Source organism: Streptomyces sp. NPDC058373 (genome assembly GCF_042723275.1).
Taxonomy (GTDB): Bacteria; Actinomycetota; Actinomycetes; order Streptomycetales; family Streptomycetaceae; genus Streptomyces.
Genome location: NZ_JBHXJE010000008.1, coordinates 54169 through 111092, shown reverse-complemented (window position 1 = coordinate 111092; position 56924 = coordinate 54169). Strand labels below are relative to the sequence as shown.

At 73.2% G+C, this 56924-nt stretch carries 51 protein-coding genes and 1 pseudogene (2 of these 52 only partly in view); 9 read left to right on the top strand and 43 right to left on the bottom strand.

What is annotated here, in order from left to right; translation table 11 throughout:
* On the bottom strand, nt 1-231 hold the 5' portion of the coding sequence (locus ACFWMZ_RS07980) for an Lrp/AsnC family transcriptional regulator (RefSeq protein ID WP_383175173.1). 228 nt of this gene lie to the left of the window's left edge; 231 of the gene's 459 nt are visible here — the first part of the coding sequence; its start codon is at nt 229-231; its stop codon lies off the left edge, out of view.
* A gap of 93 nt (nt 232-324) precedes the next feature.
* Complete coding sequence (locus ACFWMZ_RS07975) at nt 325-1791, bottom strand: GuaB1 family IMP dehydrogenase-related protein (protein WP_383175170.1); 1467 nt, start codon at nt 1789-1791, stop codon at nt 325-327.
* 283 nt (nt 1792-2074) lie between these two features.
* Between ACFWMZ_RS07975 and ACFWMZ_RS07970 the strand changes: the two genes are divergently transcribed.
* A complete protein-coding gene (locus ACFWMZ_RS07970; protein ID WP_383200084.1) occupies nt 2075-2428 on the top strand; it encodes a DNA glycosylase AlkZ-like family protein in 354 nt (117 codons plus the stop codon).
* A gap of 72 nt (nt 2429-2500) precedes the next feature.
* Here the strand turns inward: ACFWMZ_RS07970 and ACFWMZ_RS07965 are convergent, their stop codons facing one another.
* From ACFWMZ_RS07965 to fmt, 9 genes and pseudogenes are all read right to left on the bottom strand, one after another.
* Complete coding sequence (locus ACFWMZ_RS07965; RefSeq protein WP_383175167.1) at nt 2501-2896, bottom strand: barstar family protein; 396 nt, start codon at nt 2894-2896, stop codon at nt 2501-2503.
* 43 nt (nt 2897-2939) lie between these two features.
* Complete coding sequence (locus tag ACFWMZ_RS07960) at nt 2940-3368, bottom strand: ribonuclease domain-containing protein (RefSeq protein ID WP_383175164.1); 429 nt, start codon at nt 3366-3368, stop codon at nt 2940-2942.
* An 85-nt stretch (nt 3369-3453) separates the two neighbouring features.
* Nucleotides 3454-3705 (bottom strand): annotated as a pseudogene (locus tag ACFWMZ_RS07955) (TetR-like C-terminal domain-containing protein); the annotation flags it as partial.
* A 771-nt stretch (nt 3706-4476) separates the two neighbouring features.
* Entirely contained in the window at nt 4477-5529 is a 1053-nt protein-coding gene (locus ACFWMZ_RS07950; protein ID WP_383175161.1) for a sugar-binding transcriptional regulator, read from the bottom strand.
* Nucleotides 5530-5637: 108 nt separating this feature from the next.
* Nucleotides 5638-6324, bottom strand: coding sequence for a ribulose-phosphate 3-epimerase (rpe, locus tag ACFWMZ_RS07945; protein WP_383200081.1), 687 nt, complete (start codon nt 6322-6324; stop codon nt 5638-5640).
* Between the two features lie 70 nt (nt 6325-6394).
* A complete protein-coding gene (locus ACFWMZ_RS07940; RefSeq protein ID WP_383175155.1) occupies nt 6395-6949 on the bottom strand; it encodes a DinB family protein in 555 nt (184 codons plus the stop codon).
* Nucleotides 6950-7042: 93 nt separating this feature from the next.
* Nucleotides 7043-7867: an alpha/beta fold hydrolase gene (locus ACFWMZ_RS07935; RefSeq protein ID WP_383200079.1), complete on the bottom strand. Its 825-nt coding sequence runs from the start codon at nt 7865-7867 to the stop codon at nt 7043-7045.
* 140 nt (nt 7868-8007) lie between these two features.
* Complete coding sequence (locus ACFWMZ_RS07930; protein WP_383200076.1) at nt 8008-9444, bottom strand: RsmB/NOP family class I SAM-dependent RNA methyltransferase; 1437 nt, start codon at nt 9442-9444, stop codon at nt 8008-8010.
* 118 nt (nt 9445-9562) lie between these two features.
* Nucleotides 9563-10507: a methionyl-tRNA formyltransferase gene (fmt, locus tag ACFWMZ_RS07925; RefSeq protein WP_383175147.1), complete on the bottom strand. Its 945-nt coding sequence runs from the start codon at nt 10505-10507 to the stop codon at nt 9563-9565.
* A gap of 755 nt (nt 10508-11262) precedes the next feature.
* Here fmt and ACFWMZ_RS07920 point away from each other — a divergent pair.
* Nucleotides 11263-11802: a hypothetical protein gene (locus ACFWMZ_RS07920; protein ID WP_383200073.1), complete on the top strand. Its 540-nt coding sequence runs from the start codon at nt 11263-11265 to the stop codon at nt 11800-11802.
* Nucleotides 11803-12617: 815 nt separating this feature from the next.
* On the opposite strand, the gene ACFWMZ_RS07915 is transcribed toward ACFWMZ_RS07920, so the two are convergent.
* Nucleotides 12618-14741 carry a primosomal protein N' gene (locus ACFWMZ_RS07915; RefSeq protein WP_383175141.1) on the bottom strand — a complete coding sequence of 708 codons (2124 nt, stop codon included), beginning with the start codon at nt 14739-14741 and terminating at the stop codon, nt 12618-12620.
* 210 nt (nt 14742-14951) lie between these two features.
* On the opposite strand from ACFWMZ_RS07915, the gene ACFWMZ_RS07910 reads away from it, so the two are divergent.
* From ACFWMZ_RS07910 to ACFWMZ_RS07895, 4 genes are all read left to right on the top strand, one after another.
* Complete coding sequence (locus ACFWMZ_RS07910) at nt 14952-16232, top strand: helix-turn-helix domain-containing protein (protein WP_383200071.1); 1281 nt, start codon at nt 14952-14954, stop codon at nt 16230-16232.
* A 63-nt stretch (nt 16233-16295) separates the two neighbouring features.
* Nucleotides 16296-17054 carry a toll/interleukin-1 receptor domain-containing protein gene (locus tag ACFWMZ_RS07905; protein WP_383200068.1) on the top strand — a complete coding sequence of 253 codons (759 nt, stop codon included), beginning with the start codon at nt 16296-16298 and terminating at the stop codon, nt 17052-17054.
* Nucleotides 17051-18970: a hypothetical protein gene (locus tag ACFWMZ_RS07900; RefSeq protein ID WP_383200066.1), complete on the top strand. Its 1920-nt coding sequence runs from the start codon at nt 17051-17053 to the stop codon at nt 18968-18970. The genes ACFWMZ_RS07905 and ACFWMZ_RS07900 overlap by 4 nt, the downstream gene beginning before the upstream one ends.
* Nucleotides 18967-20109, top strand: a complete 1143-nt coding sequence (locus tag ACFWMZ_RS07895; protein WP_383175129.1) for a phage holin family protein — start codon at nt 18967-18969, stop codon at nt 20107-20109. The genes ACFWMZ_RS07900 and ACFWMZ_RS07895 overlap by 4 nt, the downstream gene beginning before the upstream one ends.
* Before the next feature lie 71 nt (nt 20110-20180).
* On the opposite strand, the gene metK is transcribed toward ACFWMZ_RS07895, so the two are convergent.
* The 13 genes from metK to pyrR form a co-directional block, all read right to left on the bottom strand.
* Complete coding sequence (gene metK, locus ACFWMZ_RS07890; protein WP_383175126.1) at nt 20181-21389, bottom strand: methionine adenosyltransferase; 1209 nt, start codon at nt 21387-21389, stop codon at nt 20181-20183.
* A 240-nt stretch (nt 21390-21629) separates the two neighbouring features.
* Nucleotides 21630-22877: a bifunctional phosphopantothenoylcysteine decarboxylase/phosphopantothenate--cysteine ligase CoaBC gene (coaBC, locus tag ACFWMZ_RS07885; RefSeq protein WP_383175122.1), complete on the bottom strand. Its 1248-nt coding sequence runs from the start codon at nt 22875-22877 to the stop codon at nt 21630-21632.
* Between the two features lie 160 nt (nt 22878-23037).
* A complete protein-coding gene (rpoZ, locus tag ACFWMZ_RS07880; protein ID WP_023420371.1) occupies nt 23038-23310 on the bottom strand; it encodes a DNA-directed RNA polymerase subunit omega in 273 nt (90 codons plus the stop codon).
* 139 nt (nt 23311-23449) lie between these two features.
* The gene (gene gmk / locus ACFWMZ_RS07875) at nt 23450-24043 is read right to left on the bottom strand and encodes a guanylate kinase (protein ID WP_383175119.1); all 594 of its coding nucleotides are present in this window, start codon (nt 24041-24043) and stop codon (nt 23450-23452) included.
* A gap of 48 nt (nt 24044-24091) precedes the next feature.
* Nucleotides 24092-24415: an integration host factor gene (locus tag ACFWMZ_RS07870; RefSeq protein ID WP_003970367.1), complete on the bottom strand. Its 324-nt coding sequence runs from the start codon at nt 24413-24415 to the stop codon at nt 24092-24094.
* A 433-nt stretch (nt 24416-24848) separates the two neighbouring features.
* Entirely contained in the window at nt 24849-25709 is an 861-nt protein-coding gene (gene pyrF / locus ACFWMZ_RS07865; RefSeq protein WP_383200063.1) for an orotidine-5'-phosphate decarboxylase, read from the bottom strand.
* Nucleotides 25706-26818 (bottom strand): quinone-dependent dihydroorotate dehydrogenase, encoded by a 1113-nt coding sequence (locus ACFWMZ_RS07860; protein WP_383200060.1) that lies wholly within the window; start codon nt 26816-26818, stop codon nt 25706-25708. Before ACFWMZ_RS07860 ends, pyrF begins: the two co-directional genes overlap by 4 nt.
* Nucleotides 26819-26995: 177 nt before the next feature.
* Nucleotides 26996-30301, bottom strand: coding sequence for a carbamoyl-phosphate synthase large subunit (gene carB, locus ACFWMZ_RS07855; RefSeq protein ID WP_383200057.1), 3306 nt, complete (start codon nt 30299-30301; stop codon nt 26996-26998).
* Complete coding sequence (carA, locus tag ACFWMZ_RS07850; RefSeq protein WP_383175106.1) at nt 30294-31436, bottom strand: glutamine-hydrolyzing carbamoyl-phosphate synthase small subunit; 1143 nt, start codon at nt 31434-31436, stop codon at nt 30294-30296. The genes carB and carA overlap by 8 nt, the downstream gene beginning before the upstream one ends.
* Nucleotides 31433-32029: a hypothetical protein gene (locus ACFWMZ_RS07845; protein ID WP_383175260.1), complete on the bottom strand. Its 597-nt coding sequence runs from the start codon at nt 32027-32029 to the stop codon at nt 31433-31435. Before ACFWMZ_RS07845 ends, carA begins: the two co-directional genes overlap by 4 nt.
* Nucleotides 32030-32040: 11 nt before the next feature.
* Entirely contained in the window at nt 32041-33336 is a 1296-nt protein-coding gene (locus tag ACFWMZ_RS07840) for a dihydroorotase (RefSeq protein ID WP_383175103.1), read from the bottom strand.
* Entirely contained in the window at nt 33333-34331 is a 999-nt protein-coding gene (locus ACFWMZ_RS07835) for an aspartate carbamoyltransferase catalytic subunit (RefSeq protein ID WP_383175100.1), read from the bottom strand. The genes ACFWMZ_RS07840 and ACFWMZ_RS07835 overlap by 4 nt, the downstream gene beginning before the upstream one ends.
* Before the next feature lie 102 nt (nt 34332-34433).
* Nucleotides 34434-35030 carry a bifunctional pyr operon transcriptional regulator/uracil phosphoribosyltransferase PyrR gene (pyrR, locus tag ACFWMZ_RS07830; protein ID WP_383175097.1) on the bottom strand — a complete coding sequence of 199 codons (597 nt, stop codon included), beginning with the start codon at nt 35028-35030 and terminating at the stop codon, nt 34434-34436.
* Nucleotides 35031-35316: 286 nt separating this feature from the next.
* On the opposite strand from pyrR, the gene bldD reads away from it, so the two are divergent.
* Nucleotides 35317-35817 (top strand): transcriptional regulator BldD, encoded by a 501-nt coding sequence (gene bldD, locus ACFWMZ_RS07825; protein WP_100455883.1) that lies wholly within the window; start codon nt 35317-35319, stop codon nt 35815-35817.
* Between the two features lie 159 nt (nt 35818-35976).
* Here the strand turns inward: bldD and nusB are convergent, their stop codons facing one another.
* From nusB to ACFWMZ_RS07735, 18 genes are all read right to left on the bottom strand, one after another.
* Nucleotides 35977-36405 carry a transcription antitermination factor NusB gene (gene nusB, locus ACFWMZ_RS07820; RefSeq protein ID WP_383175093.1) on the bottom strand — a complete coding sequence of 143 codons (429 nt, stop codon included), beginning with the start codon at nt 36403-36405 and terminating at the stop codon, nt 35977-35979.
* Between the two features lie 2 nt (nt 36406-36407).
* Nucleotides 36408-36974 carry an elongation factor P gene (gene efp / locus ACFWMZ_RS07815; protein ID WP_383175090.1) on the bottom strand — a complete coding sequence of 189 codons (567 nt, stop codon included), beginning with the start codon at nt 36972-36974 and terminating at the stop codon, nt 36408-36410.
* A gap of 95 nt (nt 36975-37069) precedes the next feature.
* On the bottom strand, nt 37070-38203 hold the full coding sequence (locus ACFWMZ_RS07810) for an aminopeptidase P family protein (RefSeq protein WP_383175087.1): 1134 nt from the start codon (nt 38201-38203) through the stop codon (nt 37070-37072).
* An 81-nt stretch (nt 38204-38284) separates the two neighbouring features.
* The gene (locus ACFWMZ_RS07805) at nt 38285-39142 is read right to left on the bottom strand and encodes a Pro-rich N-terminal domain-containing protein (RefSeq protein WP_383200054.1); all 858 of its coding nucleotides are present in this window, start codon (nt 39140-39142) and stop codon (nt 38285-38287) included.
* 254 nt (nt 39143-39396) lie between these two features.
* Nucleotides 39397-40479, bottom strand: coding sequence for a 3-dehydroquinate synthase (gene aroB / locus ACFWMZ_RS07800; RefSeq protein ID WP_383175082.1), 1083 nt, complete (start codon nt 40477-40479; stop codon nt 39397-39399).
* A complete protein-coding gene (locus tag ACFWMZ_RS07795) occupies nt 40476-40958 on the bottom strand; it encodes a shikimate kinase (RefSeq protein WP_383175257.1) in 483 nt (160 codons plus the stop codon). Before ACFWMZ_RS07795 ends, aroB begins: the two co-directional genes overlap by 4 nt.
* A 50-nt stretch (nt 40959-41008) precedes the next feature.
* On the bottom strand, nt 41009-42193 hold the full coding sequence (gene aroC, locus ACFWMZ_RS07790) for a chorismate synthase (RefSeq protein WP_383200051.1): 1185 nt from the start codon (nt 42191-42193) through the stop codon (nt 41009-41011).
* Between the two features lie 160 nt (nt 42194-42353).
* Entirely contained in the window at nt 42354-43187 is an 834-nt protein-coding gene (locus ACFWMZ_RS07785) for a shikimate dehydrogenase (protein ID WP_383200048.1), read from the bottom strand.
* Nucleotides 43174-44988 (bottom strand): endolytic transglycosylase MltG, encoded by a 1815-nt coding sequence (gene mltG, locus ACFWMZ_RS07780; RefSeq protein WP_383200045.1) that lies wholly within the window; start codon nt 44986-44988, stop codon nt 43174-43176. The genes ACFWMZ_RS07785 and mltG overlap by 14 nt, the downstream gene beginning before the upstream one ends.
* A gap of 128 nt (nt 44989-45116) precedes the next feature.
* Entirely contained in the window at nt 45117-45581 is a 465-nt protein-coding gene (gene ruvX / locus ACFWMZ_RS07775; protein WP_383200139.1) for a Holliday junction resolvase RuvX, read from the bottom strand.
* Between the two features lie 8 nt (nt 45582-45589).
* The gene (alaS, locus tag ACFWMZ_RS07770) at nt 45590-48262 is read right to left on the bottom strand and encodes an alanine--tRNA ligase (RefSeq protein ID WP_383175070.1); all 2673 of its coding nucleotides are present in this window, start codon (nt 48260-48262) and stop codon (nt 45590-45592) included.
* Nucleotides 48262-48633 carry a hypothetical protein gene (locus ACFWMZ_RS07765; RefSeq protein ID WP_383200042.1) on the bottom strand — a complete coding sequence of 124 codons (372 nt, stop codon included), beginning with the start codon at nt 48631-48633 and terminating at the stop codon, nt 48262-48264. The genes alaS and ACFWMZ_RS07765 overlap by 1 nt, the downstream gene beginning before the upstream one ends.
* A 6-nt stretch (nt 48634-48639) precedes the next feature.
* Entirely contained in the window at nt 48640-49092 is a 453-nt protein-coding gene (locus tag ACFWMZ_RS07760; protein WP_383175064.1) for a DUF948 domain-containing protein, read from the bottom strand.
* Between the two features lie 292 nt (nt 49093-49384).
* Nucleotides 49385-49999 carry a 30S ribosomal protein S4 gene (rpsD, locus tag ACFWMZ_RS07755; protein ID WP_003947046.1) on the bottom strand — a complete coding sequence of 205 codons (615 nt, stop codon included), beginning with the start codon at nt 49997-49999 and terminating at the stop codon, nt 49385-49387.
* A 391-nt stretch (nt 50000-50390) separates the two neighbouring features.
* A complete protein-coding gene (locus tag ACFWMZ_RS07750; protein ID WP_383200039.1) occupies nt 50391-51755 on the bottom strand; it encodes a replication-associated recombination protein A in 1365 nt (454 codons plus the stop codon).
* A gap of 62 nt (nt 51756-51817) precedes the next feature.
* Nucleotides 51818-52462, bottom strand: a complete 645-nt coding sequence (locus ACFWMZ_RS07745) for a vitamin K epoxide reductase family protein (protein WP_383175058.1) — start codon at nt 52460-52462, stop codon at nt 51818-51820.
* Between the two features lie 281 nt (nt 52463-52743).
* Nucleotides 52744-54006 (bottom strand): histidine--tRNA ligase, encoded by a 1263-nt coding sequence (hisS, locus tag ACFWMZ_RS07740; protein WP_383175055.1) that lies wholly within the window; start codon nt 54004-54006, stop codon nt 52744-52746.
* A 15-nt stretch (nt 54007-54021) separates the two neighbouring features.
* Complete coding sequence (locus ACFWMZ_RS07735) at nt 54022-54750, bottom strand: MBL fold metallo-hydrolase (RefSeq protein ID WP_383175052.1); 729 nt, start codon at nt 54748-54750, stop codon at nt 54022-54024.
* Nucleotides 54751-54912: 162 nt separating this feature from the next.
* On the opposite strand from ACFWMZ_RS07735, the gene ACFWMZ_RS07730 reads away from it, so the two are divergent.
* Together ACFWMZ_RS07730 and ACFWMZ_RS07725 are read left to right on the top strand one after the other, a co-directional pair.
* Nucleotides 54913-55743, top strand: a complete 831-nt coding sequence (locus ACFWMZ_RS07730) for a peptidylprolyl isomerase (protein ID WP_383200036.1) — start codon at nt 54913-54915, stop codon at nt 55741-55743.
* 147 nt (nt 55744-55890) lie between these two features.
* Nucleotides 55891-56924, top strand: the 5' portion of a protein-coding gene (locus tag ACFWMZ_RS07725) for a DUF349 domain-containing protein (protein ID WP_383175046.1). It continues 196 nt past the right edge of the window; the window shows 1034 of its 1230 coding nt (coding positions 1-1034); it begins with the start codon at nt 55891-55893; its stop codon lies off the right edge, out of view.

Sequence of the window (56924 nt, the reverse complement as noted above, 5' to 3'; positions counted from 1 at the left end):
GGTGTGCGGGCGGCAGTAGATCTCGATGTACCCCTCGGTGAGCCAGCCGAGGGCGGCCGGGTCGACGCGGACGGTGAAGCCGGTGATGGCGCCCTCGGCGCGCAGCCGGTCGACGCGGCGTTTTACGGCGGGGGCGGAGAGGCCGACGAGGGCGCCGATGTCGGCGTAGGAGCGGCGGGCGTCGTCGGCGAGGGCGTGGACGATGCGTTCGTCGAGGTCGTTCAGTCGCACATCGTGCAGTAGAACACGGCCGTGCGACCCGGGCCGACGGCCATGGGCCGGACCCCGGTGGGGTCCGGCCCGTGGCGCGGCGGTGGCGGAGGGTCAGCTCCAGCTGGCGTGCAGCGGCTTGCCCTCGGCGTAACCGGCGGCGCTCTGGACGCCGACGACGGCGCGCTCGGCGAACTCGGCGAGGCTGGCGGCCCCGGCGTAGGTGCAGGAGGAGCGGACGCCCGCGATGATCGAGTCGATCAGGTCCTCGACGCCGGGGCGGTGCGGGTCGAGGAACATCCGCGAGGTGGAGATGCCCTCCTCGAAGAGCGCCTTGCGGGCCCGGTCGTACGCCGACTCCTCGCTGGTGCGGTTGCGGACCGCGCGAGCGGAGGCCATGCCGTACGACTCCTTGTAGAGGCGGCCGTCGGCCGACTGCTGGAGGTCGCCGGGCGACTCGTACGTCCCGGCGAACCAGGAGCCGATCATGACGTTGGAGGCGCCGGCGGCGACCGCCATGGCCACGTCGCGCGGGTGGCGGACACCACCGTCGGCCCAGACGTGCTTGCCGTGGGCGCGGGCCTCGGCGGCGCACTCCAGGACGGCGGAGAACTGGGGGCGGCCGACGCCGGTCATCATGCGCGTGGTGCACATGGCGCCGGGTCCGACGCCGACCTTGATGATGTCGGCACCGGCCTCGACGAGGTCGCGGACGCCTTCGGCGGCGACGATGTTGCCCGCCACGATCGGCACCTGCGGGTCGAGCGCGCGGACCGCGCGGACGGCCTTGATCATCGACTCCTGGTGACCGTGGGCGGTGTCCACGACGAGCGTGTCGACCCCGGCCTCCAGGAGCTGGCGGGCCTTGCCCGCCACGTCGCCGTTGATGCCGACGGCGGCGGCGATCCGCAGGCGGCCCTGGGCGTCGACGTTGGGCTGGTAGAGCGTGGCGCGCAGGGCGCCGGTACGGGTGAGGATGCCGACCAGGCGGCCGTCGGCACCGACCGCCGGGGCGTAGCGGCGGTTGGCGCCGTCGAGGGTGTCGAAGGCGTCGCCGGGGGCGATGTCGGCGTCCAGCAGGAGCAGGTCGCGGGACATCACGTCGGCGAGCTGGGTGAACCGGTCGACGTCGGTCAGGTCCTCGTCGGTGACGACGCCGACGGGCCGGTGGTTCTCGTCGACCACGACACCGGCGTTGTGCGCGCGCTTGGGCAGCAGCGACAGGGCGTCCCCGACGGTCTGGGTCGGCGCGAGGACGATCGGCGTGTCGAGCACCAGGTGGCGCTGCTTCACCCACTGGGTGACCTCGGTGACGACCTCGATCGGGATGTCCTGCGGGATGACCGTGAGCCCGCCGCGCCGGGCGGTGGTCTCGGCCATGCGGCGTCCGGCGATGGCGGTCATGTTGGCCACCACGAGCGGGATGGTGGTCCCGGTCCCGTCGGGCGCGGAGAGGTCGACGGCCTGGCGGGAGCCGACGGCGGAGCGACGCGGCACCATGAAGACGTCGTCATAGGTCAGGTCGTACGCGACCGGGGGTATCGAGGTGTGGCGACCGGTACCGGGCTCAAGAAAACGCATGAGTCTCACATTCCCACGCGAAACGGAGCAGGTCACTCCCACAAAGACACAGCGAAACGCCCCCGCGCTCGTGTTTTCCTCCCAAGCGGCCCGGGGCACCGTGTGTGCGGGGCGGGCGACCCGCCTTGCGCACCCACCCTACCCGCCGCCGCGCGCCCCGGCCCGGGCGTGCGCCCCCGTGACCAGGGACTCCCCCGCGCGTCCGGCGTTCTCCCGGCCCGGGGCGGGCCGGGAGGGCCAGGCTCCGTGGCACCTGGCGCGCACTCACCCCTCGGAGGCACGGATGGCGTACCGGATGCCGGGCGCGGAACGGCGGGCACGGCTCGGGGTACGGCACGCTCTCGCGCCGTCCGCGCGGGCCGTGGACCCGGTGGGGGCGGCGCGTTCGGTGGTGGCGCTGCACTCCACCGACCCGTCCTCGGTGTACGTCTCGGCCTGGGCCCGCACCCGGGACGCGCACGCCGACGTGGCTTCGGTGCAGCGCGCCCTCTACGAGGACCGCGCCCTGATCCGGCTGCCGGCGATGCGCCGGACGGTCTTCGTGACGCCGGTGGCGCGGCTGGGCGACGTCAGGCTGACGGCCCGGACCCGGGGCCGCACCTGGCTGGAGGAGGAACTGGCCGCGGGCGCGGACTGACGCTCACCGGGATGCCGTCGCGAGCGTACGGACCACCGGCGTACGGCCCGAGCCCGGCGGCGTTCCCCCGCCTCAGCCCTCGCCCTCCAGCGCCAGCAGCGCGGTGACCCCCCGGCCTGTCTCGCGCGCCCCCGCCGCACTGTCGCCGAGTACGGCCAGGGCCGTCTCCCAGTCGGCCGGGCCGGCGACGGCCAGCTCCCGCCAGCCGCGGACCACCAGCACACCACCGTCGGCCAGCGGCAGGCCGTCGGGGTCGCCGAGGAGGTCGGCCAACGCGTCCCAGTTCCGGCCGAACCAGCCGGGCAGCCCGAGCTGTTCGGCGCAGGCGTCGAGGAACCCCGCCTTGCCGGTGACCCCAGTGAGGTCGAGGACGGCCCAGGGCTGCCCGGCGTCCCGCGCGGCGGCGGCGGCACGGGCCACTGGGTCGGCGGGGGACGCGGGCGGGGTGGTGCGGGCGTCGTCGGTCACGGGCGTACGGTCCCCTCTCGGCCGCTTTCCGGCCGGGTGGCGCTCATCGCAGCACCGCCCGGAAGGAGGCGTAGTGGTCCTCGGTGTAGTAGATCTCGTCCTCGCGTCCGGTGACGAGGCGGCGGGCGCCCCGGTCGCGCGAGCCGGGGGTGGGCACCGTGTACTCCCGGTAGTGCCCCCGCTTCTTCTCCGGCAGCAGCCGCTCGTAGTTGCCGAAGACGGAACCGTCCTTGGCGTACGGGTACGGGCCGCCCCGGTCGATCAGCCGCAGGGTGTCGCGGGCCTCGGCGGGCAGCCGCTCCTCGCCGACGGTCGCCATGCCCTCGGCCCAGGCGGGCGCCGACCGGCCGCCGGAGGGCGCGGACGGCGCCCCGGGCTCCGCCGAGCAGCCGGTGAGCAGGGCCAGCAGGGCGCAGAGCAGGGCCGCCACCGCGACACGGAAGGCCGCCCGGGGGCGAGGACGCGCAGACATGCGCCGATGCTGTCACACCGCCGGCCGGGGCCGCGGGCTCAGCCGGTGGGGTCGTCGGGGTCGTCGGGGTCGTCGGGGTCGTCGGTCAAGCCGACGGCGGGCCACGCGCGAGGCTGTGGGCGAAGAACCGGTCGCGGTCCTCGACCACGCGGTGGAAGTGTCCGAAGAGTTCGAAGGAGACCAGTCCGAAGAGCTGGGCGCGGGCGGCGACCACGGCGGGCGGCAGCGCCGCTCGCCCGCCCCGGTCCCTGTTGGCCTCAGGCGCCGGCCAGGCTGTTCTTTGACGTCTGCCCGTCCCGACCGTGCCGGTCAAAGACGGCCTCAGGCGCCGGCCGGGCTGGGTTTTGGCTGCGGCGCGGCTTGCCCGTGCCGGTCCCTGTTGGCCTCAAGCGCCGGCCGGGCTGAGTTTTGGCGTCTGCCCGGCCCGGCCGTGGCGGCCCCAAGACGGCCTCAAGCGCCGGCCGGGCTTGGGATTCGCGGTCCCTCCGGTACGTGGGTGGGGCGGGGCCGTGCCGGGGTACCTCCTCACAAACTGACAGCTCAAGGGTCAGTCGCATCAAGGCGGCCGAGGTTGTCAGTTTGCTGCGGGGGCACCCCGGCACGACCCCACCCCACGGTCTCGTACGCGGCCACCCGCCGGAGGGCGGTGAGACCGGCTCCCATTGCTCGATCCGCCACAGTGACAGTGATGAGTGGATGACCCATCATCGCTCCACGACAGTGAGCACAGACGGCCAATCTGTCGGACGAAAGACTGCTCGGTGACGGCCCCACCCACCACCGGCGGTTGGCCGCCGACGAGACGGGGGGCGGGGACGGGCCGGGGGGCCCCGCAGCAGACTGACGTGAGGAGCCCGCAAAACGCGACAGGCTCCCACCTCGTCAGTCCGTGAGGAGGTACACCGGTGCGGCCCCGCCCGCACCACCCCACGGGCAAACCGCGAACCCCCCAGCCCGGCCGGCGCTTGAGGCCATCAGTGACCGGCACGGCCGGGACGGGCAGGACGCCAAAGAACAGCCCGGCCTGCGATTGAGGCCAATCAGTGACCGGCACGATCGAGCCGCGCCGCACCCAAAGACAGCCCGGCCTGCGATTGAGGCCAGGGGGTCAGTGGGAGTCGGGCTCGTCCGGGTCGGCCCGGTCGAGGGCGGGCCGAGGCGGCGCCTCGGTGGCCAGCAGCTGATCCGCGGCAGCCGTGTCGGTGACCAGACTGGTCACCAGCCCGGACCGAAGCACCGCATCGATCGCCGGCGCCTTACGCCCACCCCCGGCAATGGCGACGACCTCAGGAATCCGGCGCAGCCGATCCGTCTCGACGGTGATGCACCGCTCCCCCAGATCACGCCCGACCCGGCGCCCCTCCGCGTCGAAGAGGTGCGCCGACATCTCCGCGGCGACCCCGAGCGAGGCGTAGTGCGCGCGCTCCTCCTCGCTGAGCATGTCGTGGACGGTGGAGATCCCCGGCTCCCAGGAGCCGATGGAGACGGCCGCGACGGTCACCTTGTCGAAGTACTCGAAGGCACGGGCGATCCCGGTCTGGTTGCGCAGCGCCGCCGCGGTGGCCGGGTCGGGCAGCAGCATCGGCGCGTAGATGGGATGCGCCTCACCGCCCGCGACCTGGGCCGCCCGACGGACCGCCTCGACCGAGCCGCGCTCGGCGGTCCCCGCGTCGTACACGCCGGTCAGCTGCACCACGGTGCACGGCGGCAGCTTGTCGAGGGCCGCGGCCATGTGGATGGTGGAGCGGCCCCAGGCGAGCCCGAGGACGTCGCCCTCGGCGACGAGCTCCCCGAGCAGGTCCGCGGCGACCTCGCCGAGGCTCTCGGGGTCGGGCGACTCCTCCTCCTCGGCGGGCGACTCCACGACCACGGCGTGGCGCAGTCCGAACCGCGACCGCAGGGCGTCGGAGCGTTCCGCGTCCAGTTCCGCGGGGACACGGATCTCGATGCGGACGAGGTCACGTTCGAGAGCGGTCTCCAGGACCCTGGCCACCTTGAAGCGGCTGACGCCGAACTCCTCGGCGATCTGGATCTTGGACTTGCCCTCCAGATAGAAACGGCGGGCCATGGCCGCCGCCTGCACCAGCTCCGCGGGTCCCATCCGCAGGGCAGGACGACCCGCCGACATGCCGGACACGGCAATCTCCTCACTGCTGTTCACAAGTGGCTCCGCCGTTCATCCTCGCAGATCCGGCGGCGCCCGTTCGGCCCTCGGGGCGGTCGTTCATCGTGCGGTGGCCCCGGGTCGGCCCGGGGTACCGCCTCGTGTTCAGTGGCCGCACGCCCAGGAGGCCGAGGCGGTGACCTTGCGGGCGCTCTCGCGCAGCGAGCGGACGGCTTCGGCCGGGTCCTCGGCGCCGTAGACCGCCGAGCCCGCGACGAAGACGTCGGCCCCGGCGTCGGCGCACCGCTCGATGGTGTCGGCCGAGACGCCGCCGTCCACCTGGAGCCAGAGGTCGAGGCCGTGCCGGCCGATCAGCTCCCGGGTGCGGCGGATCTTCGGCAGCGTGAGGTCGAGGAACGACTGGCCGCCGAAGCCGGGCTCGACCGTCATGATCAGCACCATGTCCAGCTCGGGCAGCAGATCCTCGTACGGCTCGATCGCCGTGGCGGGCTTCAGCGCCATGGCGGCACGGGCGCCCTTGGCGCGGATCTCCCGGGCCAGGCGCACCGGTGCGGCGGCCGCCTCGACGTGGAAGGTCACCGACCCGGCGCCCGCCTCGACGTACTGCGGCGCCCAGCGGTCCGGGTCCTCGATCATGAGGTGGCAGTCCAGCGGTGTCTCGGTGGCCCGCGCCAGCGACTCGACCACGGGCGCGCCCAGCGTCAGGTTGGGCACGAAGTGGTTGTCCATGACGTCGACGTGGAGCCAGTCGGCGCCTTCGACGGCCCGTGCCTGGTCGGCGAGGCGGGCGAAGTCGGCGGAGAGGATGCTGGGATTGATCTGCGCTGCCATGCCCCAAGACTGCCATGCCCGCGGCGGGTTCCGGCCTCCGGTGCCGCACCCCTTTCACCTCCGTGCCCCTCTACTGCCCGACCCGGCCGTCGATCCGCTCGCGCAGGAAGTCGGCGTGCCCGTTGTGGCGGGCGTACTCCTCCACGAGGTGGACGAGGACCTCGCGCAGCGAGACGGGCTCGCCGTGCGCCTCGCCGGTGATGTCGAGGGAGGGCGCCCGTGCCACGTACTCGTCGGCGAACTCCTGCTCGGCGCGGAGCAGCCGCCACGCCTCCTCGACGAGGGCGGGGTCGGGCAGCGCGCCGTCCCAGTCGCCGTCCGGGTCCTCGGGGAGCCGGAAGTACGGCGGGGCGTCCTGCCCCGCCATCCGCACCCGGAACCAGACGCGCTCCACGTCGGCCAGGTGCCGCACCAGCCCGAGCAGGGACATGGTGGACGGCTCGACGGAGCGCCGGGCGAGCTGCTCGGGGTCGAGCCCGGCGCACTTCAGCTCCAGCGTGAGCCGCTGGCAGCGCAGGTACTCCATGAGCGTGGCGACCTCGTCGCCGAGGCTCGGGCCGTTCTCGCGGGGGTCGTTCTCGGCGGGGAGGAACATGTCGGCACGCTTGCGGGGTGTCGCGGTCATGTCGACGATCTTGGCAGGGGGACCGCCGGGTCGACCACCGTTTCGGCACCGGTGCCGAACGAAAACTCCCTGTCGCGCGGTCACCGCCGCCGCCTATCCGAGGAAGCGGGCCAGCGCCGCGTCGAGGCCGTCGGGCGCGTCCTCCTGCACCAGGTGCCCGGCCCCGGGGATCAGCAGCAGCTCGGCGCCGGGGACGAGCGAGGCCAGTTCGTGCGCCTTCGCCACCGGGATCCATGCGTCGTCCTCGCCCCAGCAGATGGTGACGGGCGGCTCGATCGATCCGTACCGGCTCTGGATCTCGTCGGTGTGGCCCTGGTCGGCCTGGGCGATCTGGCGGTAGAAGGCGGGCTGTCCGTCCTCCCCCAGCCAGGGCGCGACGAGGCGGTCGAGGACGGCCGGGTCGAGGCCGGGGCTGCTGGCCGAGCCGATGTACTCGCGGACGAGGGCACGGTGCAGGTGGGGCGGCAGCTGCTCGAAGACACCGTGGTGCTCCCCGACCAGGCGGAAGAAGGGCGATCCCCAGGGGGCGAGCGCGACGGGGTCGACCAGGGCGAGCCGCCGGTAGGCCGCGCCGTGCAGGAGGTGGGCGCGCAGGGCGACGGCGCCGCCGAAGTCGTGGGCGACCACGGACGGCTCGGCCAGGCCCCAGTGGTCCAGCAGCTCGGTGAAGACCCGGCCCTGCGCGGCCAGCGACACCTCCTGCCCGTCGAACTTGGCGGAGGCGCCGTACCCGGGCATGTCCCAGACGTACACCTGGTGGCTCCGGGACAGGACGCGGGCGGCGCCGCGCCAGACGTAGGAGGAGAACGGAGTCCCGTGGAGCAGTACGACGGGCTCCGCCGCCGGGTCCCCGAGCCGCTCCCAGCGCACCTCGCCCGAGCTGCTGCCGTACGTCCTGGTCAGCTCCCAGTCGCTCATGCGGAGGCCCTTCCTCGTGGCCGACGGTCGTGGACCTGCTTCGGGCGGCAGCATGCCACACCGGTCGAGGGGAGCCGGGAGCGTCGACGCGGGGGCGAGGGGAGCCCGTTGGCCCCGCCCCGCCCCCGCGTCGCTCGGACTCAGCCCGTGCGCCTCACCAGGGCCAGGTACATCGCGTCCGTACCGTGCAGATGCGGCCAGAGCTGCACGTCGGGGCCCTCGCCGAGCGCGGGGACGCCGGGCATCAGGGGCCGGGCGTCGAGCAGTTCGGCCTGGGTGTCGCGCTTGAGGACGTCGTCGACGACCGCGCGGGTCTCCGCCAGGTGCGGCGAGCAGGTCGCGTAGGCGACGACGCCGCCGACACGTACCGACTCCAGGGCGGACCGCAGCAGGGCGCGCTGGAGCGGCGCGAACCCTTCGAGGTCCGCGGGCCTGCGCCGCCAGCGGGCCTCGGGGCGGCGGCGCAGCGCGCCGAGCCCGGTGCAGGGCACGTCGACCAGGACCCGGTCGAAGGAGCCGGGACGCCACGGCGGGCGGGTGCCGTCGGCGGCGATCACCTGGTACGGGCCCGGGGTGCCGTCGAGCGCCTTGGCGACCAGCCCGGCGCGGTGCGGCTGCTTCTCTGAGGCGAGCACGCTAGCGCCCCGCTGGGCGGCGAGCCCGGCGAGCAGCGCGGCCTTGCCGCCCGGACCGGCGCAGGCGTCGAGCCAGCGGCTGTCGGGGCCCTCCAGCGGGGCGTCGGCGAGGGCGAGGGCGACCAGCTGGCTGCCCTCGTCCTGCACCCCGGCGTCGCCCTCGCGGACGGCGTCGATGGCGCCGGGCTCGCCGCCCTCGGTGAGCCGCACGGCATACGGAGACCAGCGGCCCGGCAGGGCCCGGTCGGGGCCGAGGCCGTCGAGCAGGGAGTCGGCGGTGGCGCGGCCGGGGCGGGCGACGAGGGTGACCTCGGGCCGCTCGTTGTCGGCCTCCAGCAGGTCCTCGATGCCGGCGCGGGGGCCACCGAGGGAGTCCCAGAGCGCGGAGACGACCCAGCGCGGGTGGGAGTGGACGACGGCGAGGTGGTCCTCGGGGTCCTCGTCGTAGGGCGGGGCGACCCGCTCCAGCCAGCCGTCGAGGTCGTCGGCGGTGATGCGGCGCAGCACGGCGTTGACGAACTTGGCGCGGCCGTCGCCAAGGACGACGCGGGCCAGCTCGACGGTGGCGGAGACCGCGGCGTGGCTCGGAATGCGGGTGCCGAGGAGCTGGTGGGCGCCGAGCGCGAGGACGTCCAGGACCGGCGGGTCGACCTCGCGCAGCGGCCGGTCGACGCAGGCCGCGATGATCGCGTCGTAGGTGCCCTGGCGGCGCAGGGTGCCGTAGACGAGTTCGGTGGCGAGGGCGGCGTCGCGGGCCTCGAAGGTGTCGGGGTGGTCCTCGCGCGCCTTGCGGAGCAGGGCGGGCAGCACCAGGTTGGCGTAGGCGTCCCGTTCGTCGACGGCGCGCAGCGCCTCGAAGGCGAGGGCGCGCACCGGGTCCTTCTTGGGGCGGCGGTAGGGCTTGCCGGTCTTACGGGGACGCCGGGACGGCTGGTCGGTCAAAGGTGCTCCGCTGTCGCAAGGTCACTGGCGGCCGCTCCGCCGCGCGGACCGGCACGCCGCCGCGCCCGCTGCGGCCGCCCGCCTCGGCGGGGGCACCACGGGCGCGGTCCTGTCCCCTTCAGCGTACGTCGGCCGCGCCGAGCAGCTCGCCCGGGGCGATGCGGACGCCGCGCGCCCAGTCGGCGGCGCGCATCGGCTTCTTGCCCTGCGGCTGGACCCAGAGGAGTTCGACGGCGTGCGAGCCGGTGCCGACGTGCACGTGGTTCTTGCCGACGGCGAGGGTGCCGGGGGCGAGGCCGTCCTCGCCGGGCAGCGGGCGGACGGCGACGAGCTTGAGCCGCTCGCCCCGGAAGACGGTCCACGCGCCGGGGGCGGGGGTGCAGCCGCGCACCACCCGGTCGACGCGCAGCGCGGGCGCCGCCCAGTCGACCTGTGCGTCCTCGACGGTGAGCTTGGGGGCGAGGCTGACGCCGTCGGCGGGCTGCGGTACGGCCTGGAGCGTGCCGTCCTCGATGCCGTCCATGGTCGCCGCGAGCAGGCCGGACCCGGCGAAGGCGAGCCGGGTCAGCAGGTCGCCGGTGGTGTCCGTGGGCCGGACCTCCTCGGTGACGGTGCCGTAGACGGGGCCGGAGTCCAGGCCCTCCTCGATGAGGAAGGTGGAGGCTCCGGTGATCGCGTCGCCCGCGAGGATGGCGTGCTGCACGGGGGCCGCACCGCGCCAGGCGGGAAGCAGCGAGAAGTGCAGGTTGACCCAGCCGCGGGCGGGGATGTCGAGGGCCGGCTTGGGCAGCAGCGCGCCGTAGGCCACCACCGGGCAGCACTCCGGGCCGATCTCCCGCAGCCGGGCGAGGAACTCCTCGTCACGCGGCCGGGCCGGCTTCAGCACCTCGATGCCCGCCTCCTGGGCCCGCTCCGCGACCGGACTGGCGACCAGCCGCCGCCCGCGCCCGGCGGGCGCGTCGGGCCGGGTGACGACGGCGACCACCTCGTGCCGCTCCGAGGCGATCAGGGCGTCCAGAGCGGGAACGGCGACCTCGGGGGTGCCGGCGAAGACGAGCCTCACGGTGGGGATACCTCGCTAAGTCGTACGGGCGGAGCCACGGCGTCCCTCCCGGCGGCCGGGCCGTCCTGGGCCGGTCCGCCGCGGCGCCGGAACGCCTGGCGGGGAGCCGCGCCAGTCTAGGCCGCGCGGGGGCGGGGGCGCTTGCGCGGGGCGGACGTGGGGCGGGGCGGGGGTGGTGTCGGCGTACGTACGCCGTACTGCCCCGTGCGGCGCGGTGCCGCTCGGGGCGGCCGAGGGGCGGGGCGTGCCTGGCCCCGGCGAACTGCGGCGCACTTGTACGCCTTCTTGCCCTCGCAAGGCGCGACACTGGCGGTGCTCCCAGCCCCGACCCAAGGGCGGGGTCGAGGCCGTCCGCCGAACGCACGCCGCACGCCGCATGACGCATGACGCATGACGCATGACGCATGACGCGGCCGAGGTTGCCGCGCTCCCCCTCATGGTGGAGCGCCGTCGGGCGTCAACTCGCGTACGCCTCCCGAGGGGGGACCCGAAGCACGGTCGGGCCTCCCCGCTCGCCCCTACCACCCCGCGCGCCCCCACCCGCCGGTCTCCGCGCCCTCTCCCGAGCACACCCACAACTCCCCTCCCTCGCCGGGGGCGTACGCGGTACCGCGCGCCCCGCGCATCCACGCATACGCCCCTGGAGCGTGACCACTCAGGGCGACGGGCGTTGGTCAAGGCGAGTTGACCTCCACGGGCCTTCGCTCCAGCGGCCCGTCTCCCCCCATCACACCGCCCGTTCGAGAGGCTTGTTCATGGCCGACCACGCAACCCACGACGCACAGGCACGGGCCAGCCTGCACCTGCTGGTGCGGGACATCGAGCGGGTCCGCCGTCAGGTGGACGCGCTCCGCACCCTCACCGCCCAGTTGGGCAACGTCTACCGCCCCCGCCGCACCGGCCCCGCCACCGGCTTCGTCGTCTACGGGCGGGCCCCCGCCCCGACCGTGCGGCTGGCGCAGGAGCTCCGGGACAGCGTCGAGACCCTGGTCACCGCCGCCGTGGACTTCGACCGCTCCCTCGGCTTCTCCTGGGACGCGGTCGGTTCCGCCCTCGGGGTGACCAAGCAGGCGGTCCACCGCCGCTACGGCGCCCGCCGCGCCACCGTCCAGGCCGCCGCCGAGGCCGAGCGGGCCGGTGAGACCTCCGGCTCCGGCGGCACCCGCCCGCTCTCCCTCAACACCAGCCTCCCCACGGTGCCCGCGGCCCGCTCGATGCCCACCCAGCCCACCGGCGCCCCCGCCGTCCGCGACGCCACCCGCCCCAGCGCCCTCCCGGGCCCACGCCACGGCTGACCGGCCCACCCGCTCGCTGCCCCCGTTCCGACAGACGGGGGCAGCGGCACGCCGGGGCGCGACGGGTCGCCTCGGCCGCGACGTGTGGGCGCCGTTGCGGGGGCAGAGGCGAGGCTCCCCTGTACGCGCTGCGCTCGCCGGAGATCACTCCACGGCTGCCGGGGACTCTTTCCCCCCTGCCCCAGCCCTCCCCGCAGGCGGCTCAGAGGCCGCCCCCGAGTTCGGCACCCACCCGCCCCCGGCGCGCTTCGTCGAAGCAGCACACGCACACGCGCCACAGGCTCGAACGACCGGGCCGCGTTCCGCCTGCCGCCCTCGCCGGACGGCGCCGCACCGCACGCGCCGTCAGTTCGCGCGCGTGTCCGCCAGGACCCGGCAGGCCGGTGTCGCCCGCCGGCCCAAGTGGCGTTCCCTACACGGGCCGACTACCGGTCACGGGCCTGTCAGCCCTCGGCCATGGGCCCAGCGGACAGCAGCGCTACTCGGGCCCGGAGCCTGCCACGGGATCGAGGTCATCGGCAGGCACCAGCCCCCCCATTCGCCGTGTCGGCCAGTACACCCGCAGCCACCGGCGCACGCGTACGCGCCCTCCGCGTATCGCCGGCCCCCTACACGGACCACCGCCACCCACCGGTCAGAGGACGGTCAGCAGCCCCAGCGGCCTGGTCCAGCACGGAAACGCATCTCCGCGACGGTGGGCGTCCCCGTACACGTGGGGAGTACTCCCTGACCTGCGCCCCCTGCCCATCCCCGCCCCTGCCGACATCACAAGTCAGCCGCACACCCAATCCTCCCGGCGCCCTGCCCCAGCCCCCTCACCCGATATCAAGCGGATCGACCCGAATCCGCACCGGAACCCGCCCCCCGCGAGCCATCCGCGCCGCCTGTGCCGTCTTCAGGGCGTGGGCGAGCGCCATACCGCTGCCGGGCGGGACCCGCACCAGGGCACGCACCTGCGGCCCCTCCACCACCCGCCCGCGTGCCCGCTCGGCGGACTCGCGCAGCGGGACCGGGCCGAGGATCTCGGCGTCCGGTGGGAGGTCGGCGGCGTCGAGGAACTCCCCGACCGCCGCCTGCGGTCCCGCGACCGCCGCCATCCGTGAGACGGGCGGGAACCCCAGTTCGGCCCGGTCCGCGTACTCGCGGAGGGCGAAGCCGACCGGGTCCCAGCGCACCAGTGCCTGCACGGGGGCGAGCGTCGGCTCGGCGACGATCACCACCGTGCCGCCCGCCGACTGGCCTCGGACCAGGGCCGACGCCGACATCCACCGCCACAGGGCCGCCTCGCCCGCCCGCAGGTCGGGGCGGTTGAGCAAGGCCCAGCCGTCGAGCAGGACCGCCGCCGCGTATCCGCCCTCCGCGACCGGTTCGGCCCCCGGTGTGGAGACGACGAGGGCGGGTGTGGCGTCCACGGTGTCCAGCACCTGTTCGCGGCCCGACGTACGCACCGGGACGGAGGGGAAGGCCCGCCCCAGCTCCTCGGCGGTCCGGCGCGCCCCGGTGACCTGGGCGCGCAGCCGGAACCCGCCGCACTCCTCGCAGTGCCAGTCGGCCTCCGGGCGCCCGCACCAGGCGCAGTGCAGCAGGGAGGACTCGGCCGCCTGGAGCGGCCCCGCGCAGTGCCTGCAGCGCGCCGGCTCCCGGCACCGCTCGCAGGCCAGCCTGGGTACGTACCCCCGCCGGGGCACCTGGACCAGGACCGGCCCGTCGCGCAGGCCGTCACGCAGTGCCTGCCAGGCGAGGGAGGGCAGCCGCGCGGTACGGGCCGCCGCGTCGCGGGCCAGGTCGTGGTCGGCGATGGTCCGCACCCGGGGCGCGGCGGCCCGGGTGACCGCGCGGTCGGCGGCGACGGGGGCCGCCCAGCCGCTGTCGACCAACTGGGCGGCCTCGACGGTGCAGCTCACCGAGCCGAGCAGGACGGCGCAGTTCTCGTGGGCGGCCCGCAGCATCAGCACTTCACGGGCGTGCGGCTGGGGAGCGTGCTGCTCGCTGTGGTTCTCGTTGCCGTCGTCCCAGAGGGCGACCAGGCCGAGGTCGCGGACGGGCGCGAACATCGCGGCGCGCGTCCCGACCACCGCGCGCACCGATCCCCGGTGCACGGCGAGCCATTGGCGGTACCGCTTCTGCGGGCCCGCGTCGGCGGTCAGCAGCGTGTGGTGGCCCTTGCCGACCAGCGCGGTGAGCGCCGCGTCCACCCGGGCGGCGTGCCGCCCGTCGGGCAGGACCACGAGCGCGCCCCGCCCCGAGGCCAGCGTCGCGACCACGGCCCGGGCCAGCTCCTCGGCCCACTGTGGCCCGGGCAGCGCCGTCCACACCGCCCTCGGCGCCCCGCCCCGGGCCAGCTCGGCGACCAGCCCGGGACCGGCGGGCCCGTACCGCTCCCAGCTCCCCGGCTCCGGTGCGGCGGGCTGCGGCAGCGGGTCGGGCGAGGCTGCCGCCTCGGCCTTGGCGTTCCGCGGGGGCACCGCGAGCTGGAGCACGTCGGCGAGGCTGCCCGCGTACCGGTCGGCGACCGCGCGGGCCAGGCCCAGCAGCTCCGGGGTGAGCACCGGCTCGGGCGACACCACCTGGGCGAGGGCCGCGAGCGGCCCGTCGTAGTCCGACTCGGCGAGCCGGTCCACGATGAACCCGCTGATCAGCCCGCCGCCCTCGCGCCGCCCCGCGTGCACCCGCCCGGCCCCGGCCGAGAACCGCACCCGCACCCGCACCCCGGGCTGCGCCTCGGCGTCCAGCTCCTTGGGCACCGCGTAGTCGAAGTAGCGGTCCAGGTGCAGCACGCCCTTGTCCACCACCACGCGCGCCACCGGCAGGTGCTCCGCCACGTCGGCCCCGCGCCAGGTCCGCGGCTTGGCCTTCGGCGCCTTCGCCTGCCGCGCCATCTCCCGGACCAGCGCAAGCTGCTCCGGCTCCCTCCCGGACCGCTCATCCTCGCTGCTCACGCCTGCATTCCTACCAGACCCCTCGGACACCGCCGGAGGCCCCGGAGGGCCGTCGCCCCACCGAGGCCCTCTCGACAGCCCCGCCCCGGACGGCTTCCCTGGAAACGCGAAACACACGTCGGCCCTTGCCGTCGGTGTCGTCACCGGCCGACCCTTGTCAGGCGCGGGCCGGGGGCCCGCCACCACGGCCGCGACTTGAGGGGTGGAGACGTGCACGTACCGCCGAAGCAGTTCGGAGCGGAGTTACGCCGGGCCAGGAACGAGGCGGGCCTGACGCTCACCCGCCTCGCCTCGGCCGTCCACTACAGCAAGGGTCAGCTCAGCAAGATCGAGAACGGCCACCAGCGGCCGACGCTGCAACTCGCCCGCCGTTGCGAGGTGGAGCTGGGCTGCCCGGGCCGGCTCACCGCTCTGCTGCCGGACCCACCCGGCGCGCCCGCACCGGCGGCGGCCGACAAGCCGCCGAGCCGCCGCCTCGTCCTGGCCGCGGGCGCCGCCACCGTGCTGCTGTCGACGAGCGTCTCGGGGAGCGCGGCGTCGGCCTCCTCCGGAGCCCAGGCCGGGGACGGCTCGCTGACCGCCTCGGCGCGGGCCCTTCTCATCCACTTCCGCCGGATGGCGCAGAGCTGTCCGCCCCACACGGTCCTCGTCCCGCTCGCCGAGCAGACCCGGGCGCTCGTGACGCTGGCCACCGACGCCGAGCGCGGCACCAGGGACGAACTGCTCCTCGTCGGAAGCCGGTTCGCCGAGTTCACCGGCTGGATGGCTCAGGAGTCGGGCCACGACGAGGCCGCCCTGCGCTGGACCGACCATGCCGTGCGGCTCGCGTTCCAGGGCGGCGACCACCAACTCGGGCACTATGCGCTGGTCCGCCGCGCCCTAATGGCGTACTACCGAGGCCACGCCGCCGAGACCGTCACCCTCTCCGCGGCCGCCTCGGACCACCGGCTCGCACCGCGCATCCGTGGCCTGGCCGCCCAGCAGGAGGCCGAGGGCCACGCGCTGGCCGGGGACGACAGCGCGAGTCTGCGCGCCCTCGACCGCGCACGCGGGCTGCTCGCGGCGGCCCGCGAGGAGGGGGACCCGTCGCCGGTCGGACCGATCCACCTGCCCGACCCGGTGGCGATGTTCACCGGCTGGTGCCTCTACGACCTGGGCCGCCCGGCCGCGGCGGCCGAGGCCCTCGACGCGGCCTGCGCCGCCCTGTCGCCGCAGGCCCACCGCAACCGCGCCCGCTACGGCGTCCGCAGGGCCCTGGCCCACGCGTCCGCCGGTGAGATCGACCATGCCTGCACCGTCGCCCACGAAGCCCTGACCAGTGCTTCCGCCGTGCGCTCCTACACGATCGGCCTGGATCTGCGCCGTCTGGCAGGAGTGCTGGGCCGCCACCGCGGCCACTCCGGAGTACGGGCGCTAGCCCCCGACCTCACCGCGGCGCTGACGCTCTCGGCCGCCACCCGGACCGCGCCGCCAGTACCAGCGCCCTCCTGACGCGCGCCCCCGCACCGCTTCTTCTTCCCTCACCCACCCGTTCCACCAGAGAGGCGATCCGCCATGCCCCATGTCTTCATCAACTACCGGTCCGGCGACGGCGAACAGGCGTCGGCGCATCTGGACGACGCGCTGCGTCAGCGGTTCGGCGACGACGCCTCGTTCCGTGACGGCCGCTCCATCCGCCTCGGCCGGGACTTCCGGGAGGAGCTGCGCGAGAGCGTACGGAGCTGCGAGGTGCTGCTCGTCCTGGCCGGACCCGGCTGGGCGGCCCACCCGGAGCTGAGGCGGGAGAACGACTGGGTCCGCGAAGAGATCCTGGAGGCTCTGCGCAACGACGTCCTCATCGTCCCCGTCCTGCTCGGCCGCGGCACGCCCCGCCCCTCCAAAGCCGACCTGCCGCCCGAGCTGGCTTCCGTCGCCGACCGGCAGTGCCTGACGTACGAGGCCCACCGGGCGGAGTACGACGTGCCCGCCATCATCCAGGCACTCACCAAGGTGATCCCCGCCTTCGCCAAGGCGGAGGAGGAGCGGAGCAGCCAGGTCGAGAGCGCCTCCAACCAGATGCGGGACGTCCGCACGCAGACGGCCGTGCAGACCGGCATCCACCACGGCGACGTCAACTCGACCGTCAACGGCTCCACGGGGCCGGGCTCCACCACGACGCACTTCCATGCCGCCACCGGACCGGTGAACACCGGCCCGGGCAGCCAGCACGCACCTCAGTTCTCGGGCGACGGTCCCGTCAACTACACCGCCGACAACCACGGCACGGTCCACAACAGCTTCGGCAACCGCACCGCCGATCAGGAGAAGAAGTGACGGAAACGGGGGCGACGCACAGCAACGTCGGTACCGCGTCGTACGTCCACACCGGGTCCGGGAACATCTTCGTCGGTCCACTTCCCAAACCCCGGAAGACCCCTCGGCGCCTGGCCCGGGACGATCTGCGTTTCCTGATGCGGCGGTTCGTTCGTCCCACCGCGGCCAACGCGGCGTACGACGCCTTGGTCCGGGACCGGATGGTGCTGCTCACCGGCCCCGACGGCAGTGGTCGGCAGACCGCGGGGCGCGTACTGCTGGGGGAACTCCCCGGCGAGCGGGTGCCGTTCGAGCTGGTGCCGGACCAGTCCGAGGACGGGCGCCACACGCTCGACCCGGAGCTGATCCAGTCCGGCGACCGACTGCTGCTGGACCTGACCACGACGGAGGAGAGCACCAGAGAGCAAGTGGTGCGCGACCACCTCTCCTCGCTCCGGGAACGGGTACGCGAGGCAGCAGCGCACCTGGTGGTGGTCCTCCCCCACGGGATGGACCGGGCGCTCTCACTCCACATGGCCGCCCCGCTCCACCACCTCGCTCCCCCGGACCGGATGGCGGTGCTCCGGCGCCGCCTGCGCTGCGCCGACATGGATACCCGGGCCTGCTCGCCCGTCCCGGAGAAGCTGGCCGCCTACCTCGCCCCGAACCCACCGCTGCGCGACGTGGCACGGCTCGCCGATCTGATCGCCGGGCTGTGGAGGCGGGCGGGGGCCGACGTCCTGGACACTCCCGGGCGGTTCGCCGACTGGTGTGCCACGGCACTCGTGACCCTCACTGACCCCGAGGAAGCCGTCGACCAGATCCTGAAGAGGGCGACCCGTGCCCACGAGCGGGCCTTCTGCTACGCGACCGCGCTGCTGGAAGGGGCCCGCACCGACACAGTCCACGCGGCAGCCCGCCTCCTGATGAACGCCACGTCCACCCCCGCCGATCCACAACCCCTGCTGGAACAGCAAGGCACGCACCACCTGCTGGGGGCGATCAACGCCGACCGGAACGGGGACCGGCACACCTTCGCCCAGCAGGAGGTGGCGGACACGCTCTGCCGCCATCTGTGGAGCGACCGCCCTGATCTGCGTGGCCTCCTCCTCGACTGCGCGCCGGAACTGCTGGCTCTCCCCGCCCTCACCGACCCGGAGCGCGAGCGGGCGGGCGAGCGCGTGGCAGCGCTCATGACCGGCACCGAACCGGAGGAGGCGCTGCGGCAACGGGTCGACACCTGGGCGGAGCAGGGCACGGAGGGCTCACTGACGGCGTCGGCCGCACTCCTCGCCCGCCTGGTCCAGCATCCCCGGTACGGCACCGCGGCGCGCCGCTGGGTCTACGACCGCTCGGGCGTCCAGACGCTCACGCCCGGTCTCAGACGCGTACTGATCGACACCTGCGCCACCACCATGTCCACCCGCTACCCCCGCTCCGCCCTGATCCGCCTCCACCGCCTCGCCATCTCCGAGCCGCCGGGCCAGGAAGCCACCCATGCGCTCCTCGCCCACGTACGCGACGACGAGCAGGCCCTGCATCATCTGCTGCACCGGCTCAGCGGCCGCCTCGGCAGCCCCGGCAGGCACCCGCGCGACCTGGACCTCTTCCTCGCCGTGGCCGCGGATCCCGGGCTCCGGGCGCACACGGTCACTGCGGACGGACTGAACTGCTGGCGGTCCGTCTTCCGTGTGGCGGAGCCGGAGCGCTGGCGTCCTGCCGCCGCCCCGCTGCTCGGCCCGGGGGCGGAAGCAGGCACCCTGCGCTCCCTGATCGAGGCTGCGGGCCAGAACCACCCCACCCTCAACGCGCTGTACCTGACCGCCGTCAAGGCGGGCCCGCCCGCGCACGCGGACCGCGTCCTGCGCCTCATCGGCGAAGCCCGGCCCCCCCGCGTGTCACCACCCTCTCGGCCCAAGGAGGCAACCGCACCATGACCACCGGCCAGAAGACCGTCTTCGGCTTCCTCGGCGTCATCGCGACACTGGTCGCCGTCATCCTGGGCCTCTTCCTCGGCTGGCCCCTGTGGCTGTGGGGCATGGTGACCGCCCTGCTGTCGGGCACCATGCTGGCGGGTATGGCGCTCACCGACCGCGCACAGCGGGCGGAGCCCTTTCCCGAAGGCACCCTGATCGACCTGCCGGTACGTCCGGTGGAGCGCCGGGAGATCCTGCTGACCAGGGTGCGGCTGCCCAGCACGGAGAAGGACTACGGCTTTCTCCTCAGCGCCACCGTGCGCTGGTGCCCGCGCCCCGACGCGCCGGACCGGCCGATGGACGGCGGAGCGCTGGCGAGGGCTTCGGTCGTCCAGCGCGCCGAGGAGGTCACTCGTACCAGCGATCCGGGACGGTGCTCCCTGGTGCAGCACGAACTGAGCGCCGCCCTCGCCGTCATGCTCCCCGACCCGTACGACCTGGTGGACGCCCATGCCGTGGAGGTCAGCCTCACCCTGGACGAGGACGACCAGGAGCGGCTGGACCGGCTGGCCGCCATCCGCAAGGAGCAGACGGTGTGGGAGCACGAGCGGCGGCGCGAGCAGGACCGTCGGGAGTACCTGCACTCGGACGTGCTGCGGGACACCGGCAGCGCTGTCGTGTGGTGGCTGGCCCGCAACGACGAGCAGATCGGGCGGACGGTGGACGACCTCGGAATCCTCGCTCAGCTCACCTCGGCGGCCAACAACGAAGAGGTCCCTGAGCTGCTACGCGAGCTGATCACGCCGCCCCCCGCGCCCGAGCCGGCCTGGGAAGCGGCTCCGGAGCCCACCCCGGCCGCGCCCCGCACACCAGCCGACGTCCTGGGAGATTTCCTTCGCGAGGTGCGGATCAACCCGGACCAGGCGGAGGACCACGCGCTGCTGATCGACACAGTGGTGAGCGCCGTGCGGGAGAGCGACCCGGTGGCTGCCGAGGAGATCCGGCACCGGTACGGACGGGTCAGCGGGTTCGGGGAACCGGCCGACTCCCCGGACGGTCCGGAACCGGGCACCTCGCCGGAAGCTCCGTACCCCGCGTCCCCGCCGCACGGCCCCGGACCGATGCCCTCCATGAACGGTTCGGGCCCAGCCCCCGAATAGCTCCTGAAAACAAGCCGAAGCCCGGCCCCCCGAAAGGTGCCGGGCCTCAGCCACGTCTCTCCTGCCGCGGGTCAGACCCCCGCGGCCTTGCGCAGCGCCTCGACGCGGCTCGGCTGCTCCCAGGTGAACTCGGGGAGGGCGCGGCCGAAGTGGCCGTAGGCGGCGGTCTTGGCGTAGATGGGGCGGAGGAGGTCGAGGTCGCGGATGATGGCGGCCGGGCGGAGGTCGAAGACCTCGCTGATGGCGTTCTCGATCTTCTCGGGGTCGACGGTGGCGGTGCCGAAGGTCTCGACGAAGAGACCGACCGGCTCGGCCTTGCCGATGGCGTAGGCGACCTGGACCTCGCAGCGGGAGGCGAGGCCCGCCGCGACGACGTTCTTGGCGACCCAGCGCATGGCGTAGGCGGCCGAGCGGTCGACCTTGGACGGGTCCTTGCCGGAGAAGGCGCCGCCGCCGTGGCGGGCCATGCCGCCGTAGGTGTCGATGATGATCTTGCGGCCGGTGAGGCCGGCGTCGCCCATCGGGCCGCCGATCTCGAAACGGCCGGTCGGGTTGACCAGCAGACGGTAGCCGTCGGTGTCGAGCTTGATGCCGTCGTCCAGGAGCGCCTTCAGCTCCGGTTCCACGACGAACTCGCGGATGTCGGGGGCCAGCAGCGAGTCCAGGTCGATGTCGGAGGCGTGCTGCGAGGAGACGACGACCGTGTCGAGGCGGGCGGCCTTGTCATCGTCGTACTCGATGGTGACCTGGGTCTTCCCGTCCGGGCGCAGGTAGGGGATGGTGCCGTTCTTGCGGACCTCGGAGAGGCGGCGCGAGAGCCGGTGCGCCAGGTGGATCGGCAGCGGCATCAGCTCGGGGGTCTCGTCGCAGGCGTACCCGAACATCAGGCCCTGGTCGCCCGCGCCCTGGCGGTCCAGCTCGTCCTCGTCGCCTTCGACGCGCTGCTCGTACGCCGTGTCGACGCCCTGCGCGATGTCGGGCGACTGGGAGCCGATGGAGACCGAGACTCCGCAGGAGGCGCCGTCGAAGCCCTTCTTGGAGGAGTCGTAGCCGATCTCCAGGATCTTCTCGCGCACGAGCTGCGCGATCGGCGCGTACGCCTTGGTCGTGACCTCACCGGCGACGTGCACGAGGCCGGTGGTGATCAACGTCTCCACGGCGACGCGGGAGGAAGGGTCCTCCCGCAGCAGCGCGTCGAGGATCGTGTCGCTGATCTGGTCAGCGATCTTGTCGGGGTGACCCTCGGTCACGGACTCCGAGGTGAAGAGACGGCGGGACACATCGCTCCCTGTGGTTGCAGCGGCTGCTGGCTGATCATGGCCGGGCCGTCCGGGAGCTGCGCCCGGCACGGTCCGACGGCAGTTTATCGGTCACAACGCACCGCGGGACCAGATGTCTCGCCCCTTGGGAGCTCTGTGACCAGCGGCACGGCCTTGATCGGTACGGAATTCCGCCCTCGCGGGTGGCCTTTCGTGTGGTTTTCACCGGGTTCGGCAGACCCGGTGGGGGGATCTTGGCACTCATCCCAGGCGGTTGGCCACCAGATCCCACACCGTGTCGGCCAGGTTCTCCTTACGACCGTACGGGACGGGGGTCTCGCTGCCGTCCGCGCCGAGCACCACGGCCTCGCTCTCCTCGGCCCCGAAGGTCTTGTTCTCGCCCACCTCGTTGACGACGAGCAGGTCGCATCCCTTGCGGCGGAGCTTGGCCCGGCCGTTGGCGAGGACGTCGTCGGTCTCGGCGGCGAAGCCGACGATCAGCTGGCCGGGGCGGGCCCGGTCGGCGGCGATCTCGGCGAGGATGTCCGGGTTACGCACGAGGGCGACCGGCTCGGGCTCCCTGCCCTCCTGCTTCTTGATCTTCCCGGTGGCGTACGCGGCGGGCCGGAAGTCCGCCACGGCCGCCGCCATCACGACGGCGTCGGCGTGGATGGCGGCCTGCCGCACGGCGTCGCGCAGCTCCGTCGCGGTGCTGACGTGGACGACGTCCACCCCGGCCGGGTCGGGCAGGGCGGCGTTGGCGGAGAGCAGCGTCACCCGGGCGCCACGGGCGGCGGCGGTACGGGCGAGGGCGTACCCCTGCTTGCCGGAGGAGCGGTTGCCGAGGAAGCGGACCGGGTCGAGCGGCTCGCGGGTGCCCCCGGCGCTGACCACGACATGGCGTCCGGCCAGGTCGCGGTCGGCGGTGCCACGCTCGCCGACCCGCAGGCAGAGCTCGTAGATCTCGCCGGGGTCGGGCAGCCGCCCCTTGCCGCTGTCGGCGCCGGTGAGGCGGCCTACGGACGGTTCGATCACGACGGCGCCCCGACGGCGCAGGGTGGCGACGTTCTCCCGGGTCGCGGGGTGCTCCCACATCTCGGTGTGCATGGCGGGGGCGAAGACCACCGGGCAGCGCGCGGTCAGGAGCGTGTTGGTGAGCAGGTCGTCGGCGAGGCCGTGGGCGGCCTTGGCGAGGACGTCGGCGGTGGCCGGGGCGACGACGACGAGGTCGGCCTGCTGACCGATGCGGACGTGCGGGACCTCGTGGACGTCGTTCCACACCTCGGTGGAGACGGGCTGCCCGGAGAGGGCCGACCAGGTCGGGGCCCCGACGAAGCGCAGCGCGGAGGCGGTGGGCACCACCCGGACGGTGTGGCCGGCCTCGGTGAACCTCCGCAGCAGCTCACACGCCTTGTAGGCGGCGATGCCGCCGGTGACTCCGAGGACGACCCTGAGCCCGCCGTCCCTGCCGTCCTGCGTCCCGGCCACTGCCGCCACGTCGTCCGCCACCACGTCTCCTCGCCTGTCGGTCTCGGCCGGGCGCCCTCGCGGGCTCCGGGCCGGGGCCCCGGGAAAAGGGCCGCCTGGCACCCTATGACACACCACGGGCCCGGCAGCGATGCTGCCGGGCCCGTGAAGGTGTGTGTGCGGTACTGCTGCCGACCAGGTGTTACTGGGCGGGGCCCTCGACGGCCTCGGAGGTCAGCAGGCCCGCGTTGATCTCGCGGAGCGCGATCGACAGGGGCTTCTCGTGCACATGGGTGTCCACCAGCGGACCGACGTACTCCAGCAGGCCCTCGCCCAGCTGCGAGTAGTAGGCGTTGATCTGACGGGCGCGCTTGGCCGCGTAGATCACGAGGCTGTACTTGGAGTCCGTGGCCTCAAGCAGCTCGTCGATCGGCGGGTTGATGATGCCCTCGGGCGTGGTGATGGGAGAGGACACTCTCTAGCCTTCCGAAGAAACTTCTGGGGGACTGCCCGCCGCCGCGGTCCGGTCCGGCGCTCCCCCGCGTGGCGGGGGCGTCGGGACCAGGGGCCTTACGGGCGGTGGGGCAGCGGATCACGATGAATCACGCAATGGATCAGAGAACCTCCATCAAGGCTAGCAGCTCGACGGCCACCGCCTCGACGGAGGTGTTGACCAGCGTGGTGTCGAACTCCGCCTCGGCGGCCAGTTCGATCCTGGCGGCCGCCAGACGGCGCTCGATGACCTCGGCCGACTCGGTTCCGCGCCCGGTGAGGCGGCGGACCAGCTCCTCCCAGCTGGGCGGTGCGAGGAAGACGAGCTGGGCGTCGGCCATGGACTCCTTGACCTGCCGGGCCCCCTGGAGGTCGATCTCCAGCAGGACCGGCTCGCCGGCCTCCAGGCGGTCGAGCACGGCGCGCCGGGGGGTGCCGTAGCGGTTCCCGGCGAACTCGGCCCATTCGAGCAGCTCGCCGTTGGCGATCAGCTTGTCGAACTCCTCGTCGGAGACGAAGAAGTACTGGACTCCATGCTTCTCCCCCGGCCGGGGCTTGCGCGTGGTGGCGGAGACCGAGAGCCAGACCTCGGGGTGCTCCTTGCGCATATGGGCGACGACCGTGCTCTTGCCGACCCCGGAGGGGCCGGAGAGCACGGTCAGCCGCGGACGTGCGTCCGGGGGTACGGGGGACGTCCCCCGGGGTGTTGCAGCCATGGGGCGATTATTCCAGCTTCCCGGCCGGGACCGGAAAGCAGGCTCGCTTCAGGCCGGGGAACCGCCGAACTCCCGCTCCAGGGAGGCGATCTGGTTGGAGCCGAGTCCGCGCACGCGGCGGCTCTCGGAAATGCCGAGCCGCTCCATGATCTGCTTGGCCCGGACCTTGCCGACGCCCGGGAGCGACTCGAGGAGGGCGGAGACCTTCATCTTGCCGATGACGTCGTTCTCCTGGCCCTGCTTGATGACCTCGTGCAGCGAGGCGCCGGAGTGCTTGAGTCGATTCTTGACCTCGGCCCGCTCCCGGCGAGCCGCGGCGGCCTTTTCGAGCGCGGCTGCGCGCTGTTCAGGGGTAAGGGGCGGAAGAGCCACGCCTACGTCACCTCGGATGTCGAACTGTCGGATACGAATCCGGCGCAGGACCGATCGGTCCCCCACCGGGGCTGAACGGAGCAACGCGCTTGCTCCGTCGCTCTCGGTGGAGACTAGCGGCCATGGCGTCCAGAGTCAGCGAGAACAGTCGAAAAGTCCTGGTCAGGATCGTCAAGCGGTCCCAGGTAAGCGACATTCACGACATAAGGGCCGAGATTTTCGGGGTGACGGCGGCTGTGTCGCGTCGACAACGCGTCAACAGGGCGGCTACGAGCAAGGCCCGCGGCGATGCGGAACCGCCGCGCGCGCCCTCCGGAACCCAGTTTTTGGTTGAACATTGCAGTTCCGGGGCGGGTGGCGGGCGCCGCGGCCGCCCCATCCGGACGCCGGCGGCCCCCGCCAGGGATAGGCGGGACCGGCCCCGCGTACCGCCTCACCCCACCGCGGCCCGGATCTCGTCGGCGAACCGCTCGGCGGCACCGCGCAGGGCGGCGACGCCGGGCCCGTGGCGCAGGACGCCGCGGCTGACGTTGGGCACGACGAGGGAGGCGGCCGGACCGAAGACCTTCGGGAGGTCGGCGGCGGTGGCCCCCTGCGCACCGATGCCGGGCGCCAGCAGCGGCCCGCCGATCCGGAGGTCGTACGAGGAGAGGTCGCCCAGCGTCGCGCCGACCACGGCGCCGAAGGAGCCCATCGGGGCGGCGCCCTCGTTGTCGCGGGCGAGGTGGGCCAGGACGGTGGCGGCGACGGAGCGGCCGTCGGGGCGGAGGGCGTGCTGGACCTCGGCGCCCTCCGGATTGGAGGTGAGGGCGAGCACGAAGAGGCCGCTGCCGCTCTGCCGGGCCAGCTCCACGGCGGGGGCGAGGGAGCCGTAGCCGAGGTAGGGCGAGACGGTGAGGGCGTCGCTGAAGAGAGGGGCGCCGGGGCTCAGGTAGGTCTCGGCGTAGGCGGTCATGGTGGAGCCGATGTCGCCGCGCTTGGCGTCCATGATCACCAGGGTCCCGGCGTCCCGCAGCTCGGCGACGGCGCCTTCGAGGACGGCGAGGCCGCGCGAGCCGAACCGCTCGAAGAAGGCGCTCTGCGGCTTCACCGAGGCCACGTGGCCCGCGAGCGCGTCGACACTGGCCCGGGCGAAGGCGGTCAGCCCCGCGACGTCGTCACCGAGCCCCCACTCCGCCAGAAGCGAGGGGTGCGGGTCGATGCCGACGCAGAGCGGGCCGTACGCGTCCATGGCGCGGCGGAGCCGGGCGCCGAAGGGGGCGGGGGCGGCGGGCCGGGGCGGGGTCGTCGTCATGCGGCGGGAGCCTTCCGGGTGTCGGCGCCGACGGCCTCGGCGAGGGTGGCGTACGGGCTGGCGGCGAGGAGCCGGGCCAGGCCCTGGTGGACGGCGCGGGCGTAGCCGGGGCCGGTGTAGATGAAGGCGCTGTAGCCCTGGACCAGGGTGGCCCCGGCGAGGATGCGCTGCCAGGCGTCCTCGGTCGTCTCGACGCCGCCGACGCCGATCAGGGTGAGGCGGTCGCCCACCCGGGCGTACAGGCGGCGCAGGACCTCCAGGGAGCGGGTCTTCAGCGGTGCGCCGGAGAGGCCGCCGGTCTCCGCGACCAGGGCGGGGTCGGCACTCAGACGCAGGCCCTCGCGGGCGATGGTGGTGTTGGTGGCGATGATGCCGTCGAGGCCGAGCTCCAGTGCGAGGTCGGCGACGGCGTCGATGTCCTCGTCGGCGAGATCGGGGGCGATCTTGACCAGGAGCGGGACGCGGCGGCCGGGGACCGAGCGGTCGGCGGCCTCGCGGACTGCGGTGAGCAGCGGCCGCAGGTGGCTGACGGCCTGGAGGTCGCGGAGGCCGGGGGTGTTGGGCGAGGAGACGTTGACGACGAGGTAGTCGGCATGGGCGGCGAGCCGCTCGGTGGAGGTGACGTAGTCGGCGACGGCCTCGGCCTCGGGGACCGCCTTGGTCTTGCCGATGTTGACGCCGACGGTGGTGCGGAAGACGGGGCGGCGCGCGGTGAGGCGGGCGGCGACGGCGGCCGAGCCCTCGTTGTTGAAGCCCATGCGGTTGATCAGGGCGCGGTCCGGGACGAGGCGGAAGAGCCGCCGCGGCGGGTTGCCGGGCTGGGACTGGCCGGTGACGGTGCCGATCTCGACGTGGTCGAAGCCGAGCATCGCCATGCCGTCGATGCCGACCGCGTTCTTGTCGAAGCCGGCGGCGAGGCCGAAGGGGCCGTGCATGCGCAGGCCGAGCGCCTCGGTGCGCAGCTCCTCGTGGCGGGGCGCGAAGTAGGCGGCGAGGAAGGTCCGCACCACCGGGACGCGGGCGGCGAGGCGGATCCAGCGGAAGGCGAGGTGGTGGGCGCGTTCGGCGTCCAGGCGCCGGAAGAACAGGCGGAAGAAGAGGGAGTACATGCGGGGGTTCCTCGTCGGGAGGCGGGCGGCGGGGCTCGGGCGCCCTCGGGGACGGCGGCGGGGCCCGGCGGCGTGCGGCCGGGCCGGGGAGGGCGCGGGCGGGCGCGCGGGACGGGGCCTGCGGGGGTCGGCCCCATGAAGAGGGGGACACCGTTTCCGGTGTCCCCCTCGGGGCGGTCAGCGGGCGGCGGTGAGCCGCTCGGCGTGTTCCTGGAGGGAACGGACGCCCACGTCGCCGTGGTGGAGGGCGTCGATGCCCTGGACTGCGGCGGCCAGCGCCTGGACCGTGGTCAGGCAGGGCACCGCCCGGGAGACGGCCGCGGTGCGGATGTCGTAGCCGTCGAGGCGGCCGCCGGTGCCGTACGGGGTGTTGACGATGAGGTCGACCTGGCCGTCGTGGATCAGCTGGACGATGGTCTTCTCGCCGTTCGGGCCCTCGCCCTCGGAGTGCTTGCGGACCACGGTGGCCTTGATGCCGTTGCGTCCGAGCACCTCGGCGGTGCCGGAGGTGGCGAGCAGTTCGAAGCCGTGGGCGACCAGTTCCCGGGCGGGGAAGATCATCGACCGCTTGTCCCGGTTGGCGACCGAGATGAAGGCGCGCCCCTTGGTGGGCAGCGGCCCGTACGCCCCGGCCTGGGACTTGGCGTAGGCGGTGCCGAAGACGGCGTCGATGCCCATGACCTCGCCGGTGGAGCGCATCTCCGGGCCGAGGACGGTGTCCACGCCGCGGCCGTGGATGTCGCGGAAGCGGCTCCACGGCATGACGGCCTCCTTGACCGAGATCGGCGCGTCGGCCGGGAGCGTGCCGCCGTCCCCGGTGGCCGGGAGCAGTCCCTCGGCGCGCAGCTCGGCGACGGTGGCGCCGAGCGAGATGCGCGCGGCGGCCTTGGCCAGCGGGACCGCGGTGGCCTTCGAGGTGAAGGGCACGGTCCGCGAGGCGCGCGGGTTGGCCTCCAGGACGTAGAGGATGTCGCCGGAGAGGGCGAACTGGATGTTGATCAGCCCGCGGACGCCGACGCCCTTGGCGATGGCCTCGGTGGAGGCGCGCAGCCGCTTGATGTCGTAGCCGCCGAGGGTGATCGGGGGCAGGGCGCAGGCCGAGTCGCCCGAGTGGATGCCGGCCTCCTCGATGTGCTCCATGACGCCGCCGAGGTAGAGCTCGTTGCCGTCGTAGAGGGCGTCCACGTCGATCTCGATGGCGTCGTCGAGGAAGCGGTCGACCAGGACCGGCCGCGACGGGCTGATCTCGGTGGACTCCTCGATGTAGGCGGAGAGCCGGGTCTCGTCGTAGACGATCTCCATGCCGCGGCCGCCGAGGACGTAGCTCGGGCGGACCAGGACCGGGTAGCCGATCTCGTCGGCGATGGCCTTGGCCTCGTCGAAGGTGGTGGCGGTGCCGTGCTTGGGGGCGGGCAGTCCGGCCTCGGCGAGGACCCGGCCGAAGGCGCCGCGGTCCTCGGCGGCGTGGATCGCCTCGGGAGGGGTGCCGACGACGGGGACGCCGTTGTCCTTCAGGGCCTGGGCGAGGCCGAGGGGGGTCTGGCCGCCGAGCTGGACGATGACGCCCGCGACGGGTCCTGCCTGCTGCTCGGCGTGGACGATCTCCAGGACGTCCTCCAGGGTGAGCGGCTCGAAGTAGAGCCGGTCGGAGGTGTCGTAGTCGGTGGAGACGGTCTCCGGGTTGCAGTTGACCATGACGGTCTCGTACCCGGCGTCGGAGAGCGCGAAGGAGGCGTGGACGCAGGAGTAGTCGAACTCGATGCCCTGGCCGATGCGGTTCGGGCCGGAGCCGAGGATGATCACGGCGGCCTTCTCACGCGGCGCGACCTCGCTCTCCTCGTCGTACGAGGAGTAGAAGTACGGGGTCTTGGCGGCGAACTCGGCGGCGCAGGTGTCGACCGTCTTGTAGACCGGGCGGACGCCGAGGGCGTGCCGGACCTCGCGGACGACGTCCTCGCGCAGCCCCCTCAGCGCGGCGATCTGGCTGTCGGAGAAGCCGTGGCGCTTGGCGTGGGCGAGCAGCTCGGGGGTGAGCTCGCGGGCCTCGGCCAGTTCGTCGGCGGTCTCCTTGATGAGGAAGAGCTGGTCGGTGAACCAGGGGTCGATCTTCGTCGCGTCGAAGACCTCCTCCTGGGTGGCACCGGCGCGGATGGCCTCCATGACGGTGTTGATCCGGCCGTCGGTGGGGCGGACCGCCTCGCGCAGCAGCGCGTCCTTGTCGCCGGTGGGGCCGGTGAAGGCGAACTGGCTGCCCTTCTTCTCCAGCGAGCGCAGCGCCTTCTGGAGCGCCTCGGTGAAGTTCCGGCCGATGGCCATGGCCTCGCCCACCGACTTCATGGTGGTGGTGAGGGTGGCGTCGGCGGAGGGGAACTTCTCGAAGGCGAAGCGGGGGGCCTTGACGACGACGTAGTCGAGCGTCGGCTCGAAGGAGGCCGGGGTCTGCTCGGTGATGTCGTTGGGGATCTCGTCGAGGGTGTAGCCGACGGCGAGCTTGGCGGCGATCTTGGCGATCGGGAAGCCGGTGGCCTTGGAGGCGAGCGCCGAGGAGCGGGAGACGCGGGGGTTCATCTCGATGACGATGATCCGGCCGTCGTCGGGGTTGACGGCGAACTGGATGTTGCAGCCACCGGTGTCGACGCCGACCTCGCGGATGATGGCGATGCCGATGTCGCGCAGCCCCTGGTACTCGCGGTCGGTGAGGGTCATGGCGGGGGCGACGGTGATGGAGTCGCCGGTGTGCACGCCCATCGGGTCGAAGTTCTCGATGGAGCAGACGACCACGACGTTGTCGTTGCGGTCGCGCATCAGCTCCAGCTCGTACTCCTTCCACCCGAGGATCGATTCTTCGAGCAGCACCTCGGTGGTGGGCGACAGGGTCAGGCCCTGCCCGGCGATGCGGCGCAGCTCCTCCTCGTCGTGGGCGAAGCCGGAGCCGGCGCCGCCCATGGTGAAGGAGGGGCGGACCACGACCGGGTAGCCGCCGAGCTCGTCGACGCCGGCGAGGACGTCGTCCATGGAGTGGCAGATGACCGAGCGGGCGGACTCGCCGTGGCCGATCTTCCCGCGGACGGCCTCGACCACGTCCTTGAAGAGGTCGCGGTCCTCGCCCTTGTTGATCGCCTCGACGTTGGCGCCGATCAGCTCGACGCCGTACTTCTCCAGGACACCGGCGCCGTGCAGGGAGATCGCGGTGTTGAGCGCGGTCTGGCCGCCGAGGGTGGGCAGGAGGGCGTCGGGGCGCTCCTTGGCGATGATCTTCTCGACGTACTCGGGGGTGATCGGCTCGACGTAGGTGGCGTCGGCGATCTCCGGGTCGGTCATGATCGTCGCCGGGTTGGAGTTCACCAGGATGACGCGCAGGCCCTCGGCCTTGAGTACGCGGCAGGCCTGGGTGCCGGAGTAGTCGAACTCGGCTGCCTGGCCGATGACGATCGGGCCGGAGCCGATGACCAGGACGGACTGGATATCGGAGCGCTTAGGCACGCTGGCCCTCCATCAGGGTGACGAAACGGTCGAAGAGGTAGGCGGCGTCGTGCGGGCCGGCCGCTGCTTCGGGGTGGTACTGGACGGAGAAGGCGGGCCGGTCGAGCAGGCGCAGGCCCTCCACCACGTTGTCGTTGAGGCAGACGTGGGAGACCTCGGCGCGACCGTAGGGGGTCTCGGAGACCGTCTCGAGGGGCGCGTCGACGGCGAAGCCGTGGTTGTGCGCGGTGACCTCGACCTTGCCGGTGGCGCGGTCCTGGACGGGCTGGTTGATGCCCCGGTGGCCGTACTTCAGCTTGAAGGTGCCGAAACCGAGGGCGCGGCCGAGGATCTGGTTGCCGAAGCAGATGCCGAAGAGCGGGGTGCCCCGCTCCAGGACGGCGCGCATCAGCGCGACCGGGTGGTCGGCGGTGGCGGGGTCGCCGGGGCCGTTGGAGAAGAAGACGCCGTCGGGCTGGACGGCCCAGACGTCCTCGGCGGACGCGGTGGCGGGCAGCACGTGCACCTCGATGCCGCGCTCGGCCATCCGGTGCGGGGTCATGCCCTTGATGCCGAGGTCGACGGCGGCGACGGTGTACTTCTTCTCGCCGATCGCCGGGACCACGTACGCCTGCTCGGTGGCGACCTCGGCGGCGAGGTCGGCGCCCTTCATCTCGGGGCCCTGGCGGACGCGCTCCAGCAGGGCGGCCTCGTCGGCGAGCTGGTCGCCGGAGAAGATGCCGACCCGCATGGCGCCGCGCTCGCGCAGGTGGCGGGTGAGGGCGCGGGTGTCGACGCCGGAGATGCCGACGACGCCCTGCCGCTCCAGCTCCTCGTCGAGGGAGCGCTGCGAGCGCCAGTTGGAGGCGCGGCGCGCGGGGTCGCGGACGACGTAGCCGGAGACCCAGATCTTGCGGGACTCGGGGTCCTCGTCGTTGACGCCGGTGTTGCCGACGTGCGGGGCCGTCATGACGACGACCTGGCGGTGGTAGGAGGGGTCGGTCAGGGTCTCCTGGTAGCCGGTCATGCCGGTGGAGAACACCGCCTCCCCGAAGGTCTCCCCCACGGCCCCGTAGGCGCGGCCGCGGAAGGTACGGCCGTCCTCCAGGACGAGTACGGCGGGAGCCTGGCCGGCTCCCCGGGTGGAGGTCGTCATCGTGCGGTGCCTTCCGTCGTGCGGTCGTGGTGCGGGTGGGGGGCGGCGGACGCGGCGGCGTCCTCGGCCTCCAGGGTGCCGAGGGCCTTGACCCAGGCGGGGTGCTCGGCGGCGCGGTCGGAGCGGAAGCCGGAGTCGATCGCCTGGTCCCCGTGGGTCCAGGTGATGACCAGCAGTCCGCCCTCGGGCAGGACCTTGCCCGCGATGCCCTTGTCGAGGCGGGCGCCGAGGACGGCGTCGGCCGGGACGAAGAAGCCGGCGGCGCCGGGGCGGACCACGTCCAGCCCCTCGGGGTGCAGCGTCAGCTCGGCGCGGCTGCGGGTGCCCAGGCCCCGGGCGACGATGCGGTCCAGCCACTGCCCCGCGGTGGTGGAGCCGTGGTAGCGGCCGGTGAGGGCGAGGGTGGGCTCGCCGAGGTCCTCGGGGGTGGTGGGCAGCTCGGGCAGGCCGGACTGGAGGGTGCCGCGCCACTTCCAGCCTTCGCGCATCAGCCAGTAGACGAGGGCGACGAAGAGGGCGAGGCCGACCAGCCAGCCGACGCGCGCGGCCCAGTCCGTCACCTCCGCCGACTTCTGCTCGGCGGCCAGAGTCATCAGTGCAGGTGTCACGCCAGCTTCCCGTCCACTACCGTTGCCCGGCCCCGCAGGAAGGTGTGGGTGACGCGTCCCGGCAGCTCACGTCCCTCGTAGGGGGTGTTGCGGCTGCGGGAGGCGAAGCCCGCGGGGTCCACCTCTCCACGGTAAGCCGGATCGACCAGGGCCAGGTTGGCGGGCTCCCCCACGGCGACCGGGCGGCCCTGCCCGGCGAGGCGGGAGATGGCGGCCGGGCGGAAGGACATCCGCTCGGCGACGCCGGCCCAGTCGAGCAGGCCGGTGTCGACCATCGTCTGCTGGACCACGGAGAGCGCCGTCTCCAGGCCGACCATGCCCATGGCCGCGGCGGGCCACTCGCAGTCCTTGTCCTCGTGCGGGTGCGGGGCGTGGTCGGTGGCGACGCAGTCGATGGTGCCGTCGGCGAGCGCGGCGCGCAGCGCCAGCACGTCGGCCTCGGTGCGCAGCGGCGGGTTGACCTTGTAGACCGGGTTGTAGGTGCGCACCAGTTCGTCGGTGAGGAGCAGGTGGTGCGGGGTGACCTCGGCGGTGACGTTCCATCCCTTGGACTTCGCCCAGCGGACGATCTCCACGGAGCCGGCGGTGGAGAGGTGGCAGATGTGCACGCGCGAGTCGACGTGGGCGGCGAGCAGCACGTCGCGGGCGATGACCGACTCCTCGGCGACGGCGGGCCAGCCGCCGAGGCCGAGTTCGGCGGAGACGACGCCCTCGTTCATCTGGGCGCCCTCGGTGAGCCGGGGCTCCTGGGCGTGCTGGGCGACGACGCCGTCGAAGGCCTTCACGTACTCCAGGGCGCGGCGCATGATCACCGCGTCGTCGACGCACTTGCCGTCGTCGGAGAAGACCCGGACGTTGGCGGCGGAGTCGTGCATGGCGCCGAGCTCGGCGAGGTGCTTGCCCTCCAGGCCGACGGTGACGGCGCCGATGGGCTGCACGTCGCAGTAGCCGGACTCCTTGCCGAGCCGCCAGACCTGCTCGACCACGCCGGCGGTGTCGGCGACGGGGAAGGTGTTGGCCATGGCGTGCACGGCGGTGTAGCCGCCGGCGGCGGCCGCGCGGGTGCCGGTGAGGACGGTCTCGGAGTCCTCGCGGCCGGGCTCGCGCAGGTGGGTGTGGAGGTCGACCAGGCCGGGGAGGAGGACCAGCCCGTCGCCCTCGACCACCTGGGCGCCCTCGGCGTCGAGGCCGGTGCCGACGGCGGCGATGGTCTCGCCGTCGATCAGGACGTCCCGCGGTTCGCCGCCGAGCAGGCGCGCCCCGCGGATCAGCGTCTTGGTGTGGGCGGTCATGATGCGTGGTTCTCCTCGGTGGCGGGGGCGGGGCGGTTCTGGGCTACGGCGGGTTCGTTCCCGCCCAGCAGCAGGTAGAGCACGGCCATCCGCACGGAGACGCCGTTGGTGACCTGCTCTACCACGGTGCAGCGCGGCGAGTCGGCGACCTCGGCGGTGATCTCCATGCCGCGGACCATGGGGCCGGGGTGCATGACGATGGCGTCGCCGGGCATCTTCGCCATCCGCTCCCCGTCGAGCCCGTACCGGCGGGCGTACTCGCGCTCGGTCGGGAAGTAGGCGGCGTTCATCCGCTCCCGCTGCACGCGGAGCATCATCACGGCGTCGGAGCGGTCCAGGACCCGGTCGAGGCTGTACGAGACCTCGCAGGGCCAGCTCTCCATGCCGACCGGCAGCAGGGTGGGCGGCGCGACGAGGGTGACGTGGGCACCGAGGGTGTGCAGCAGGTCGACGTTGGAGCGGGCGACGCGGCTGTGCAGGATGTCGCCGACGATGGTGACCCGGCGGCCGGCCAGGTCCTGGCCGAGGCCCGCGTCGGGGCCGACCAGGCGGCGGCGCAGGGTGAAGGCGTCCAGCAGGGCCTGGGTGGGGTGCTGGTGGGTGCCGTCCCCGGCGTTGATGACGGCGGCGTCGATCCAGCCGGAGGTGGCGAGCCGGAAGGGCGCGCCGGAGGCGCCGTGCCGGATGACGACGGCGTCGACGCCCATCGCCTCCAGGGTCTGGGCGGTGTCCTTGAGGGACTCGCCCTTGGAGACCGAGGAGCCCTTGGCGGTGAAGTTGATGACATCGGCGGAGAGGCGCTTCTCTGCGGCCTCGAAGGAGATCCGGGTGCGCGTCGAGTCCTCGAAGAAGAGGTTGACGACGGTCCGGCCGCGCAGGGTGGGGAGTTTCTTGATCGGCCGGTCGGCTACCCGGGCCATCTCCTCGGCGGTGTCGAGGATGAGGACGGCGTCGTCGCGGGTGAGGTCGGCGGCCGAGATGAGGTGGCGCATCATCGGTGGGCTCCGTGCGTTCGGGAGGTTTCGGGCATGCGGGGACACCCTGGCCCGGCTGCCGTCACGCGCGAGGGCGTGGGGCGGCGGGACCGCGGTGGGGTGTTACTTGCCGCCTGCCGGGGCGGGGGCCGAGGGTCCGGCGCCGAGCAGGACCGCGTCGCGGCCGTCCTCCTCGGCGAGCTGGACCTTGACCGTCTCCCGCAGCGACGTGGGGAGGTTCTTGCCGACGTAGTCGGCGCGGATCGGCAGCTCGCGGTGGCCGCGGTCGACGAGGACGGCGAGCTGCACGGCGCGGGGCCGGCCGATGTCGCCGAGGGCGTCGAGGGCGGCGCGGATGGTACGGCCGGAGAAGAGCACGTCGTCGACGAGGACGACGAGGCGGCCGTCGACACCGTCGGCGGGGATCTCGGTGCGTCCGATGGCGCGGGCGGGCTTCAGCCGCAGGTCGTCGCGGTACATGGTGATGTCCAGCGAGCCGACCGGGACGGGGCGCGAGGTGATCTCGGCGAGTTTGGCCGCCAGCCGCCCGGCGAGATGGACGCCGCGGGTGGGGATGCCGAGCAGGACCACGTCGTCGGCGCCTTTGGCGCGTTCGACGATCTCGTGGGCGATGCGGGTGAGGACCCGGCCGATGTCGGGGCCTTCGAGAACGGGGCGGGCCTCGTGGGGCCCGGCGTTCGCGGGGGTGGGGGCGTTCACGGGGAACGGACCTCCTTCTCCGCCTCACAGGACGGTTCTTAAAGGACGTCGGGATGTGCGTCGTCCACGGTACCAGTGGCCGGGACATGCCTGGTCACCACCCCGGAGCCCACCCGGCCCAACGGGCCCGGCCGGGCCCGCGGAGGCCCGTCGGCCGCGCCCGCGACGGGTCACAGGCCCCCGGTCACCCCCGGGGAGCGCCCCCAGGACCACCGTTCGGCTTGACGCGGCCAAGTAACGCTGCGTAACCTCACAGTGAGTTACCAGTCTTCGTCCGGGGAGCCACATGTCCAGCGAATACGCAAAACAGCTCGGGGCCAAGCTCCGCGCCATCCGCACGCAGCAGGGCCTTTCCCTCCACGGCGTCGAGGAGAAGTCCCAGGGCCGCTGGAAGGCGGTCGTGGTCGGTTCGTACGAGCGCGGCGACCGCGCCGTCACCGTGCAGCGGCTCGCCGAGCTCGCGGACTTCTACGGCGTCCCGGTGCAGGAGCTGCTGCCGGGCACGACCCCGGGCGGCGCCGCCGAGCCGCCGCCGAAGCTGGTCCTCCAGCTGGAGCGCCTGGCCAACGTCCCGCCGGAGAAGGCGGGCCCCCTCCAGCGGTACGCGGCCACCATCCAGTCGCAGCGCGGGGACTACAACGGCAAGGTCCTCTCCATCCGCCAGGACGACCTGCGCACGCTCGCGGTGATCTACGACCAGTCGCCCTCGGTCCTCACCGAGCAGCTCATCAGCTGGGGCGTGCTCGACTCGGACGCCCGCCGCGCGGTCGCCCACGAGGAGAGCTGAACCGCACCGCGGCAGTGACGCCACCCGCCTGAGGGCGGTCCCGGAGGTCCCCGGGGCCGCCCTCAGGCGCGTCCGGAGCCCGTAGCGCCACCGGGGGCCCCGGACACGGCAGGAGCCCGCGGCCGTGACGGCGGCGGGCTCCTGCGGTGTGCGGGTGGATCAGGCGCGGCGCAGACCCGGCTTCAGCTCCTTGAAGCGGGCGAGCAGGCCGTTGACGAAGGCCGGGGAGTCGTCCGTGGAGAACTCCTTGGCCAGCTGGACGGCCTCGTCCAGTACGACGGCGTCCGGGGTGGTGTCGACCCAGATCAGCTCGTACGCGCCGATCCGCAGGATGTTGCGGTCGACGACGGGCATCCGGTCGAGCGTCCAGTCGACGGCGTACTGCGAGATGAGTTCGTCGATGCGCCGCTCGTGCTCGGCGTACCCCTCGACGAGTTCCATCGTGTACTCGCTGACCGGCGGCTGCCGGGTGTCGGAGCGTGCGTGCCGAATCCAGTCGGCGAGGACGGTCAGCACGTCGGTGGAGCGCTGATCGGCCTCGAAGAGGATCTGGAAGGCACGCTTGCGGGCCGTATTGCGAGCAGCCACGGTTAGCTGTTCACCCGGCCGAGGTAGTCGCTGGAGCGGGTGTCGACCTTGATCTTCTCACCGGTGGTGATGAAGAGCGGGACGTTGATCTGGTAGCCCGTCTCCAGGATCGCCGGCTTGGTGCCGCCGGTGGAGCGGTCGCCCTGGACACCCGGCTCGGTCTCCTTGATGACCAGCTCGACGGCGGCCGGCAGCTCCACGAAGAGCACCTCGCCCTCGTGCTGGGCGACGGTCGCCGTGAAGCCCTCGATGAGGAAGTTGGCGGCGTCACCGACGGCCTTGCGGTCGACGTGCAGCTGGTCGTAGGTCTCCATGTCCATGAAGACGAAGTAGTCGCCGTCCATGTACGAGAACTGCATGTCGCGCTTGTCGACAGTGGCCGTCTCGACCTTGACGCCGGCGTTGAAGGTCTTGTCGACGACCTTTCCGGACAGCACGTTCTTCAGCTTGGTGCGCACGAAGGCAGGGCCCTTGCCGGGCTTGACGTGCTGGAACTCGACTACGGACCAGAGCTGGCCCCCGTCGAGCTTGAGCACCATGCCGTTCTTGAGGTCGTTCGTGGAAGCCACGTTTGCGGAATCTCCTGGACGAATGGGTGTCTCCCCCCTGGCCTCGCGGTCAGCGGGGAGCTGGTGGGACCTCGGGGTGCGCGCACAGGCCGGGGCTAGAGCGCGAGCAGCTCCTTGGTCGTGATCGTGAGTAGCTCGGGTCCGCCGTCCGCCTCAGGGCGGACGACGAGCGTGTCGTCGATCCGGACTCCGCCCCGGCCCGGGAGGTGGACCCCCGGTTCGACGGTGACCGGCACACGAGCGTCCAGTTTACCCATGGCCGCAGGGGCGATCTGCGGGTCCTCCACGTTTTCCAGGCCGACACCGTGCCCGGTGACCGGCGCGAGCCCCTCGGTGTACCCCGCACCGGTGAGCACCTGGCGGGCCGCCCGGTCCACGTCGCGGCAGGCCGCGCCGGGTGCGAGGGCCTCCCGGCCGGCCCGCTGGGCGGCGAAGACGAGGTCGTACAGCTCCACCTGCCAGTCGGCCGGGGTGGTCCCGATGACGAAGGTCCGGCCGATCGCGCAGCGGTAGCCGCGGTAGACGGCGCCGAGGCCGACGGTGAGGAAGTCGCCCTCCTCGACCCGGCGGTCGGTGGGCCGGTGGCGGGCGAGGCCCGCGTTGGGCCCGGTCCCCACCGAGCTGGCGAAGGCCGGGCCGTCGGCGCCGTGGTCGATGAGGCGGCGCTCCAGCTCCAGGGCGAGATGGCGCTCGGTGCGGCCGACCAGGATGGACTCCAGGAGTTCGCCCAGGGCCTGGTCGGTGATCTCGGCGGCGATCCGCAGGCAGGAGATCTCCTCCTCGTCCTTGACGTACCGGAGCTGCTCGACGGCACCGCCCAGGTCGGTCAGGCCGATGCCGGGAGCGGCCGAGGCCATCGCCCGGTGCCGGGCCACGGTCAGGTCGTGCTCCTCGACCGCGACCAGCCGCCCGCCCTGGCGGAGCGCGAGGGTGGCGGCGGCCACGGCCGGGTCGGCGCCGGAGCCGTCCAGGAGCTGGAGCCTGAGGGCCTCGTCCGGTCTGCCTTCCTCGGGCCGCGCGCCGGGCTGGACGGCGCGGAGCAGCACGTCGGCGCCCGGCTCGTGGGCGCCGAGCAGCAGGGCGGCCCGGTCGGGGGCGGTGCCGGTCAGGTAGCGGACGTTGGCCGGGCGGGAGACCACGGCGGCGGCGTCACCGGCCGCCGCGCAGCGCTCCCGCAGCCGCTGCCTGCGGGCTTGGTACACGTCGTACGCGTGCGGGGCCTCGGACATGTTCCGAGCCTACGAGCGGCTCGGCGCACCGGCCGGTTCAGCGCGTCCGACCGGGCGCCTGGCCGGTGGCGGCGGGGTTTGTCACCACTGGGGCGGGCTGGCGATGGCGCGGGCGAGGACGTCGTCCAGGGCGCGGGCGGTCTGGGCGGCGTCGAGGTGCGAGTTGTCGATGATCGGCAGCCCGGAGCCGTACCAGCCGGCCATCCGGCCGTGGATGCGGGCCACCTCCTCGTCGGAGAGGCGGCGGTTGCCGTGGCGGGCGGCGTTGCGCTCCAGGACGATCTCCAGGCCGGGCAGGAGGACCACGGGGAGCAGCCCGGGGCCGACGTGGCGCTTCCAGCCGCCGAGGCCGATCACAGGCCGGTCGGGGAAGACGGCGTCGTCCAGGATGCAGGAGATGCCGTTGGCGAGGAAGTTGCGGGCGGAGAAGCCGCAGGTGCGGCGGGCGAGGCGGTACTGGGCCTCGGAGTGGTCGTTCCACCCGGCCTGCGGGTCGGCGAAGCCCGAGCGGACCCATTCGCGGACGTCGTCCAGGCTGATGTGGGCGGTGGGCACCCTGCGCTGTTCGGCCCAGAGCCGGGCGACGGTGGTCTTCCCGGCTCCGGCCGGGCCTATGAGGAGCACCGCGAGGGTGGTGCTGCCGGTGTCCGCCTGCCCGGCGCCGGGCGGCGGGCTCGGCATCGCGACCGGCCCGCCGGGCGGCAGTTGGACGTGGCCGGTGCCCTCGGGCGGGACCGAGGCGGGCGGTACGGGCACGGTGGGGGCGCCCTGCGCGGGGTGCGGGGTGCGCCCGGAGGGAGCGTTTCCGAGGAAGCCCGGCGGCTGGGGCGGCGGGCCGGGGTGCGGGGGCTGAGCGGGCGGTGTGCCCTGCGGCCAGTCGGCGCTCGCCGTGGCCGGCTGGTGGAAAGGCGGCAGCGGAGGCCCCCCTGCGTGCTGCATCCGGTGCCACTCCGTCTCGTCAGGCAACTGGCGTGGGGCGCGCGGCGCTTCCGGGAAGCCCCCGGCCGCCGACGCGCTACCGAACGGTACCGTCCCCGGCCGGTGTTGTGTGAACGACCGGGCAGGTCAAGGCGTGCCCGGCGGCGGAGGGAGCCGCGCCGCCCGCCCCGGGAACGCCTCCGCGGCCGGAGCGGGACGCGCTCGGGCCGCGGAAGGGTGGTGGTCGGGGGGGGGCTCGCCCCGGCGTGCGGCGGTCAGTCCGCGACTTCGCCGTACGCGCCGAGCATGACGGCCGGGTCGGGGCCCTCCAGGACGGTCGGGCGGGCCAGGCCGTCCAGGACGATGAAACGGAGCGTGTCACCGCGGGACTTCTTGTCGACCTTCATGTTCTCGACCAGCTTGGGCCACTGGTCGTAGCGGTAGGTCAGCGGCAGTCCGACCGCCTCCAGGACGGTGCGGTGCCGGTCGGCGGTGGCGTCGTCGAGCCGTCCGGCGAGGCGGCCCAGCTCGGCGGCGTAGAGCATGCCGACGGCGACGGCGGCGCCGTGCCGCCACTCGTACCGCTCGTTCTTCTCGATGGCGTGGCCCAGCGTGTGACCGTAATTGAGGATCTCGCGGCGGCCGGACTCCTTGAGGTCCTCGGAGACCACCTCGGCCTTGACCCGGATGGAGCGCTCGATGAGTTCGGCGGTGTGCGGCCCGGCCGGGGTGCGGGCGGCCGCCGGGTCGGCCTCGATGAGGTCGAGGATGACCGGGTCGGCGATGAACCCGGCCTTGATGATCTCGGCGAGGCCGCTGACGTAGTCGTGGACCGGCAGCGACTCCAGCGCGGCCAGGTCGCAGAGGACCCCGGCCGGCGGGTGGAAGGCGCCGACGAGGTTCTTGCCCTCGGCGGTGTTGATGCCGGTCTTGCCGCCGACGGCCGCGTCGACCATGGCCAGCACGGTGGTGGGGACGGCCACCCAGCGCACCCCGCGCAGCCAGCTCGCCGCGACGAACCCGGCGAGGTCGGTGGTGGCGCCGCCGCCGACGCCGACGATCACGTCGGTGCGGGTGAAGCCGGACTGGCCGAGGGCCTTCCAGCAGTAGGCGGCGACCTCGGCGGTCTTGGCCTCCTCGGCGTTGGGCACCTGGACGGCGATCGCCTCGTACCCCTGGTCGGCGAGGTCGGCGCGGAGTGCCTCGCCGGTCTCGGCGAGGGCCTCGGGGTGGATGACGGCGACCCGGCGGGCCTGCTCGCCGATGAGGCCGGGCAGCTCGCCGAGGAGCTGGTGGCCGATCAGTACCTCGTACGGATCGGTGCCTGCGGTGGCGCCGACCGGGATACGCAGGGTCATGCGTGCTTCAACTCCAGTGCGTCGAGGACCGCTTCGGCGACCTCTTCGGGGGTGCGGTGGTCGGTGGCGACCTCGGCGCGGGCGACCTCGGTGTAGAGGTGGCGGCGGGCCTCCATCAGCTCGCGCCACTGCCGCCGCGGGTTGACGGCGAGCAGCGGCCGGGCGGTCGCCAGGCCCGTTCGGCGTGCCGCCTCATCCACCTGCATCGACAGGTAGACGACCGGCCGCCCGGCGAGCAGCGCGCGGGTGGACGGGTCCAGGACGGCGCCGCCGCCGAGGGCCAGCACACCGGGGTGGGCCTGAAGGGCGGCGGCGACGGCGCGGCGCTCCAGCTCGCGGAAGTGCGGTTCGCCGTCGTCCACGAAGATCTCGGCGATCTCGCGGCCCTCGACGGCGACGATGTCGGCGTCGGTGTCACGGTAGACGTGGCCGAGTCGCTCGGCGAGCAGCGCGCCGACGGTCGACTTGCCGACGCCCATCGGGCCGACGAGGACGAGGCAGGGGCCCGGGTCCGCCGGGGTCTCGGGGCTCACCGGACGGGGAGGTGGTCGAGGTAGCCGGAGACGTTGCGGCGGGTCTCGGCGACGCTGTCGCCGCCGAACTTCTCCGCGACGGCGTCGGCGAGGACGAGGGCGACCATCGCCTCGGCGACGATGCCGGCCGCCGGGACGGCGCAGACGTCGGAGCGCTGGTGGTGGGCCTTGGCCGGCTCGCCGGTGGCGACGTCGACGGTGCCCAGCGCCCGGGGCACGGTGGCGATGGGCTTCATCGCGGCGCGCACCCGCAGGACCTCGCCGGTGGTCAGGCCGCCCTCGGTGCCGCCGGAGCGGCCGGAGGCGCGGCGGATGCCGTCGTCGGTGACGACGATCTCGTCGTGCGCCTGCGAACCGGGTACCCGGGCCAGGTCGAAGCCGTCGCCGACCTCGACGCCCTTGATGGCCTGGATGCCCATGAGGGCCCCGGCCAGCCGCGCGTCGAGCCGCCGGTCCCAGTGCACGTGCGAGCCGAGTCCCACCGGCACCCCGTGGGCGAGGACCTCGACCACACCGCCGAGGGTGTCGCCGTCCTTGTGGGCCTGGTCGATCTCCGCGACCATCGCCGCGGACGCCTCCGGGTCCAGGCAGCGCACCGGGTCGGCGTCGAGCCGCTCCACGTCACCGGGGACCGGGAGGGTGCCGTACGGCGCCTTGGCCGCGGCCAGCTCCACGACGTGCGAGACGATCTCGATCCCGGCCGTCTCCTTCAGGTACGACCGGGCGACGGCGCCGAGCGCGACCCGCGCCGCGGTCTCCCGCGCACTGGCACGCTCCAGGATCGGGCGGGCCTCGTCGAACCCGTACTTCTGCATCCCCGCCAGGTCGGCGTGGCCGGGCCTCGGCCGGGTCAGCGGGGCGTTGCGGGCGAGCGCGGCCAGCTCCTCCGGGTCGACCGGGTCGGCCGCCATGACCTGCTCCCACTTGGGCCACTCGGTGTTGCCGATCATCACCGCGACCGGCGAGCCGAGGGTCAGCCCGTGGCGGACCCCGCCGAGGAAGGTGACCTCGTCACGCTCGAACTTCATCCGGGCGCCGCGACCGTAGCCGAGCCGCCGCCGGGCCAGATGGTCGGCGACCATCTCCGTGGTGATCGGCACCCCGGCGGGAAGTCCCTCCAGGGTGGCCACCAGTGCGGGTCCGTGCGACTCCCCCGCGGTCAGCCAACGCAGCCTGCTCAACGGTGCTCCTCCTGCTCGCGCCCGGTCGTGGCGGCGCGGCCGGGTGCGCGTCCCCTGCCCGCCGCACCCGATCCTCCCACGCCCGGCGGGCCGGTGCGGCAGGCGGTCCAACGGGTGGAACGCCGTGCCCGCCGGCTGCCGCCGGAAGGCGGGCGTCCGGTCAGCGGGCGGCGAGTGCGGCGGTGCCGGCCGTGCGCATGGCGGCGAGCGGCGCGGGCGCCGTCCCGGTCATCCGCTCGACCTGGAGGACAGCCTGGTGGACCAGGAGGTCCAGCCCGCCGAGGACCGTGCCCCCGCGCTCGGCCCAGCGGGCGGCGAGCGGGGTGGGCCACGGCTCGTAGAGCACGTCGAAGAGGGTGCCGGGCCGCTCGGGGACCTCCGCGGCCAGTGCGTCCGCGGCTCCGGCCGGGGTGGTGGCGATCACCAGCGGCAGGTGGAGCGCCTCGGCGGCCCGCTCCCAGGGCCGGGCGGCGGCCTCGACGCCGAGGCGGCGCCCCCACTCCCGCATCTCCTCGGCGCGCGCCTCGCTGCGTACGTACACCGCGACCCGCTCGGCGCCGATCGAGGCGAGGGCGGCCAGCGCGGAGGAGGCGGTGGCGCCTGCGCCGAGGACGGCGGCCTCGGGGGCCTTCTCGACGCCCCGTTCCCGCAGGGCGGCGACGAGCCCGGGCACGTCGGTGTTGTCGCCGTGCCAGCCGCCGTCGGCGTCGCGGACCAGCGTGTTGACCGCCTCGACCGAGCGGGCCACCGGGGTGGCCGTCTCGCACAGGGCGAGCGCGGCCCGCTTCAGCGGCATGGTCAGCGACAGCCCGGCCCACTCGGGGCCGAGCCCGGCGACGAAGCCACGGAGCTGGACCTCGTCGGTCTCGTACCGGTCGTACGACCAGCCGTCGAGGCCCAGCTCCGCGTAGGCGGCGCGGTGCAGGACCGGGGAGAGGGAGTGGTCGACGGGCTTGCCGAGGACGGCGGCCCGGCGGGTGTCAGTCGAGGGCATCGAACTTCTTCTTGAGTTCCAGGAACTCGGGATAGGTCTTGGCGAACTCGGTCTTGTGCTCGCCGTCGGTCGCGACGAAGTACAGCCAGCCGTCGTCGGTCGGGTTGAGCGCGGCGGCCAGCGCCTCGGAACCCGGGTTGCCGATGGGGCCGGGGGTGAGGCCCTTGCGGGTGTACGTGTTGTACGGGTCCTTGTTGCTGTTGATCTCCGACGCGCTGATCTTGATGTTGCTCTGCTTCATCAAGTAGTTGAACGACGAGTCGAACTGGAGCAGGCCGTTGGTGTCGGTGTTGCCGGGCTTGAGGCGGTTGTAGACCACCTCCGCCATCCTGCGGAAGTCGTCGTGCGTCTTGCCCTCGGCCTGCACGAGGCTGGCGACGGTGACCATCTGGAGCGGGTCCTCCAGCCCCAGCCGCTCGGCCGCGCCTTCGACGTCGTGGCGGACGTACTCCGCCTTCGCCTGGGCGACCATCTTCTTGAGGACGTCCGCCGGTTCCATCGACTTGGCCAGCGGATAGCTCGACGGGAAGAGGAAGCCTTCCAGCGGGTCCTTGATGTCCTTGTTGTTGTCGGCCCACTCGGGCAGGCCGAGCGACTTGGACTCCTTGAGCGCCACGTCCTCGGTGGTGCCGGCCTTGACGCCGAGGCGCTTGTCGATCTGCTCGTAGACCCAGGCGTTGCGGCGGCCCTCGGGGATGATCAGCGTGTTGCGGCTCTTGGGGCTGAGCATCAGCTCGACGGCGGCCTTGCCGGACATCTGCTTGCGCAGCGTGTAGAAGCCGGGCTGGAGGGACTTGCCCTTGGGGTGGGCGTTCTGCGCGTTGACGAAGGCGGAGCCGCTCTTGACGACGTCGTGCTTCTTCAGCAGGTTGGCGATGTCCCAGCCGACGGCGCCCTGCGGGACCTCGACGAGGACCTGGCCCGAGCCCCCGCCCGCGTAGTCCTCGGCCGGGCCGAAACGGTCCTGGTAGAACTGGTAGCCGTAGTACGCGACGGCCCCGCCGCCACCGACCAGCACCAGCGAGACGATCAGGCAGGCCACACCGTTGCGGCTCTTGCCCTTGGTGCCCCGGCCGCGTTGCTTGCCGCCGCCGCGCCGCCCGCCGGACCTGCCGCCGGGCTCCGGCTCGTCGTCGTAGCCGTCGTCGTCCTCGTCGTACCGGTCCCGGTCGTCCGCAGGGTCCCGTTGGTCACGACGGCCCCGGCCGCGCCGGGTGTTCCGGCCGTCGTCCGCGTCGGACGCGTCGTCGGCGCCGGTGAAGAAGGGGTGGGTCTCCTCCTCCGGCCCGTCCCACTCGCTCTCGGGCTGCGGCTCCTCCCGGCGGCCCGGCGGGCGGGGCGGCGGATAGGCGCCCTCGGTGCGGTACGGGTCGTGCTGCCCGTCGCCGTAGCCCTCGTGCCCGGGGTGGCCGTGGGCCTGCTGCTGGTAGGGGTCGCCCGCGGCCGGGTCGTACGGGGGGACCTGCCCGGTGTCCCAGCCACCGGAGTACTGCTGCCCGTACCCGTCGGAGCCGCCGTACTGGCCCTGCTCTCCCGGGTGGCCCTGCTGCGGGTACCCCTGCTGCTGGTGCGGGTCGTACTGCTGGCCGGGCCGGCCCTGCTGCGGGTATCCCTGCTGCTGCGGATAGCCCTGCGGGTACTGCTGTCCGTCGTAACCGGGTTGCGGGGGTGGATAGCCGCCAGTCTGCTGTCCGCCCCATCCGTCGCCGTACCCGCTCTGTGCCGCCTGCCCGTAGGCGGGCGAGGAGAGCGGGTCCTCCTGCCACGGATCGGAGCCCTGGCCCCGGCCATACTCAGTCATCGGTCCCCTAGAGCCGCGGGACGGGGGAAGCCGCCGCATGGGGGGCGGCCTCCGCGCCGTCTCTTCTGCCGTGTGCGTCAGTAGTTCGAACACACCGGCGCATCGCGCGGCACGTTACCGTATCGCGATCAGATGACCACTTCGACGCCCTCACCAGGGGCGTCGCCTGACGCCCGTTCGGACTCCAGGGCGCTCTGCAGGATCACCACGGCGGCCGCCTGGTCGATGACGGCGCGCCCCTTCTTGGAGCGGACCCCGGAGGCCCGCATCCCCTGAGCCGCCGTCACCGTGGACATCCGCTCGTCGACCAGACGCACCGGCACAGGCGCGATGGTCCGGGCGAGTTCCTGGGCGAAGCCGCGGACCTTGACCGCCGCCGGGCCCTCGCCCCCCTTGAGGGAGCGCGGGAGCCCGACGACGACCTCGATCGGCTCGTACTCGGCGACCAGCGCGGCGAGCCGCCGGTGGGCGGCCGGGACGTCGCGTCCCGGCACGGTCTCCACCGGCGTGGCGAGGATCCCGTCGGGGTCGCACGAGGCGACCCCGATCCGGGCGTCCCCGACGTCCACGGCGAGGCGTCGGCCCCGGCGCAGCTCTCCGCTCATCGGGCGGTCTCGGCGACCTGGCGCTCGACCGCGCTGACGGCCTCGTCGATGGCCTGCGGGTTCTGCCCGCCGCCCTGGGCGACGTCGGGCTTGCCGCCGCCGCCTCCGCCGAGGGTCTTGGCGGCGGTACGGACCAGGTCACCGGCCTTGAGGCCGCGCTCACGGGCGGCCTCGTTGGTGGCGACCACGGTCAGCGGCCGGTCGCCCACGACGGTGAAGAGCGCCACCACGGCCGGGCGGTCGCCCGGGATGCGGCCGCGCACGTCGAGGACGAGCTTGCGCAGGTCGTCGGCGCCGGTGCCGTCCGGCACCCGGCCGGTGACCAGGGCGGTGCCGCGGATGTCCTGGGCTCCCGCGGCGAGCCCGGCGGCGGCCTGGAGGACCTTCTCGGCGCGGAAGCGCTCGATCTCCTTCTCGGCCTCCTTGAGCTTGCCGAGCATCGCGGAGACCTTGTCGGGCAGCTCCTCGGGACGGCCCTTGACCAACTCCTGGAGCTGGGCGACGACCGTGTGCTCCTTGGCCAGGAAGTGGTACGCGTCGACGCCGACCAGGGCCTCGATGCGGCGCACGCCGGAGCCGATGGAGGACTCGCCGAGCAGCTTGACCAGGCCGAGCTGGGCGGTGTTGTGGACGTGGGTGCCGCCGCACAGCTCCTTGGAGAAGTCGCCGATGGTGACGACCCTGACCCGCTCGCCGTACTTCTCGCCGAACTCGGCGATGGCGCCCTGCTTCTTGGCGTCGTCGATGCTCATGACCTCGGCCTGGACGTCCAGGTCGCGGGCGAGCACCTCGTTGATCTTCTGCTCGACGTCGGTGAGGACGGCGCCGGGCACGGCGGCCGGGGAGCCGAAGTCGAAGCGGAAGCGGCCCGGCTGGTTCTCCGAGCCGGCCTGGGCGGCCGTCGGGCCCAGCGCGTCGCGCAGCGCCTGGTGAGTGAGGTGGGTGGCCGAGTGGGCGCGGGCGATGGCCCGGCGGCGGCCGACGTCGATGGCGGCGTAAGCCGGGGAGCCGACGGTGACCTCGCCGACCTGGACGACGCCCTTGTGGACGTGGACGCCGGGAACCGGCTTCTGCACGTCGCGGACCTCGACCACGGCGCCGTTGTCGAAGCGGATACGGCCGGTGTCGGCGATCTGGCCGCCGCCCTCGGCGTAGAAGGGGGTGCGGTCGAGGACGATCTCGACCTCGTCGCCCTCGATGGCGGCGGGCGAGGAGACGCCGTCGACCAGCAGGCCGACCACGGTGGACTCGCCCTCGGTGGCGAGGTACCCGGTGAAGTCGGTGGCCCCGGCGGCGTCGGCGACCTCGCGGTAGGCGGAGAGGTCGGCGTGGCCGGTCTTCTTGGCGCGGGCGTCGGCCTTGGCGCGGTCCCGCTGCTCCTTCATCAGGCGGCGGAAGCCCGGCTCGTCGACGGTCAGCCCCTGCTCGGCGGCCATCTCCAGGGTCAGGTCGATCGGGAAGCCCCACGTGTCGTGGAGGAGGAACGCCTTCTCCCCGGCGAGCACGGTGGAACCGGCGGCCTTGGTCTCGGTGACGGCCGTGTCGAGGATGTTGGTGCCGCCCTTGAGGGCCTTGAGGAAGGCGGCCTCCTCGGCGAGGGCGACGGTGAGGATGCGCTTGCGCTCGGTGATCAGCTCCGGGTACTGCTCCCCCATCGAGTCGATCACGGTCTCGACCAGGTCGGCGACGACCGGTCCGGTGGCGCCGAGCAGGCGCATGTTGCGGATGGCGCGGCGCATGATGCGGCGCAGCACGTAGCCGCGGCCCTCGTTGCCCGGGGTGACGCCGTCGCCGATGAGCATGACGGAGGTGCGCATGTGGTCGGTGACGACGCGCAGCGACACGTCCGAGGCCTGGTCGGCGCCGTAGCGGACGCCGGTCAGCTCGGTGGCCTTGTCGATGACGATCCGGGAGGTGTCGATCTCGTAGAGGTTGCGCACGTCCTGGAGGATCATGGCGAGCCGCTCGAGGCCGAGGCCGGTGTCGATGTTCTTGCTCGGCAGGTCGCCGAGGATCGGGAAGTTCTCCTTGTCCTCCCCGGCGCCCCGCTCGTACTGCATGAAGACGAGGTTCCAGATCTCCACGTACCGCTCGTCGTTGACGGCCGGGCCGCCCTCGACGCCGAACTCCGGGCCGCGGTCGTAGTTGATCTCGGAGCAGGGGCCGCAGGGGCCCGGGACGCCCATGGACCAGAAGTTGTCCTTCTTGCCCAGGCGCTGGATGCGCTCGGCGGGGACGCCGATCTTCTCGCGCCAGATCGTCTCGGCCTCGTCGTCGTCGAGGTAGACGGTGATCCACAGGCGCTCGGGGTCGAGGCCGTACCCGCCCTGGTCCTGGGGCGTGGTGAGCAGCTCCCAGGCGTAGGTGATGGCCCCTTCCTTGAAGTAGTCCCCGAAGGAGAAGTTGCCGCACATCTGGAAGAACGTGCCGTGCCGGGTGGTCTTGCCGACCTCTTCGATGTCCGGGGTGCGCACGCACTTCTGCACGCTGGTGGCGCGCGGGGCGGGCGGGGCGGCCTCACCGAGGAAGTAAGGCTTGAAGGGGACCATGCCCGCGGGGACGAGCAGCAGGGTGGGGTCGTCCGCGATCAGCGACGCCGAAGGGACGACGGTGTGCCCGCGCTCCTCGAAGAAGCGCAGCCAGCGGCGGCGGATCTCAGCCGACTCCATCAGTGGTCCTCATTCCGGTTGTTCGGGTGCTTCGGGTACTTCTTGGGGTACTTCTGGTGGGCGCGGGGCGCACGGTACGTGACGGGGTACCGCTCGCCCTCCAGAGCCGGCCGGCGCGCGGCGGGCAGCTCGGATCCCTCGGGGGCCGCGTTCAGCCCCAGTACGTCGTCCAGCTCCGCCTCGCGCTGGAGCATTCCCGCGCGGACGTCGAGGGCGAAGTCCTTGAGCCGGTGACCGGCGTCCAGCGCCTTGTCGGCTGCCTGCGCGGCGAGGCTCTCGGGGGTGAGCCGCTGGAGCTTCTGGTTGACCTTGTGGCTGGCCCACACGCCGGCGGCTGCGCCCGCGGTGAACCAGAACGTACGGCGGAACATCGCTGGTCAGTCCTTCCGCCTCCGCCGCGCCCGGCGTGCGGGCGGCACGGCGCGCCCCACGATCACGGTGCGGCGGGAGGGCTTGGCGGTCGTGCGCCGGTCGTCCTCGTCCCGCGTCCTGCGGCTGATGGCCTGCCGGACGCCATAGCCGAAGGCGGCCACCTTCACCAGGGGGCCGCCGAAGGTGGAGGCGACCGTCGTGGAGAGCGCGGAGGCGTTGGAGGTGACCTCCTGGACGTCGGAGGCGATGGCGTCGACTCTCTCGAGCTGGCTCTGGGCCGAGCGGACCGTCGCCGAGGCGTCGGCCAGCAGGGGCACCGCCTGCTCGGTGACGTCCGCCACCAGCTTGGTCGTCGCCTTGAGCGTCTGGGCGAGCCTCACCAGGGCCACGGCGAGGAAGGAGACCAGAATCGCCCAGAAGACGGCCACCAGGATCCCGGCCACCTCTCCACCGGACACTGCGCACCGCTCTCTCTCGGTCTGATTCGTCAGGTTCGTCGGGTTGTGCACCTACGCGTGCCGCGGGCCCCGGGGTGCGGACACCGCCGGGAGGACCGTGCCGCCGCGCCCCGCGAGGGGCGTCCGGCACCGGGCGGCCGCCTGTCGACCTTATCGCGCGGCAGGTGGCGTCCCGAACCGGTTTCGGGGCGGGGCGGCCGGGGCCGCGGACCGGGGCCACCAAGCGACGAACCCGCCCCCTCTCCGGAAGGGAGAGGAGGCGGGCTGAGTGCTCTGCCGGATCAGCGGGTGATCAGCGGGCGTAGTACTCGACGACGAGCTGCTCGTCGCAGATGACCGGGATCTCCTTGCGGTTCGGGTCCCGGTCCAGGCGGAAGGCCAGGGCCTTCAGGTTCACCTGGAGGTAGCGCGGGGTCTCACCCTCGGTGTCGTAGCCACCCTCGCGGGCGACCTGGAAGGGGTGCTTCTCGCGGCTGCGCTCGCGGACCATGACGACGTCGTCGGGACGCACGCGGTACGACGGCTTGTCGACCTTGTGGCCGTTGACCTCGATGTGGCCGTGGACGACCATCTGACGGGCCTGGTAGATGGTGCGGGCGATGCCCGAACGCAGCACCAGGGCGTCGAGGCGACGCTCCAGCTCGATGACCAGCGCTTCGCCGGTCTTGCCCTCGGCCTTGCGAGCGCGGTCGTAGGCACGGGCCATCTGACGCTCGCTGATGTCGTACTGGGCGCGCAGGCGCTGCTTCTCCAGCAGACGGACCTTGTAGTCCGAGTTCTGCTTGCGGCCACGGCCGTGCTCACCCGGCGGGTAGGGGCGGGCCTCGAAGTACTTGACAGCCTTCGGGGTCAGCGCGATACCGAGAGCACGCGACTTCTTGACCTTGGGACGGGACTGGTTCGGCATGAACCGGACCTTCTCTCATCTTTCGTGGGTGGCTCACCAGGGTTAGGGGAGGTCGCATCCGCAGCCGGGGAAACCCTGAGGTCCCGTGCCGTGACACGGTTCCACCGGGCAGCCGCTCCCCTGGTCTGGGCACTAACGTGCAGCACGCGAGTGGCCCACCGACCGCCGCTGAGGGGGTGGTGGGCTGCCCGCGACACCTTCGACGGTGCGCGACGCTCCTGGAAGACCCGCTCACCACCGCGAGGGCGGTGGGGGCTTCCGGCTGCATGTCCCACTCTGGTGGTGCCGGACGGAGCCGGACATGGGACGCAGCACTGCGAATCGAGTGTACCGGCTCACCGGCGGTGCTCCGCACCGGTCCCGGCCGGGCGGCCGGGGGCCCGGCCCGGGCTCAGCTCTCGCCGCGCCCGCCCTCGGCGAGCCGCTCGCGGACCTTCTCGACCACGTCGGCGTACCGGGCCTCGGCGCCGTACCGGGTGGGCCGGTAGTACCGCTTCCCGGCGAGGGCGTCCGGGGCGTACTGCTGGGCGGCGATGGCACCGGGGACGTCGTGCGGGTAGACGTACCCCTGGGCGTGGCCGAGCTTGGCGGCGCCCTTGTAGTGGCCGTCGCGCAGATGGGTGGGGACGGGTCCGGCGTGGCCCTTGCGGACGTCCTCCAGGGCGGCGCCGATCGCGGTGGTGGCGGCGTTCGACTTCGGGGCGAGGGCGAGGGCGATGGTGGCGTGGCTGAGGGTCAGCGCCGCCTCCGGGAAGCCGATCATGGCGACGGCCTGGGCGGCGGCGACCGCGGTGGGCAGTGCCGTCGGGTCGGCGAGGCCGATGTCCTCGCTGGCCGAGATCATCAGGCGGCGGGCGATGAAGCGGGGGTCCTCCCCCGCGTCGATCATCCGGGCGAGGTAGTGCAGGGCGGCGTCCACGTCCGAGCCCCGGATCGACTTGATGAGGGCGCTCGCCACGTCGTAGTGCTGGTCGCCCGCGCGGTCGTACGCCACGGCGGCGCGGTCGACCGACTCCTCCAGGGTGGTGAGGGTGATCTCCGCCTCCCCCTTGGAGAGGGCCGCCCCGGCGCCGGCCTCCAGCGCGGTCAGCGCGCGGCGGGCGTCGCCTCCGGCGATCCGCAGCAGGTGCGCCTCGGCGTCCTCGGCGAGGGCGACGGAGCCGGCGAGGCCCCGCTCGTCGGCGACGGCCCGGTGGACGAGGCCGCGCAGGTCCTCGTCGGTCAGCGGCTCCAGGGTGAGCAGCAGGGAGCGGGAGAGGAGCGGGGAGATCACCGAGAAGTACGGGTTCTCGGTGGTGGCCGCGATGAGGGTGACCCAGCGGTTCTCCACGGCGGGCAGCAGGGAGTCCTGCTGGGCCTTGGAGAAGCGGTGGATCTCGTCCAGGAAGAGGACGGTCTCCTTGCCGAAGCCGCCGGAGGCGCGGCGGGCGCCGTCGATGACGGCGCGCACCTCCTTGACCCCGGCGGTGATCGCGGAGAGCTCCACGAACCGCTTGTTGGTGGCCTTGCTGACGACGTACGCCAGCGTCGTCTTGCCGATGCCGGGCGGGCCCCAGAGGAAGACCGAGGAGGGGCCGGCGGGGCCGCCGCCGCCCTCGCCGACGAGGCGGCGCAGCGGCGATCCGGGCTTGAGCAGGTGCTGCTGGCCGACCACCTCGTCCAGGGTGCGGGGGCGCATCCGGACGGCCAGGGGGCTGCTGGACGGGTCCTTCTCCTGGCGGTCTTCGGCTGCTGCGGTGAAGAGGTCGGGTTCCACACGGGAACCCTAATTCACCGCACCGACAACCGACCCGGGGCTGCCCTGGAGGGGCGCCCCGGTCAGGTCGTCCAGAACTCCCACCAGCGGGTGAGGATCAGCATGCCGATGACGCCGATGTGCAGCACGGGCAGCACCCAGGCGAACTCACCGACGAAGGAGCGGAGCCAGCCAGGGGCGGGCAGGAAGCCCTCGCGGACGTTGTGCACCGTGACGTACCAGAACATGATGATCGTGGCGACCCAGGCGAGGCAGCACCACAGGCAGAGCGAGTTGATGTTGTACAGCGACTGGTACTGGAGCCAGGTGCAGAAGCCGACGCCGAAGAACGTCCCGGCGTTGAAGGCCAGCCAGTACCAGCGCGGGAAGCGGGCCCCGGCCAGCAGGCTGACGCCGACGCCGATCACCACGGCGTAGGTGACCAGGCCGAGCATCGGGTTGGGGAAGCCGAAGGCGGAGGCCTGCTCGCTCTTCATGATGTTGCCGCAGGCCACGACCGGGTTGAGGCTGCATCCCGGGACGAAGTCCGGGTCCTCCAGCAACTTGAACTTGTCGAGGGTGATGACCCAGGCGGCGAGCAGTCCGGCCGCGCCGGTGATCACCAGCATCCAGGCGAAGGCGCGGCTCGCGCCGGCCCGTGCTCGGGTGGGGTACGTGTCGTCGCGCCCGGAGGCGACACCATCCGGTGCTGCTGTGGAGTGGGTCATCACGTCGTTCCGCCGCTGTCGTCGTAGGTCTGCCGGTCGCTTCGGCCGCCAGTCTGCCGTCCGCCGTCCGCTCCGCCCAGGGGCCGGTCGGCCCCGCCGCACGGTCCGGGGCCCGCGTGGCTGCGGTCATTGTGCCCCAACGGGCGTGCGCGGCGCCGTCGGACGGACATAAGGAAGAACGGCTCAGCGCCCCGGAGGATGCGGCCCGGCGGCGCCCGAGCGCAGAACGACGCCGGGCCCGCGCCCCCGGGAGGGGGTCGCGGGCCCGGCGGACGGTCCGGTCAGGCGAGGCGGGCGGCCACCTCGGCGACGACGGAGTCGAGCGGGACGGCGGTCTGCTCGCCGGACTCCATCTCCTTGAGCTGGACGACGCCGTCGGCGAGGTCCCGCTCCCCCGCGACCAGCGTGTAGCGGGCGCCGGAGCGGTTGGCGGCCTTCATCGCGGCCTTGAGCCCCTTGCCGCCGTAGGCGAAGTCGGCGGCGACGCCGTCCTGGCGCAGGCGGGTGACGATCCCGAACAGGGCCCGGCGGGCCTCCTCGCCGAGTGGCACGGCGAAGACGCTGGTGGGCGAGGGCAGGTCCAGCTCGACCCCCTCGGCGCGCAGCGCGAGGACGGTGCGGTCGACGCCGAGCGCCCAGCCGACCGAGGGCAGCGCGGGCCCGCCGATCATCTCGGAGAGGCCGTCGTACCGCCCGCCGCCGCCGACCGCCGACTGGGAACCGAGGCCGTCGTGGACGAACTCGAAGGTGGTGCGGGTGTAGTAGTCGAGTCCGCGCACCAGCCGCTCGTCGTCCTCGAAGACGACCCCGGCCGCGGTGATCAGCGCCCGGACCTCCTCGTGGTACGCCTTGCAGGCGTCGCAGAGGTGGTCGCGGAGCACCGGGGCGTCGGTGAGCTGCCTCTGGACGTCGGTCCGCTTGTCGTCGAGGACGCGCAGCGGGTTGATGTCGATGCGGCGGCGGGTCTCCTCGTCGAGGTCGAGGCCGCGCAGGAACTCCTGGAGCGCGGCGCGGTAGACCGGCCTGCACTCCTGGTCGCCGAGCGAGTTGAGCAGGATGCGGAACTCGCGCAGCCCGAGCGAGCGGTACGCCTGGTCGGCCAGGATGATCAGCTCGGCGTCGAGCGCCGGGTCCTCGGCGCCGATCGCCTCGGCGCCGACCTGCGAGAAGTGGCGGTAACGGCCCTTCTGCGGGCGCTCGTAGCGGTAGTACGAGCCGGAGTACCAGAGCTTGACGGGGAGGTTGCCGGCCTTGTGGAGGCTGGCCTCCAGGGCGGCGCGCAGCACGGAGGCGGTGCCTTCGGGGCGCAGGGCGAGCTGGTCGCCGCCCTTGGTCTCGAAGGCGTACATCTCCTTGGTGACGATGTCGGTGGACTCGCCGACGCCGCGGGCGAAGAGGGCGACGTCCTCGAAGCCGGGGGTCTCGACGTAGCCGTAGCCGGAGTTGCGCAGCGGGGCCGAGATCGCCTCGCGGACCGCGAGGTAGGTCGCGGAGTCCGGGGGCAGCAGGTCGTACGTGCCCTTGGGGGCCTTGAAGGTGCTCACGGTTCTCTCTTTTGTCTACAGACGTCGTCGGTCGCCCGCGGGGCCACCGGGACCGCCGGGTCCTTCGGTGAGGCCCTGGGCGACCTGCCGCAGGTACGGGTTGGCGGCGCGTTCGCGGCCGATGGTGGTGTGCTCGTTGTGGCCGGGCAGGACGACGGTGGAGTCGTCCAGCGGCAGGCACACCCGGGCCAGCGAGGCGTACATGTCGCCGAGGTCGCCGCCGGGGAGGTCGGTCCGGCCGATGGAGCCGGCGAACAGCAGGTCGCCGGAGAGGAGCACCTGCGGCACGTCCCCCGCCTGCGGCAGCCTGAAGGTCACCGACCCCTTGGTATGCCCGGGCGCGTGGTCGACGGTGAAGGACAGCCCTGCCAGGTCGACCTGGGCGCCGTCGGTCAGCTCGTGGACGTCGTCGGGCTCGCCGACGGTCAGCTCGCCCATGAGCGGCATGCCGAGGGAGCGGCCGATGCCCTTCTCGGGGTCGCTCATCATGTATCGGTCCTCGGGGTGGATCCAGGCGGGCACGTCGTGCGCGCCGCAGACCGGGACGACCGAGGCGACGTGGTCGATGTGGCCGTGGGTGAGGAGTACCGCGACGGGCTTGAGCCGGTGCTTGGCCAGCACGTCCTCGACGCCCTGGGCGGCCCGGTGGCCGGGGTCCACGATCACGCACTCCTCGCCGGCGGCGGGCGCGATCACATAACAGTTGGTGCCCCAGGCGCCTGCGGGGAACCCGGCAATCAGCACGTTCGTCCTCACTGTCGTCGCTTCTGTCGTCCCACGGCGCGGACCGCGGAGAATCGCAGCAGGTCCGAAGCCTACCGGCGGTGCCGTTTCCACAGCCAACCCGTATACGGTACGGGGCACACCGAAGCGGTCGGCCCTACGACGTGACGAGGAGACAACCCGGTGGTCAGCAGCGAGCAGCGGCGGCGCGAGGCCGCCCGCAAGAAGTACCTGCGCCAGCAGGAGCGGCGCGAGGCGGCCCGCCGCCGGGCGAGGACGCGTACGGCGGTCATCGCCTCGGCCCTCGCCGTGGTGCTCGCGGGCGGCGCGGCGGTGTACGCGGTGGGCGGCGTCGGCGGCGACGACAAGGACCAGGCGGCGAAGGCCCAGGAGACCCCGGAGCCGACCAAGCCGGCCGACCCGTGCGAGAAGCCGGCGCCGGGCGAGGTGAAGGAGATGAGCTTCAAGAAGGAGCCGAAACTCACCGTCGACACCGGTGCCGACTACACCATGAACCTCGCCACCACCTGCGGTGACATCCCGCTGGAGCTGGACGCGAAGAACGCTCCGCACACGGTGAACTCCTTCGGCTTCCTCGCGGGCGAGGGCTACTTCGACCACACCAAGTGCCACCGGCTCACCAGCGCGGGCATCTACGTCCTGCAGTGCGGCGACCCGAAGGGGACCGGCGAGGGCGACCCGGGCTACACGATCCCGGACGAGAACCTGAAGTCGAAGAAGCTCAAGGGCGGCGTCTACCCGGCCGGCACGGTGGCGATGGCCAACCGCTACAACGCCCAGGACGACAGCAACCGCGACTCCGGCGGCAGCCAGTTCTTCCTCGTCTACCAGGACAGCCAGTTGCCGCCCGACTACACGCCGTTCGGCACGGTGAGCGACGAGGGCATGAAGGTGCTCCAGAAGATCGCCGAGGCGGGCGAGCAGACCGGCATGGGTGACGGCGCCCCCAACGCGACCGTCGTGATCGACAAGGCGACGGTGACCAAGTCCTGACCTCTCGCTGACCGGCTCTGAGCCGGAAGTTCGGTCGTGCGGGATGCGGACAGCCGCCCCGCCGGTCGCCTATGTTGGCCGTGACGAAATTGTGGACGATGCCGGGGCCCGCCAGGGCCCGTCCAGGCATCATGTGGAGGAGGCGCTGTGAGCAGCGACCCGTGGGGCCGCGTCGACGAGACGGGGACCGTGTACGTGCGGACGGCGGACGGCGAACGAGTCGTCGGGTCGTGGCAGGCCGGATCGCCCGAGGAGGCCCTTGCCTACTTCGAGCGCAAGTACGAGGGCCTGGTCGTCGAAATCGGCCTTCTCGAACGCCGGGTGCGCACCACCGACCTGGCGGCCAAGGACGCCGAGGCCGCCATCGCCCATCTGCGGGCGCAGGTGGACGAGGCGCACGCGGTGGGGGACCTGGACGCGCTGTCGAAGCGCCTGGACCGTCTGGTGCAGACCGTCGAGGAGCGCCGCGAGGAGCGCAAGGCGCGCAAGGCGAAGCAGTCCGAGGAGGCCAAGGAGGCCAAGGAGAAGCTGGTCGCCGAGGCCGAGGAGCTGGCCCGGTCCGACCAGTGGCGGCCCGCCGGTGAGCGGCTGCGCGCGCTGGTCGACACCTGGAAGGGCCTGCCCCGGCTGGACCGGAAGACCGACGACGAGCTGTGGCACCGCTTCTCGCACGCCCGCTCGGCGTTCTCCAAACGCCGCAAGGCGCACTTCGCGCAGCTCGACGCGCAGCGCGAGGAGGCCCGCAAGGTCAAGGAACGCCTCGCCGTCGAGGCGGAGTCGCTGGCGAAGTCGACGGACTGGGGCCCCACGGCCGCCCGTTACCGCGACCTGATGACGCAGTGGAAGGCGGCCGGGCGCGCGCAGCGCGAGCACGAGGACGCCCTGTGGAGCCGCTTCCGCGGCGCGCAGGACGTGTTCTTCGCGGCCCGCAGCGAGGTCTTCGCCGAGCGTGACGCCGAGCAGGCCGAGAACCTCAAGATCAAGGAGGGGCTCGTCGAGGAGGCCGAGAAGCTGGTCCCGGTGACCGACCTGAAGGCGGCCCGCGCCGCGTTCCGCGCGGTCAACGAGCGCTGGGAGGCGGTCGGCCACGTCCCGCGCGACGCCCGCCCGAAGGTGGAGGGCCGGATGCAGGCCGTGGAGCGGGCGATCCAGGAGGCCGAGGAGGCCGAGTGGCGCCGCAC

Excerpts from the sequence above, each read along its gene's own strand:
- rpe (WP_383200081.1), bottom strand. The coding sequence starts at position 6,324 with ATGGCAGCGCAGATCAATCCCAGCATCCTCTCCGCCGACTTCGCCCGC.
- ACFWMZ_RS07975 (WP_383175170.1), bottom strand. The coding sequence starts at position 1,791 with ATGCGTTTTCTTGAGCCCGGTACCGGTCGCCACACCTCGATACCCCCG.
- ACFWMZ_RS07970 (WP_383200084.1), top strand. The coding sequence starts at position 2,075 with ATGGCGTACCGGATGCCGGGCGCGGAACGGCGGGCACGGCTCGGGGTA.
- gmk (WP_383175119.1), bottom strand. The coding sequence starts at position 24,043 with ATGGCTGCAACACCCCGGGGGACGTCCCCCGTACCCCCGGACGCACGT.
- ACFWMZ_RS07860 (WP_383200060.1), bottom strand. The coding sequence starts at position 26,818 with ATGTACTCCCTCTTCTTCCGCCTGTTCTTCCGGCGCCTGGACGCCGAA.
- ACFWMZ_RS07935 (WP_383200079.1), bottom strand. The coding sequence starts at position 7,867 with ATGAGCGACTGGGAGCTGACCAGGACGTACGGCAGCAGCTCGGGCGAG.
- ACFWMZ_RS07840 (WP_383175103.1), bottom strand. The coding sequence starts at position 33,336 with ATGACCGCCCACACCAAGACGCTGATCCGCGGGGCGCGCCTGCTCGGC.
- ACFWMZ_RS07940 (WP_383175155.1), bottom strand. The coding sequence starts at position 6,949 with ATGACCGCGACACCCCGCAAGCGTGCCGACATGTTCCTCCCCGCCGAG.
- carA (WP_383175106.1), bottom strand. The coding sequence starts at position 31,436 with ATGACGACCTCCACCCGGGGAGCCGGCCAGGCTCCCGCCGTACTCGTC.
- mltG (WP_383200045.1), bottom strand. The coding sequence starts at position 44,988 with ATGACTGAGTATGGCCGGGGCCAGGGCTCCGATCCGTGGCAGGAGGAC.
- ACFWMZ_RS07835 (WP_383175100.1), bottom strand. The coding sequence starts at position 34,331 with ATGATGCGCCACCTCATCTCGGCCGCCGACCTCACCCGCGACGACGCC.
- ACFWMZ_RS07785 (WP_383200048.1), bottom strand. The coding sequence starts at position 43,187 with ATGCCCTCGACTGACACCCGCCGGGCCGCCGTCCTCGGCAAGCCCGTC.
- ACFWMZ_RS07845 (WP_383175260.1), bottom strand. The coding sequence starts at position 32,029 with ATGACTCTGGCCGCCGAGCAGAAGTCGGCGGAGGTGACGGACTGGGCC.
- ACFWMZ_RS07810 (WP_383175087.1), bottom strand. The coding sequence starts at position 38,203 with ATGTCCGAGGCCCCGCACGCGTACGACGTGTACCAAGCCCGCAGGCAG.
- ACFWMZ_RS07895 (WP_383175129.1), top strand. The coding sequence starts at position 18,967 with ATGACCACCGGCCAGAAGACCGTCTTCGGCTTCCTCGGCGTCATCGCG.
- ACFWMZ_RS07805 (WP_383200054.1), bottom strand. The coding sequence starts at position 39,142 with ATGCAGCACGCAGGGGGGCCTCCGCTGCCGCCTTTCCACCAGCCGGCC.
- ACFWMZ_RS07745 (WP_383175058.1), bottom strand. The coding sequence starts at position 52,462 with ATGACCCACTCCACAGCAGCACCGGATGGTGTCGCCTCCGGGCGCGAC.
- ACFWMZ_RS07960 (WP_383175164.1), bottom strand. The coding sequence starts at position 3,368 with ATGTCTGCGCGTCCTCGCCCCCGGGCGGCCTTCCGTGTCGCGGTGGCG.
- ACFWMZ_RS07765 (WP_383200042.1), bottom strand. The coding sequence starts at position 48,633 with ATGTTCCGCCGTACGTTCTGGTTCACCGCGGGCGCAGCCGCCGGCGTG.
- alaS (WP_383175070.1), bottom strand. The coding sequence starts at position 48,262 with ATGGAGTCGGCTGAGATCCGCCGCCGCTGGCTGCGCTTCTTCGAGGAG.
- ACFWMZ_RS07920 (WP_383200073.1), top strand. The coding sequence starts at position 11,263 with ATGGCCGACCACGCAACCCACGACGCACAGGCACGGGCCAGCCTGCAC.
- rpsD (WP_003947046.1), bottom strand. The coding sequence starts at position 49,999 with ATGCCGAACCAGTCCCGTCCCAAGGTCAAGAAGTCGCGTGCTCTCGGT.
- ACFWMZ_RS07905 (WP_383200068.1), top strand. The coding sequence starts at position 16,296 with ATGCCCCATGTCTTCATCAACTACCGGTCCGGCGACGGCGAACAGGCG.
- ACFWMZ_RS07795 (WP_383175257.1), bottom strand. The coding sequence starts at position 40,958 with ATGGGCGTCGGCAAGTCGACCGTCGGCGCGCTGCTCGCCGAGCGACTC.
- aroB (WP_383175082.1), bottom strand. The coding sequence starts at position 40,479 with ATGACCCTGCGTATCCCGGTCGGCGCCACCGCAGGCACCGATCCGTAC.
- pyrF (WP_383200063.1), bottom strand. The coding sequence starts at position 25,709 with ATGACGACGACCCCGCCCCGGCCCGCCGCCCCCGCCCCCTTCGGCGCC.
- bldD (WP_100455883.1), top strand. The coding sequence starts at position 35,317 with ATGTCCAGCGAATACGCAAAACAGCTCGGGGCCAAGCTCCGCGCCATC.